Here is a 55,226-nt window from a genome sequence, read left to right on the forward strand (position 1 = left end):
TTATGAAAAGCAATTAAAGGAATTGGGTTTTAATGTCTATTAATTTAAATGATGATATGAAGATCATCCTCTATTTAGAATAGAAGGGAGCAATTATGTTAGGTAATTTTGAATATTTTAATCCAACGAAAATATATTTTGGTAAAGAAGCGATTCAACATCTGTTACCGGAATTAAAAAACTATGGACAAAATGTAACTCTGGTCTATGGCAAAAATTCTATTAAAAAAATAGGTTTGTATGATGAAGTCGTTGCAATTTTGAAACAGGCGGGTAAATCAATTAGTGAGATAAGCGGTGTCATGCCGAATCCTACGATTCAGAAGGTTTATGAAGGTATTGAAGTTGTCAAAGAGAATGAGACGGATTTGCTGTTGGCTGTGGGTGGCGGATCGGTAATTGATTATGCTAAGGCCGTTGCCGGCAGTGCTTACTGTAACGGTGATCCTTGGGAGAAGTTTTATATTGGAAGGGAAGAGTGTACGAATCAAGTGATTCCGGTTGGCTGTATCTTAACGATGGTGGGCACTGGTTCAGAAATGAATGATAATGGTACGATAACCAATCATGAAACGAAACAAAAGATCGGTTACAAATTTGGAAAGGATGCCTATCCTAAGTTTGCGATCATGAATCCGGAATATACATATTCTGTATCTTATTATCAGTTTGCTTCCGGTACTTTTGATATCATGTCACATATCATGGAACAATATTTTTCCAATGAAGATGATAATGTATCAGATGATATCGCAGAAGGTCTGATGCGATCAGTAATTCGAAATGCAAAGGTTGCTAAGGGTGATCTTACAAATTATGAAGCACGTTCGAATCTGATGTGGGCGGCCACATGGGCCTTGAATAATTTGATTGCGATGGGAAAAACAGGTGATTGGGAGGTCCATATGATGGGTCAGGCAATTGCTGCTTTTACGGATGCTACTCATGGGATGACATTATCATGTATTTCCATTCCATATTATCGTTTGATGGCTAAATATTATCCGCCTAAATTTGCTCGGTTTGCCGTAAATGTCTGGGGTGTTGATCCAGGCAATAAAACAAATGAGCAAGTTGCTGAGGAAGGTTTAAATCGTTTAAAAGATTGGATGATTGAATTAGGCGTTGCGATGAGCATCAAAGAGGTAGGCATCAGCGAGGATATGATCGAAGAGTTAGCTGATAATACACCGATCAATGATGCCGGATATCACAAGCTCAGCAAAGAAGAACTGATACAGATTTATAAAGATAGTCTGTAAATGAATCAATGGGGTTTCCTGATGTGAGGGTGCCCCATATTATTTAAAAAGGAGGTATGTCATGAAAGTGTTGGAAACTATAATCCCTGTATTTTTTATGCTTTTACTGGGATTTTTATCGAGAAGGTATCATTGGATCAGTCCTGATCAAAAAGAAGGGGTAAAGAAGGTATTATTCAGTATTGTTTTGCCTATCGTCGTATTTAATGCAATTTTTACCTCTGATATCCAGCCATCATTGTTTTTAGTGATTTTATATGCATTATTGGCATGGTGTGCTGCTTTTGTGATAGGTAAATTATGCAGCAAATGGATCAGTGAACGCTATTCCAAAATAGTACCCTATATGTTATGGACAGTGGAAGGCGGCAGTGTAGCTTTGCCTCTATATACATCAATCGTAGGTGAGGGATATGCCATCAATACGATCACTTTTGATATGGCCGGTATCATCATTGGCTTTGTGCTGATTCCGATACTTGTATCAAAAGAGTCAGCCAAAAACGCTTCTTCATCAGAAATTATAAAGAAAATATTAACAAATTCCTTTGTCTTGGCACTGGTTTTCGGTCTTATATTAAACTTCATGGGTGTATATTCATTATTGGATAAAATCAATGTCTTAACGATTTATACAGATACGGTTTCGATGGCGACCGTTTCTTTGACAGGATTGATTTTATTTTCAATGGGGTATGAGCTAAGCTTAAAATTTTCAATGCTGATGCCTATCTTACGATTATCTCTTATTCGTATCGTGACAAGCGTTATGATCGTCTTGGGTATTTTCTTCTTATTTCCTCATTTGATGGAAAATAGATATTTTATGATAGCTGTTTTGGTATATTTTTCATGTCCGACAGGTTTTGCAAATCAGCTTCAAGTACAGCCCTTATTTAAGGATGAAACGGATGAGAGCTTTTTATCAACCTACCTTTCACTTTATATGATTGTGACGCTTATTGCTTATGTGCTGATCGTATCGTTTGTTGTATAGATAAACGGGTAATGAAAATTCTATGAATCTTGCATGTCAATGAAAGATATGGTATAAATAATGAGGATGAATGTTATGGCTGCATAACATTAAAGGAGGCGAAGGACAATGTTAGGTATGACAAAGATTTATGATCGTATCAAGAAACAGGACGCTTTTTGTCGTACCATTGTTTTCACTGTTTTCCTTTCTGATGGGACGAGTGCGTCCAAAATGCGGGAAAACAGATAAAGCAGAATTGTACTTTTGTCATATGTATGATATGAGTCCGGCTCTGCCGGACTTTTTCTTTTTCCCGCTTCATATGGGAGGAGAAAGTAAATGACGATACATATTAATGGAATAACTAAAAAATATAGTGATGATATCTTATTGGATGATATCACGTTAAAAATAAATGATGGTGAACATATAGGAATCGTAGGAGAAAACGGATGTGGAAAAAGTACGTTTCTTAAACTATTAGCCGGAAAAGAGAAATATCAGCAAGGTCAGATCATCATAACAAAACATACAAAGATCGGTTATTTGGAACAGAATTTTAAAGATTATGAGGGAAGCGTTCATGATTATTTGATGAGCAGCCGCCGTGATCTTTTGGAAATGAAGGATCAGATGCATCGCATGGAAATGAAAATTTCCGATCCTGATAATGCCCTGCTTTTAGATGATTTATTGAAAAAATATGGCAATTTATGCGCAAACTTTGAGATGGCTGGCGGCTATGATCTGCTTTACAAGGTGGATCAGATGGCACAGGGGCTACGGATTGCCCATCTTATTGACCATGATTATAACGTATTGAGCGGTGGAGAGAAGATGCGTGTCAATTTAGCTTACCTGCTTATCCAAGAATCAGATGTATTATTGTTGGATGAACCGACGAATCATTTAGATGTGGCAGGAATCGAGTGGCTGGAGAAATATATCAGTTTGCTTCGAAAAACAGTGGTCATCGTTTCCCATGACCGTCTTTTCCTGAATCATACGATATCGAAGATCTATGAGATCGAGCATGGTGAAATGATAATGTATTTGGGAAATTATGATGACTATAAAAAAGAAAAAGCTTTGCGTTTTGAACGTCTGAAGCATGATTATGAAGAACAGCAGAAGCAGATTTTGAAATTGAAGAATGCCATACGGCGCTATCGCCAATGGGCGTATGAAGGGGATAATGAAAGCTTTTATAAGAAGGCAAAGCAATTGGAAAAAAAGCTGTCGCAGATTGAAAGACTGCAAGACCCAAAGCATGCAAATCGGAAAATGAAGATTGCATTGCCGGCATGTCAAAGAAGCAGCAAAGAGGTTTTGGTCATTGAAGATTTATGTAAAAGGTATGGCGATCATATGCTTTTGGAACATGTTGATCTTTCTGTTTACTGGCAGGATAGAATTGCTTTGTGTGGCAGTAATGGCAGTGGCAAGAGTACATTGATACGTATTCTGATGGGACATCTGCAAGCGGATGAAGGGAGTATTCGATTGGGAAATGATGTTGATATCGGATATTTGCCGCAAATCATCCGTTTTGATGATGAAAAACAGCGTCTTTTGAATCATTTTTGTTATGAAGCAGCTATGCATGAGGAACAGGCACGGCGTTATTTACATAAATTTGGTTTTGATGCTGAGGATATGGTAAAAAGGCTTCAAAATCTCAGCGGTGGTGAAAGGGTACGGTTGAAGCTGGCACTGATATTGGCTCATCATGTTAATTTTATTATTTTTGATGAGCCTACGAACCATTTGGATTTTTCGAGCATTGAGATCATTGAAACTATTCTTGAAGAATTTAAGGGTACATTGCTGATCGTTTCCCATGATCGTTACCTGATCAACCGATTGACTAAAAGACAGCTCATGCTTGCACATGGAAAATTGAGTGACTTGGAAAGGTAGTTATTTCAAATAAAAGGACCTTACTTTTTTTACTATGATTATGTATAATAAAAAAGTGAGGTGACGTATGAAAAAATTACTACAAATTATTTTGGTGTTGTGTACGAGCGTAACGCTTTTCGCATGCAACAGGACAGAAGAAAATAAAGAAGATCCTGAGGTACAGGCCCAGTTTGATTCATATCTTGATGAGCTGTTCAAAGATGAGATCGAGGCTGATTTTCTGACTTTTCATTATATGCTGGCAGATCCTGAAGCAGGCGGATATGAAAAGCCTGAGGTTGATTGGGGAAGCTTGACATTGGAATCCACGAAGCAGTCGATTGAGGATTCAAAAGATGATCTGGATAAGCTTCATGAATTTGAGAAGGAAAAGCTGACGGATGACCAGCAGAAAATTTATCGCTTATTGGAAATTCAATTGGAATATAATGTTGAATATGAAAATTATTATATGGAATATGGATTCTGTTTTGGTGAAAATAAGGTCAATGATAACCTGATTACGAATCTGACGGAATATCGTATTTCGAACGAGGAAGATGTTGAGGATTTTATCGTTTTATTGGAAGATGTCGATCGTTATATCGGCGAAGGCATTGAAGCAACTCAACAGATGGCGGATGAAGGCTATATCCAGAAAGAAAGTGAAAAGGAAGCGATCCTTGAACAATGCAGGAACTTTTTAGAAAGTGAAGAAATCGAAAAGTATTTTCATGATGAAGTAATGCAGCTGGAAGAGTTGAGCGAAGCGCAGAAGAGCGATTATGAAGCCCAGGTGGCAGAAGCTGTCGCTAATGATGTAAAGCCGGCTTATGAAAATATCATCACCTTATATGAACAGCTTCCGGAAGCTGAGAATCAGGGGTCATTGGCAGAAAGAGAAACAGGCAAAGCATATTTTGAATATCTTTTGAAAACACAGGTAGGTAAAGAGCGCAGCGTTGATGAGTGGATCAAAATCGTTGAAGAAGAAATAGAGGATACGATCTACAACTGGATCAATATCATGTTTCGTACGGATATTGATGCGGAATTAGAAAATGTGGAATTGCCTGCCGATAATGCGGTGGATCTCGTACATTATCTGGAGGGTTGTTTAGATGAGGAATTCCCGGCGATCGAACAGGTAGAATATCGTGTAGATTATTTGGATGCTTCTGTCGCAAATAATCTTGTGTCGGCTTATTATGTCATACCGCCGATCGATGCACCGGATCAAAATGTCATTAAAGTAAATCCTTCAAATACGGATCTGGTTGATTTATTTTCAACCTTGGCACATGAAGGATTCCCAGGACATCTTTATCAGAATAATTATGCTGTACAGAATGGGCAGCCTAAAATTTATTATCTGTTGGATAATTTGGGAAGCAGTGAAGGATGGGCCGAATATGTGGGCATGGATGCTTATCGGATCGGTCATATCGGTTCTGAAGATTTTCAGGAATACATGCGTTTATATAGTTATCTAAATCGAATGTTGAATGAATATATCGGTTTGCAGGTAAATTATAACGGTTGGCAGAGTGATGATATTGCTGATTATTTAGATAGCATAGGTTTGGTATCTGATATTGCGCAGGATCTTTATGAGGATGCTGTGTTGCGGCCGGCGATGTATGCGCCTTATTCTTTGGGAACGTATGAGGTCTATGCTTTAAGGGAAAAGGCAGAAGATGCTTTAGGGGATAACTTTGATGTTCTTTCATTTAACCAGGCACTGCTGGATGCCGGTACGGTTCATTTTGAAATTATCGAACAGGAAATTGATGAATATATTGAAAATAGTAAATAAAAGCCTCGGAATGAGGCTTTTATATTAGAGAAGATAATAAGTGCCGACTTCAAATAATCCGCTGATGAGCATGACAAGGATCGGATTCCACTTAAATTTCCGCAAAAGGAATAAGGCAAGACAAAAATTAATAAGGGAAGTGATTTTAAATGTTGTCCCGTCAGGGAAGAAGCTGGAGGTGATCATCAAAAGACCGGCACAGGCAATTAAAGCGATAACAGCAGGACGCAGTGTTTTGAGGATCGTCTGGATGATTGAAAGATTCTTATATTTGAAATAGAAATAAGAGATCAGACCTACGATGATGCAGCTTGGCAGGATGCAGGCGGCTGTTGCGATGATAGCACCCGGGATACCGGCGATTTTGGTGCCGACAAAGGTAGCGGAATTGAGTGCTACCGGGCCGGGCGTCATCTGTGATATGGTGATCAGATCGTTAAATTCCTGTAAGCTTAACCAATGATGGGCAGAAACGACTTGTTCTTCGATCAGGGCGATTGAAGCATAACCACCGCCAAAGGAAAACAGTCCTACCTGAAGAAAGCTGAGGATCAGTTGCAGATAGATCATGCTTTTTTCTCCTTTCTGCTAAGTATGAGGCCTAACAGGATACAGAAGAGGATGATATAGGCGACATTTATATCAAAAAAGTAATTAGCGATAAAAGCTAAGATCAGGATCACATAAGAAAGAGTTGTTTTCTCCATTCCTAGGATCATGTCGATCACGACACTGGCAATGAGAGCCCCGACACCGGCCTGCATACCAAAGAGCATCAATTGTATCAGCTGGTTTTCGATGAACATCTGATAGAAAAAAGAAATGATTGATAGAATGATCAGCGGTGGTAAGGCACAGCCTAAAACAGCAACGGCGGCTCCCTGAAAGCCGGCAATCTTATAGCCGACAGAAATAGCACCGTTGATAGCGATGGGTCCGGGAGCACTTTGGGCAATGGCCACCAGATCAAGCATTTCATTTTCTTCGATCCAATGCAGTTCATCCACAAATTTCTGCTTCATGAGGGTCACGATGACATAGCCCCCTCCAAAGGTAAAGGCGCTTAGATATAAGGTTGAATAAAACAACTTGAATAAAATATATTTTTTCTTCATATGTCCTCCATTTCAGTATCATACCACTCCTTATGATAATAATAAACAGTGAAGGTGTAAAAGATATGCAAATCATATGAAAAATAAAAATGATTGAATTGAAAAGTGCTGATATTGAGTATAAAATGTACAAATAGGAGGAATCGATATGCTTGCAGATTATCATATGCATACTTCATTTAGCCCGGATTCACAGTTTGATATGGAAGATGAGATCCGTTGTGCCATTAAAAAAGGAATCCGGGAAATTTGTTTTACAGATCATGTCGATCACAATATTCAGGCGCATCAGGATTGTCCTTTACGTGAATACCGTTTGAAATATGAGGAATGCCGCAGCAAGTATCAGGATCAAATCGTTTTAAAATGGGGAGCTGAGTGTGGTGTACAGACACATACCGTATCACTTTTCCAAAAGGATTTTGATGACTATGATTTTGATTTTATCCTTCTGTCCTGTCATCAGATACAGGATCTTGAATTTTGGAATCAGCAGTTTCAAAAGGGTAAGAGCCAGAAGGAGATCAATGAAGCTTATTATCAGGAAATTTACCAATGTATGCAGTTATATAAGGATTACAGCGTTTTGGGACATCTGGATGCGATCAAGCGGGATGATCCTTATGGGGAATATGACGATGATCAGGTCGAAGAGATTTTGATGGCGATATTAAAAAAAGCGATTGCGGATGGCAAAGGCATTGAAGTGAATACTTCATGTTTCAGATATCATCTTTCTGATTTGACACCTTCTAAAAAAATCTTGCAGATGTATCATGATTTAGGTGGCAGGATCCTGACTTTTGGCAGTGATACGCATAAAGAAGAGCATGTTGGTTTTAAAATTGAAGAGGTTAAAGAGATTGTCAGGGAAATAGGTTTTAAGGAGTTTGCGACATTCGAGAAGATGAAGCCGATCTTTCATCCGTTATGAGAATGGATGTTTTTGATTTGTTTATATTGCAGCTTAGAAATGTTAAGGAATCGTTGGTGAGGGTGATGGCTGATATGATTTTGATGAATATGTGATTTTTGCCGATATCATATCATAAACTGCATTAAAATGATATTTTATATAAATAAATATATTATTATATCGTAATTATGATATAATAATGATGTTTCTTGTGAGCTTTCAGTAAATTTGTTTCGGTATGAACGCTTTGATCGTGAATCAAATTTATTTCAATGCCGGATAAACTGGGGTATAATAAGAAGGAATTTGGAGGAAGCTATGTCAAATGATAAGATCGTTATAAAGGGTGCCAGAGAGAATAATCTGAAAAATATAGATGTTGAGATTCCGCGTAATAAGTTTGTGATCATGACAGGTGTCAGCGGCAGCGGCAAGACGTCGCTTGCTTTTGATACGATCTATGCTGAAGGACAGCGCAGATATATGGAAAGCTTAAGTGCTTATGCCCGTCAGTTTTTAGGTAATAGTGAAAAACCGGATGTTGATAGTATTGAAGGATTGTCGCCGGCTATTTCAATTGATCAGAAGACGACGCATAACAATCCGCGAAGTACGGTAGGAACGGTAACGGAGATCTATGATTATCTGCGTCTTTTGTATGCACGTATCGGTGTTCCATATTGTCCGGATCACAATGAGCCGATCGAGGGACAGACGATCAAGCAGATGGTGGACCGTATCATGGAAATCGAAGATAAGACAAGGATCATGATCTGTGCGCCGGTAGTTAGGAATAAGAAAGGAACGCATAAGGAACTTTTAGAGTCGCTGCGTTCTGAGGGATATGTGCGTGTTCGTGTTGATGGCGAAATCAAATATATTGAAGATGTCCAGCTTTTGGATAAGAATATCAAGCATACGATCGATGTCGTGGTAGATCGTATCGTGAAGTCTGATGATCGTTCACGTCTGAATGATTCTTTGGAAAATGCATTGAAGCTTGGAAAAGGGATGGCATTAGTGTGCTACAACAATGAAGAGATCCTTTTTTCTGAGAATTTCAGCTGTAAGATATGCGGATTCAGCGTGCCTACATTGGAGCCACGTCTTTTCTCGTTTAATGCCCCTTTGGGAGCTTGTGAAACTTGTAAGGGATTAGGTATTACTCAAAAGGTAAATCTGAATTATCTGATGCCTGATAAGACGAAGACGATTCGTCAGGGAGGTATTGCTTACTATAAAAACATCATTGTGAAAGAGAATATTGAATGGCTGAGATTTAAGGCCTTGCTGGATCATTATCATATTGATATCGATAAGCCGTTGAATCAGATGACCAAAAGGGAAATGAGGATCATTTGTGAAGGTGCTGATGAACCGATTTCTTATACGATCACTTCTAAAAATGGCAACAGCTACAATAAAACCGAGTATATTGAAGGTGTTTGTAAATTGATCGAAAGAAGATATGCGGAAACGACGTCTTCGTTTTCAAGAGAGTGGTATGGCAGTTTTTTAAGTGAATCTACATGTCCGACCTGTGGCGGCAAACGTCTGAACCGTCAGGCGCTGAGCGTCCGGGTCGGTGGCAAGAATATTTATGAATGGACCCAGATGTCGATCAAGCAGGCCTTGGAATTTATGGATCATTTGGAGCTGACTCCGAAGCAGCAGGAAATCAGCAAGCTGATCTTAAAGGAAATCCGGGAACGCTGCCAGTTTTTAAGCAATGTCGGCTTGAATTACCTGACGCTGGATCGTCTGGCCGGAACGCTTTCAGGTGGTGAAGCACAGCGTATTCGCCTGGCAACTCAGATCGGAAGTCATCTGTCGGGCGTCCTTTATGTTTTGGATGAACCGAGCATTGGTCTGCATCAAAGAGATAATGCACGCTTGATCGAGTCGCTGAAGGCCATGCGTGATTTAGGAAATTCATTGATCGTGGTAGAACATGATGAAGAAACGATGATGGAAAGTGACTATATCATTGATATCGGACCTTATGCCGGTGTTCATGGCGGTCAATTGGTTGCTTGTGGTACACCTCAGGAAATCATGCAGAATGAGAATTCGATCACCGGTAATTATCTTTCCAAGCGATGGTCAATCCCGATTCCTGAAAAACGTCGCAAAGGCAATGGAAAATATTTGGAGATCGTAGGTGCTACACAAAATAATCTGAAGAATATTGATGTGAAGATACCTTTGGGTACGCTTTGTGTCGTTACCGGGGTGAGTGGCAGCGGAAAGAGCTCACTGGTCAATGAAGTCTTAACAAAGGGTGTTCAGGCGGCATTGGGAAGAACACGTGTTGAACCCGGTGCATGTAAGAAGATCAAAGGTTTGAAAAACATTGATAAGATCATTGATATTTCACAGGATCCGATCGGTCGTACGCCGCGTTCCAATCCGGCCACTTATACTGGTGTATTTGATGATATTCGTGAATTGTTTGCACAGACCAATGATGCGAAGATGCGTGGCTATGATAAAGGAAGATTTTCTTTTAATGTCAAGGGTGGCCGCTGTGAGGCCTGTCAGGGAGATGGTATCTTAAGGATTTCGATGCATTTTCTTCCTGATGTCTATGTTCCTTGTGATGTGTGTGAGGGAAAGCGTTACAACGAAGAAACACTGGCTGTTACATATAAGGGAAAAAACATTTATGATGTATTGGAGATGAGCGTTGAGGAAAGTGTCGAATTTTTCAAAAATGTTCCAAAGATCGCTCATCGTCTGCAAACGCTGCAGGATGTCGGGCTAGGTTATGTCAAGCTGGGACAGAGCGCAACGACGCTTTCGGGCGGTGAAGCACAGCGTGTCAAGCTGGCGAGCGAGCTTCAGCGGAAGGCGACCGGCAAGACGTTGTTTGTACTGGATGAGCCGACGACCGGTCTGCATACACATGATGTGAAAAAATTGATGGAAGTATTGATGCGTATCGTTGATAATGGCGATACGGTCGTTGTTATCGAACATAATCTGGATGTCATCAAATGTGCGGATTACATTATTGATCTCGGTCCGGAGGGCGGCGACGAAGGCGGCCAGCTGGTCGTCAGCGGAAGCGTTGATGAAGTCATGGCCTGCGAGAAAAGCTATACAGGCCAGTATCTGAAGAAAGTCATGGAGGGATAAGATGGGCGTTACTGTAAAAGATTTAAAAGAGCATTTGAATTACATTCAAGTAACCGGTGATGAGCTCTCTTTGCAAAGAGAGATCGTTGTTGCGGATACCAATCGTCCCGGGCTGGAGCTGACGGGCTATTATCTTCATTCCCAACGTGAGCGGATCGTTATTTTAGGTAATAAGGAAATGGGTTATATCCAGGGAATGAGCCATGAGGCCCAATATACGAGCTTTGAGTATCTGACCCAGGATGAAACGCCTTGTATCATCATTACTCATGGTGCACAGTGTCCGGATCTTTTGCGTGAAATAGCGCAGCGGAAAAAATTTCCGGTGCTGTGTACGAAGGAAGAAACATATCGTGTCGTCATTGATGCGGTTACCTTTCTGGATGAGAAGATGGCTCCTATGACATCACTTCACGGGGTTTTGGTACAAATATATGGAAAAGGCGTACTGCTTACAGGAGAGAGCGGTATGGGAAAAAGCGAAATAGCGCTTGAATTAATCAAAAGGGGTCATTTGCTGATTGCGGATGATCGGGTGGATTGTTTTTTGATCCATCAGGAAATTATCGGCCAGTCACCAGAGGTCTTAAAGGAAATGCTGGAAATACGTGGTGTAGGAATCATCAATGTATCCAAGATGTTTGGTATCAGCAGCGTATTAGATAAGACGAAGATAGATCTGAATATTCATTTAGAGCCTTGGCAGGTTGAAAAAGATTATGACCGGGTCGGTATAGAAAAAAAGAAATTTAAGGATATTTTGGGTGTTTCTATTCCAAAGCTGGAGCTTCCGGTCAAAGAGGGACGTTCGATGGCGGCGATCATCGAGTCAGCGGTGACGAACTATCTGCTCAGCAGTATGGGACAGGATAGCGCTAAAGAGTTTGAGGAAAGGATTCTTCGCTATATTGAGATGAATAAGAACGGAGGAAATGAATCATGAGCTTTTTTCCAACAAGACAGATCTTTCTTGAAATAGGTCCGCTGTCAATCACATGGTATGCACTGTTAAGCATTCTGGGATTTATCGTTGCATATTATCTGTCACGTCATACGTTATTGAAGATGAAGGTGGATAAAGATAAAATTGAGGATTTCCTTTTCTATCTTTTGCCGATTGCTTATATCGGGTCACGTCTTTGGTATTGTGCGTTTGAGTGGAAACGTTATATCAGTGATCCGATTTCAATATTATATATTTGGGAGGGCGGTCTTGCCTTTCATGGCGGTGTAGCCGCTGCTGTCATATTTTCGATTTATTATTGCCGGAAAAATAAGATTCATCTTCTGCGTTTTGGCGATGCGATATTTCCGAACGTCCTGATCGGGCAAATGATCGGCAGATGGGGCAATTTTGTGAATCAAGAAGCCTTTGGTCCGATCGTAAGTGCTGAAAGCTTGAACTGGCTTCCTGATTTTATCAAAGAAGGCATGTATATCAATGGAGCATATCGAATGCCTACCTTTCTTTATGAAGGGATTGGCAATCTGATCGGATATATCTTGATTCGTTTTGTTTTTAACCGCTATGGACGAAAAAAACGTGGTGATCTCATGTATGCTTATTTTATGTGGGAAGGAATGGTTCGTTTCTTTATTGAGGGATTCAGGACAGATTCACTGATGGTAGGGCCACTAAAGACGGCTCAGCTTGTTTCTGTTGCGTTGATGGTGATTGGTCTTTTAGGTCTTTTAGGTGTATATGATCGTGTCTTTAAGAACTTTTATCCGTTTAAGAAAGAAAAGCCGGTCATCTTATTTGATGCAGATGGTACCTTGATTGATACGATACCTTTGATAACAGCCAGCTATAAGCATGTGATAGAGCTTCATCCATTAGAAAGAGAATTAAGTCCCATGGAATATAAAAACTTACCGGGACCACCGTTGGAGGTTACTTTGAAGGAGCTTTATCCGCAAGCTGATCATGCGACGATCGAACAATATGCACAGGAATATCGTGAGTATAATAGTGCCCATCATGATGAGATGGTCAAGGTATTGCCGGGAGTTGTGGAAATGCTGGACTATTGTAAAGAAAACGGTTATCCGATCGGTGTTGTTTCGAATAAGGTAGAAGCAACGGTGAAGCATGGATTAAAATATTGCGGTATCGATGGTTATTTTGAAGTTGTGGTATGTAAGGAACAGATGGAAAAGGCGAAACCTGATCCGGATGGCTTATTGAAGGGATGCGCCCTTTTAAATAAAGGTCATGATGACCTCATATATTGTGGGGATGCTCCAAGTGATATCATGGCCGCTAAAAACATGTCAGCTTTCTCAGTAGGCGTTGTTTTTGACGAGGAAAGGAAAGAGGCAATCGAGAAGTTGCATCCTTGCGCAATTATTACAGAATGGAAACAGTTTTGTGAACTGTTAAAGGAGGAAAGAGAATGGAGCGACAATTCGACCTTGTTGTGGTAGGCGGAGGTCCGGCAGGACTAAGTGCTGCCATCTATGGTGCAAGAAGTGGTTTATCGGTAGCGGTGCTTGAATCTTATGCACCGGGAGGAAAGCTGGTAAAAACAGCACATATCGAAAATTATCCGGGCATTGAGTCAATGGAAGGAACGACATTGGCTATGAATCTATTGAATCATGCGACTCATTTAGGAGCTGAATATATTGCTTGTGAAGTGAGCAGGATAGAAGGAAAGAGCGTCATTTGTACAGATGGCAGCAAAATTACAGGCAAGGCATTGATTCTTGCGACTGGAACCTTGGAGCGAAAGCTGAATATTCCGGGTGAAGAAAGAAATGTTGGCCGTGGTGTTTCCTATTGTGCCATTTGTGATGGTGCATTCTTTAAAAATAAAGTGATTACTGTCATCGGTGGCGGTAATAGTGCATTGGAAGAGGCTTCTTATCTAACGCAATTTGCCAGCAAAGTAAATGTGTTGGTAAGAAATGAACTGCGGGCAGATCAGAATATTCAGGATGAAGCCTATGCCAATGATAAAATTGAGATCATGAAAAAGATCATTCCTTTGGAAATTTTGGATGACGGTAAAAAAGTGAATGGCATCAAGGTTAAAAATGTGTTGACAAATGAGGAATATGTCATGGAAACAAGTGCGGTATTCCCATATGTAGGTGCCGATCCGGTCACATCTTATGCAAAGGATCTCGGTATTTGTGATGAGCATGGCTATATCATCACAGATGAAGAAATGGCAACAGCTGCTGATGGTATCTTTGCGGCAGGTGATGTACGTAAGAAAACGATTCGTCAGGTCGTAACAGCAGCCGGTGATGGTGCAATTGCCGCACAAAGTGCCTTCCATTACATTAAAAAGCATGATGAAGGTAAATGATTATCAAAAAAAGGCCCTGCGTACTTTGAATCCATCGCTTTCTAAATCAGAAATCCTGATCAATGGCGTCATGGGTCTTTGTGGTGAGTCAGGAGAAGCAATCGATATCGTCAAAAAGCATCTAGCGCAGGGACATAAGCTTGATCGGGAAAATTTAGCGAAAGAGCTGGGAGATGTAGCCTGGTATCTTGCGGAAACAGCTTATGCGCTTGATTATGATTTGGAGAGCATCTTTCAGATGAATCTTGATAAGCTTGCAAAGCGATATCCTCATGGTTTTGAAAAAGAGAAGTCAATTGATAGAGATTAAGAAAATGACTATGTAAAGCATCTTGCGATACATGGTCTTTTTTTATGAAAAGTTAATGAAATAATCAAAAAATGATATAAACAATCATAAAAATGAACAAATTGAATAGAATAACTATAAAAGTTGACCGAAATCAGTCAACTATCTTTGGATGAATTATTTACTTCTTCTTTTATGAGCTGATATGATTGAAGTACCTTAAGGCGGTATCTATTATGACAAAAGATTTACAAAAGAAAATGCTCGAGTATATTCAAATTCAGAAAACAGTAACAACAGGTGAGCTATGTGATAAGTTCAATATTTCTGAGAGCAGCAGTCGCAGATTCCTTCAGAAAATGTCAGATCAAGGTAAAATTCAGCGATTTCATGGAGGAGCTATATTTTTAGAAGATGAAGATTCTTCTGAAATTCAAAAACGTTATCATGTTTGTGAGAAAGAAAAGGAAAGCATTGCGAAAAAAGCAGCGGAGCTGATCAAGCCTAATACAACGATTATCCTTTTAGGCGGAACGACCGTTTATCGGATATGTAAATATATTAAGCACATGAAACTTACTGTCATTACCAATTCGATGATCGTATTTAAAGAGCTTCAAAGCTCTAAAGGTATTCAGCTTGTCTTGCTTGGTGGCGAATATAATCGTGATGAAGAGGAGCTTTGTGGCGTTCTGACGAATAATAATTCTAAATTATTCGCGTGTGATCATTTATTTTTCGGGGCTGCGGGATATATTCGCAATACAGGCTTTACTACTTCCGATATGAACTCGTTGCAAATGTATTCAGAATGTATGGCTTTAGCTAAACAGGTCACATTAGTATTTGACAGCTCAAAATTTGAAGAAAGAGGTAAGGCAATTACTGTTAACAATAAGGAGCTGACCTATCTTATTACTGACAGTAAGATCAAGGATGTCTATGTGAATGAACTAAAAAAAGCACATGTTCAAGTAATTGTGGCTGATTGAAAAGGAGATTAGCATGGAATATTATTCATATTTCGAAATTCATAAATCTTATGAACAGATGAAGCAAAGTGTTGATGAAGTCATTAGAAGAAAGGATGCCATTGAGAAGGTATTTGAAGATATCAGCGAGATCATTTTCTTAGGATGTGGATCAAGTTACTGGTTATCTTTATCGGCATCGAGAACTTTCTCAAAACTTTCTAAGAAACATTCGCTGGCATTAAAAGCTACCGAGGTTTCAATGCATTTGGAAGAAATGAAAGATCGTTTTAAACGACCGCTGTTTATTACACCGACTCGTTCAGGAGCTTCAAAAGAACTGCTTATCAGCATGGAGTATCTAAAAAAAGTATATCCACAAGCTAAAATATTAACGCTCAGTGAATATCAGGATAATCAAATGGCAGCTATGAGCGATCTAAACATTGCTTTGCCATGGGCAGATGAAACTTCGATCTGTCAGACACGTTCGTTTAATTGTCTTTATATCTCGCTTCTTGCGATAGCGGGTCAGCTTTGGTCAAAAAAGCTTCTTGATGAAGTTATGGATTATCTGGCAATGTGTGAAACACTTTACCCGGATATTGAAACAAAGACAAAGAAGATCGTGAATCAGATGTGCGATCCGGAAATCGTCGTATTGGGAAGTGGGCCTGCATATGGCTGTGTCATAGAAGGAGCTTATATCGTTGAGGAAATGGCACAGCATATTGCGACATACTATCATACGCTGGAATATCGTCATGGACCTATCGTTTGTGCAAATAAAAACACATATTTGTTCTTGTGTCATACCTCATTGAATAATGAACAATTAGAAATTGATATGGCGGCAGAAACGAAGCACAAAGGAGCAACGATCATATGCTGTGGCTTTGATGATGAAAAACAGGTAGCAGACTGGAACTTTACATTAAAAGGAGATTTCGGTGAAGAAATCAGAGGTATCTATTTCACAGCTATCTTACAATCTATTGCCTACTATCTTGCAGTAGCATCTGGATATAATCCGGATCAACCACAAGAATTAGTAAAATATATAACTTATTGACAGGAGGATGAAGAAATGCCGAATATTTTGTTAACAAGAATTGATAATCGACTGGTTCATGGCCAGGTTGGCGTAACATGGGTTTCATCAGTAGGTGCGAATCTTTTGGTGGTTGCTGATGATGCTGTGAGCAAAGATACGCTTCAACAGCAATTGATGGGCATTACCGCAAAATCTTCCGGCATCGATATTCGTTTTTTCAGCATTCAGAAAACGATTGATATTATTCATAAGGCAAGCAGCAAGCAAAAGATCTTTCTGATCGTCCGTACACCGCAAGATGTCGTCAGGCTGCTTGAAGGAAATGTACCAATAACAAAGGTAAATGTCGGAAACATGCATTTTTCAGAAGGAAAACGGAAGATTTCATCAAAAGTTTATGTTGATGATCATGATCTTGAACAATTTAAAAAAATAAAAGAATTTGGAGTTGAACTTTATATACAGGATGTTCCGGATTCAGAAAAGAAGGTATTGTAAAAAGGAGGGAAAAGATATGCATGAGATTACATTATTTCAAGGGATTCTATTAGCAATCATGGCCTTTATCGTTGGAATGGATTTTTATCTGGAAGTGTTTTTCTGGTTCAGACCTATTATTTGTGGAACACTGACAGGATTGATCTTAGGTAATTTGCAGCTTGGACTTGTTTGTGGTGGAGCAGCAGAGCTTGCTTTTGCGGGATTGACGCCTGCTGGAGGTACACAGCCGCCAAATCCTATCTTAGCGGGAATCATGGCACCCGTATTGGCTTATTCAACAGGTGTTGAAGCAACCGAAGCTTTAGCTTTGGCTTTGCCATTTAGCTTTTTGATGCAGTATGTGGTTTTGATGTTCTGGTCTGGATATTCATTTTTGATGCCGCTTATGGATAAATCATTATCAGAGCTGAATTTTAAAAAATTTAATTTTTTAAGTATCGGTTCATTGATCTTAGTGGGTATCGTGTATGCGATCATTGTATTCCTATGTGCTTATTTAGCACAGGATGTAATGAGAAATCTCGTAGGAATGATGCCTGAATGGCTCTCTCACGGATTTGAAGTATTAGGAGGCGTTTTGCCTGCGATAGGTTTTGCAATGCTGCTCAAGATCATGTTGAAGAGCTGGCTGATTCCATATTTGATTTTTGGTTTTATTTTCGCAACCTTCCTTCCATTCAGCAATCTGTTGCCATTGGCACTGACAGCTGTAGGAATGGCGTTGATTGATTATTATCGACAGGACAATACCGTTGTGAAAGGAGAGATCGATGATGAAGAAGGAATCTAATAAAGTAATCACAAAGTCAGATCTTACAAAATTAGGATTAAGATCATCGCTTGTATGCCTGACCTTTAATTATGAGAGAATGATGGCTTCTGGTTTTACATATGTACAAGTACCTTTATTGAGAAAAATTTATAAAAATGATAAAGAAGGTTTAAAAGAAGCTTTAGCCGATAATATGGAATTTATCAATACACATCCAAATTTCGTTGGCTTTCTGACAGGTCTGCTTCTATCTTTAGAAGAAGCTCATGAAGAAAGAGGCATCATTAAAGGAATCAAGACAGCTTTATATGCACCTTTAGCCGGTATCGGTGATGCCTTATTCTGGTTTACTCTTCTGCCGATAATGGCGGGTATCTGTTCATCATTTGCGCTAGAAGGCAACATTATCGGACCGATTTTATTTGCACTTGTCTATTTGGCATTGGTAGTTTTACGTATTCCTTTAACTCATTTTGGTTATAAGTTAGGAACAAAGTCAATCGAAACGATCAATGAGAATGCCGCCAAGATTTCAAAAGCTGCGGGAATTGTCGGAATCATGGTCATCGGCGGATTGATTGCTACTTATATCTCTTTACAGCTGACGGTTACCATACCATTAAATGAAGGTATTACATTAGATTTGCAAACAGAAATGCTTGATAAGATTTTCCCGAATTTATTGGCAATTACTTATGTAGGTATTCTTTATTATCTTCTTAAGAAAAAGAATATCAAGCCGGTATTATTGATTTTAGGAACGTTTATCATTGTTCTGGCATGCTCATACTTTGGTATATTATAGGTGAATTATGAAGTTTATACATGTAAAAGATTATGATGAATTAAGCTTTAAAGCCGCTCAAATCATGCTGGATGAATGTAAAGAAAATAATAAAACAAATATTTGTCTGGCTTCAGGTGATTCCCCTAAAAAAACTTATGAATTATTCACTAAGGAAGTACTTGCCCAACAGATAGATACACGTTTCATGACGATTACAAAGCTTGATGAATGGGTAGGAATAGAAAGAGATTCAGAATTATCCTGTGAGAAATATATACGTACTATGGTAGTAGATCCCCTGCATTTACAAGACCGTTTTATTTCATTCTTGCCTGATGGCAATCCTGAAGAGGAAGTAAATAAAGTAAATGCTGAATTGTCAAAAAAACCTATCGATTTATGTGTGCTGGGATTTGGCAGAAATGGTCATTTAGGCTTGAATGAACCGGCTTCCAATTTATTTGCGCATGCCCATCAGATACAAATTTCAGAAGTTACAAAGCATCATCCCATGATCAAAGCTAATCATAGTATTGAATATGGAATGACGATTGGTATGAAGGATATCTTAGATTCTAAAAAGGTATTGCTTCTTATGAGCGGAGAAGGTAAGAAAAAATTATATCAGGAATTTTTAACTGAAAAAATATCAACTCAGCTTCCTGCAAGCTTTTTATGGCTTCATTCAAATACGATTGTCATTGTAAGAGATGATCAGTTTTAAAAAGACCTCACAAAATCTATTGAAGTAAAAAAGCTGAACACTGTGAATAAAAATAAATAAAGGATTGACTGCTATTCTAACAGCCAATCCTTTATTTTAAGATATACAGATAATTGGATTTTTATGATGAGGGCAGGGAGTCTAAAAAAGATCTGGCATCATGACCAGACCAGTTAGAGGAAAAGTTTGAATCACATGATGAAATAGGATATTAATTGAACCATAATCCGATGTGATTATGATTCGATCCACTTAAAATGTTTACAAGCATTATATAATCCATCATCTTCAATCCTATCCGTTACATAATCAGCAATATCCAGGCACTGTTGACACGCATTACCCATTGCAATCCCAATTTGAGCCTTTTTTAACATTGTGATATCATTTTCACCATCGCCAAAAGCCACAGTGTTTTCACGATCATGACCATAATATTCTGCTACTTTTAGGATGGCGTTTCCCTTATCAATATTTCCCTGTGTAACTTCATGAGAAATTTTTAAATGAGTTATTAATGAATTTGTAAATATTTTATTCAAATCATCATTTTGGGATTCTTCAAAAGGATAATATTGAAGATGAATGACTTTTTCATTTTCATATTTTTTTTCTGGTGGGACCATGCCATACTGATATCTAAATAATTCACGTACAAACTCAGTAGAATTATAAAGGTAGCTTTTTTCATCAATAGTTACAAAGCGATAGGGAATATGGTTTTTATCCAAATATTTTACTGCCTGACAGACTTCATCATGATTTATTTCTTGATAAAAATCGTTGCCATCTATTGTTATATGTCCGCCGGCCAAACGGATAATCGCATCAAACATATTCAGATAATCTTCAGGCAAATGAATCATTTCATCACTGCTTCTGCTTGTACAGATGCAACATTTTTTTCCTTTTTTTCTCAACATATGAATGGTGGATATCGTGGATTCAGGTGATGCCTGAATATCATTTCTAAAAGTAGTGCCATCAATATCAAAAAAGAATATGGTTGAATCAATCGGATCGATTAAGTTATGATCTGCACAGAAAGTATAAATGCCGGCATTTTCAATTGGATCACAAACAAAATCGGCATATTTTTTTAATTCATCGTTGCCATTTCCTACGGCTACGCCCATTCCGGCAGTCTTAAGCATGCTAATATCATTTTGGCCATCTCCGAAGCAAAGAATTTCATTTAAATCTAAACCATAATATTTACTGAAATATTTAATACCATATGCTTTATCAATATTTTTAGGATTCATATGGCCATTATTACCCCAGGTTTCTAAACTGTTTTCACCAACCAGATCAATAATTTCTTGTGTCTGTTTTTCATTTGCGTCATAGTAGACAATATTACATAATGTTTCTCCGTTCCATTTTTGAACAGTTGGGCATTCACCGTCCCAGTCTAAATGATGTTTTTTTATTCTTTCACTCGGTTCACTGGAAAAATGGGGGTTACCTTCCACAGGTGTCCATAAATAATACAGGTTCTCTTGCTGATCAAGATAATCTATATACGTCTTTGCATCAGATTCATCAATTTTTTCAATGTGTAAGACTTTTCCATTTCTGATATAAATAGATCCTGTTCCTGCGATGATCATATCAAAGTCATCAAAAATATGTTCAGGTAAAGAAGAAAACTCCCTTGGAAAACGTGACGTGCACACGCCTAAAATATATCCATTTTCTTTTAATTTTTTTATTGTATATTTTGTAAGTTCAGGTACCCTGTTTAGCTTATGTGAATATAATGTATCATCTACATCAAATATTATTCCTCTAATGTCTTTCATAAAAACCTCCGATATAAACTTATAATAAATGTTTTAAACTTTGTAGTAAAGAGAATTATATCCGTTTTAACTAAAATATATCATTATCTAAAATAGTAAAAAAACATGTATAAGATCTTATTAGGATTTTACACATGTTTATAAATATCATTGACTTATATTAAACGCTTAGTACGTCACTGTCTTTAATGACCATTTTAGTGATAATAAAGCCGGCTGCATATGAGATGACAAGACCGATAAAGTAATTCATCATACCGTTTGTTCCCTGCATCAGAGGTATGGCTACCATGCCGCTAGGACCCCATGCATTGGCAAGCACCTGTGTAAACATGATATAAGCGCCTCCAAAACCTGCACCTAAGCCTGCTGTGATAAATGGTTTAAACATCGGTAATGTAACACCGTAGATCAATGGTTCTCCAACACCTAAGAAACCGGCTGGAAGAGCACCTGTGATGATTCCCTGCAAACGTTTGTTGCCAACTTTTTTGGCCACCATATAGATAGCAATAGCAGCTCCAACCTGACCGGCACCTGCCATGGCAAGCACTGGGAATAATGATACGCCACCCATTGCTTCAAGCTGTACGGCGTATATCGGGATCAGGCCATGATGCAAGCCAAGCAATACCATCGGCAGGAAGATCGCTGATAAGATAAAGCCGCTGATGATACGGATGAATGGATTCGTTGAGTTGATGATGATGCTTAAAACTGAAACGAGGCCATCACTGACAAAGCCTGCCAAAGGCATGATCACAAAGATGAAGATAACACCGGCAATCAACAGACTTGTAAATGGTGTAATGATAAGATCTAAGACATCCGGTACACGTTTGCGGATATTTTTCTCGATGATTGATAAGATCCATACACCGAAAATAACGCCAATGATACCACCTTTACCTGTTGTTAATACAGATTCCAAAGGGACTGCTTCATTATATAATCCTAACATCGTAGAGATATCGATCAAAGCGGCTCCGATGCTCATACCACCGATCATACCGCCAAGTGCCGGTGTTGCTCCAAAGACTTCAGCGGAACGAATACCTGTGAAGATGGCAAAATAACCCAAAAAGGCAGTTCCAAAGAGTGAGAAGATCAGTTGGATCATTCTGAAGATATCTCCGGAAAGCATACCATCACTCATCAGCTGACCAATCAGAGAAGCAAAACCGTTAAATAAGCCGGCAGCAATAACAGCCGGAATCAGCGGAATAAAGATTTCCGCAATCAGTTTTATGACATCTTTAAGCTTATTACTTTTTTGAGTGCTTTTAATGGCTGATTTATTTTCCTGCCAATCACCGCTCTCTTTTGGAAGACCCAGTTCCTGAATACAGATATCCGTGATCTTTTTTGCTTTTCCCGGGCCTAATACGATCTGATAGCTGTCATGATCGATCACAAGTCCTAAAACACCTTCGGTATTTTTGATTCCCTCGGCATCTATTTTTGATACATCTTTGCATACAACTCTCAAACGAGTCATGCAATTTGCTGCTTTGACGACATTTTCCTTGCCGCCAAGTAATTCCACAAGTCTTTTCGCAAGATCCAAGTTTGACATATTTATTCCTCCTCGTCAATTAAATCCTGAATACGTCCGTTCACTTTCATTAAGGCTTCCTTAGCCTGCGAAGAGTCACAGTCAAGCAAAATCATAGCGATTGCAAGGCGGACATTTCCTTTAGATTCCTTTAGCGCATGTAACGCTGTTTCTTTTGAGCAGCAAGTAACGCTGCAAACAATGTTTGTGCCGCGTGAGAACAGCTTTTCATTGCTCATCTTTACATCTACCATATAATTCTGATAGATTTTACCGATACGGATCATACTGATCGTTGAAATCATGTTCAATACCATTTTAGTAGCAGTTGCTGCTTTTAAACGGGTGGAACCCGTCAATACTTCCGGTCCTGTTACGATTTCAACTGTTAATGGGGTAATCTTTGAAATTTCACTATGTGGATTACATACGATCGCACATGTTGCCGCATGTACGCTTTGCGCGTATTTTAATCCTCCAATGACATAAGGTGTACGACCACTGGCAGCAATGCCGATTACGACATCTTTCTCAGACAGCTGTATGTTACGTAATTCTTCTTCACCCAGCTCTTCAGAATCCTCAGCGCCTTCAACGGCCTTTACAAAAGCTGCATCCCCACCGGCAATCAAACCGATCACGGTATTCGTGTCAACATTAAATGTCGGCGGACATTCCACAGCATCCAAGACCCCTAAGCGGCCACTGGTGCCTGCACCCATATAAATGATGCGGCCATTGCTTTCAAGTGCTTCACTGGTCAGTGCAATGACCTGCGCAATCATGTCATATTGGCTTTCAATACATCTTACGGCATTGTAGTCCTCTTGATTCATGATTTTGATAGCTTCCTGAATACTCATAGAACTGAAATTCTTCGTATTAGGATTTGTCTGTTCAGTTACCATCTTTGATAAATCAATCATCCGCTTTACCTCCTGACCTCACTATAAACATAAACGCTTACATTTACAATAAACGACAAGGATTATGAAACAAAGTACCATATATTGACATCAAATTAATACTAAGTTCCAGATTTTTCCAATAATTGATTTGTAGAAATGATTTTATCCATTGAGCTATCATGCATTTTTGTCAGATAGGCATGATAAAGAATATCAACGATACACAGCTGTGAAATCCTGCTGGAGCTCGCACTGATACGCAATGAAGCCTCACTGTCAGGCACATATAAATTATAATCACTCAAAGAGAGCAGCTTGCTGGTTCCATATTTGGTAACAGCAATTAAAATACCGCCTCTTTCTTTTATATTATGAGCAATTTCAATCATTTCCTTGGTCAGCCCCGAATAAGAAAAGATGATTCCCAGATCTTTCTTTTCAAAATTCGTAGAATGAACCAGCTGTAAATGAATATCTTCATAGAGAAAGGTTCTCTTGCTGATCCGCTCAAATTTCTGCTGGAAATCTTTTGCGACCAAAAAGCTTGCGCCAATGCCGAATAAACTGATGAAAGAAGAATTTACTAAGAGATGAATGATGATTTCTAATTCATCCATATCTAAAAGAGCATATGTATTTTGAATGGAACGTATGTTCTCATTAAGCACAAGAGGTATGACCCTTAATGTGCTTGTCAGATCTTCGATTTTGCTTTGCATCAGCTCTTCATTAAACTGAAGGTCGTTCATCAATGCCAGCTTTAATTCCCGAAAGCCTTTAAAGCCATTTTTCTTGCACACACGTACGATCGTTGAAGCACTGCAATAATTTTGTTTTGCTAATGTGTGTATATCCATTTCGATTGCTTCACGGGTATGATTGAGGACGAAAAGCAGAAATTCACGCTCACTTTCAGTAGCATGCTGCTTATAATAGATTTCAAGACGATATAATGTTTTTTTCATATAAGCCTCATCTTTCATCTCCATTATAACTTGAATCAAGATAAAATACCTGAAAGCTGACTGTAAAGCATCATAAAAGACAGGATATACCTGTCTAAAGACGTTCAAAGAAAGTTTTACGTAAATCTGTGATACGGATGTGAATGTCGGATAAGTCAATTTGATCATGAATGAGCTTCCCTTTTTCATACCATTCAAGAGGAAATAGTTCATATCCTATATACAGGCCGTCTTTAACTAAATGTTTGGAGTTCTGTGTTAACGGATAATACTGGTTATCAAGCACTTGTACCTGACCGATTGTTTTATAATGAATTTGAGCTTGCTCATTGACGACCCTTTGATCAAGAAGCAAGATCATTGCTTCATCTGTATCACATTTTCCTTCAGAATAAAAATTGAGGAGATAGAAATTATCTTTTTCTGTGATTTCACTGATGGTCAGTTTGCAATCATCATCCTGATAAACAAGAAAGTCTTGATATGTACGTAAGTCTTTCGTTAAATCCAAAGTAAATTCAATATCATGGATATTTTCATGTTTGACCAGATAGTGAGAATCATACATGATATAGGTTAAACCGTTTTGTTTTATTTGATAATTACTACTTAGTACATAGTGAATCACATACTGATAACCGGCCAATAAACAACCACCGATTATTAAAACAGATAAAAAGGCATATTTTAAACGTTTGTTTCTTTGTGTTTTCTGATCATTCATGGAAGATAACAAATTATTGTAGAATTCATGAAAATCGTGATGAATAAAATCATCCGCTGGCTTGCCTTCCTTTTGAGCATCTAAGAAAACCTCATGAAGATCATCAAGAACCTGATCTGTCTTTTTATAATCAGCTAAATCAAAATATAATTTTCTTCTGATCTTCTTTAATAGTTTTTTATAATCGTGATTGAGTTCATACATATTATTCCTCCTTCATGATATGATTGACAGTTTTATATAAATGATTCCAGCTTTCTTCAAAGTTTTTAAGTTCCTGCTTGCCTTTTTCATTTAATCGATAATATTTTCGATGAGGACCATATTCAGTTTTGATTTTTTTGATTTCAAATAAATTTTCTTTTTCTAGGCGAATCAATAAGGGAAAGATCGTACCTTCAGTGATATTATTAAATCCATGGCTGTTTAATATTTCAAGAATCTCTTTTGAAAAATGATAGTCATTTTCAACAACTTTTAAAACACAGCCTTCCAGGATTCCTTTTAACATTTGTGTCTGCATATAGCTACCTTGTAATACAAGTTACCTTTCAATCATATTATATCGCTTTCTTAACTTTTGTCAATGTATCATGATATTTTCCAGCTGTTAGCTGTTTTCCTATTCTTCTTTTCTCATTTCTTAAAATGTGCTAAACTATATGAAAAGAGGGTGAGCCTATGGAAGATGTGAATATCGTACTGATAACGGGAATGTCAGGTGCAGGTAAAACAACAGCGATGTCTGTTTTGGAGGATATGGGCTATCATTGCATCGACCAGTTTCCTGTTGAGCTGATTCATGAGCTTGGAAAATTGTTGAAAGGCAAAAGTGATGTTCGTTATCACAACGTGGCACTTGCCACGACAGCCTTGGATTATACAAAGTTTTTAGTCTATTTTGAAAATATCGGCATGAATGTAAGGGTCTTGTTCTTAGATGCCAGTAATGATAAGCTTTTAAAGCGTTATAAGTTTACTCGTCGTCAGCATCCTTTTTTGGTCAATCATATGGCCAATACTTTAGAGGAAGCCATTGAATCAGAAAGAGAATACTTTAATGCCATCAAAGAAAGAGCCAGCATTTATCGAATTGATACGACTTATCTGCCGGTTTCACAGTTAAAGAATCAGATCGAAGATTATTTGAAGCTGGGTGAAAAGCCGTCTTTCAGCATTTCATTTGTTTCTTTTGGATATAAGAATGGGATTCCTATGGATAGTGATCTTTTGTTTGATGTCCGTTTTTTACCGAATCCGTTTTATGTGGATGAATTAAAGGATCTGACAGGAAATGATCCGCCGGTGTATAACTATGTTATGAAGTTTGATGCTACTCAGGAATGTATTCGACATATTACTGAATTTCTGGATTATGTTCTTCCTGAATATGAAAAAGAAGGCAAGAATCATCTGACAGTGGGAATTGGCTGTACGGGCGGCCAGCATCGTTCGGTGACGATTACGAATTATTTGTTTGATCATTATTCTAAAAAATGGAACTGTTACAAGTCGCATCGGGAAATCAGGGAATAATCTATGAAAAATGTAGTAGTAATTGGCGGCGGAAGCGGACAGTCGGTCATATTAAAGGGCTTGAAACAAGTAGCGGATATCAATATAACGACCATCGTGACGGTAGCTGATGATGGGGGAAGTACCGGGAGGCTAAGACGGCAGTTTCATATTCCTGCCATGGGAGATATTCGGAATGTCATGTGTGCCTTGGCAAAGGAGGAAACTCTTTTTACCCATCTGATGGAATATCGTTTTGAAGGAGAGGATGATGTCGGCGGCCATAACTTAGGTAATCTGATATTGACGGCATTGACAGAAAAAGAAGGCAGCTTTATGGATGCCATCAGTGAAATCAGCAAGATCTTGAATGTGAAGGGAACGATCCTTCCTGCCACGACGCAGGTGATCACGCTGTTTGCGAGGATGAGCGATGGTACGGTAGTACGTGGTGAAAGCAATATTCCAAATTTTGATAACCGTATCCTTGATGTCTTTTATGATGAAAAGGTTGAGGCCAATCCTGAAGCGATGGAGGCCATCATTCAGGCAGATGTGATTTTTATCGGTATCGGATCGCTTTATACGAGCGTTATCCCATGTCTGATCATTGATGGTATTTGTGATGCGATCAAAAAGTCAAAGGCAAAGCGGTATTATATGTGCAATGCCATGAGCCAGCCGGGGGAAACGGATTATTATTCGGTAGAGGATCATGTCGATGCGTTGGAGAAGCATACGTTTAAGGGAATCGTTCCGAATGTGATCGTTGCACCCAATCATGCAAGTGAAGAGCTTTTGAAAAAATATGAGAATAAAGGGTCTTATCCGGTGAAACTCAAGCAGGATAAGCATGATTATCATATTATCATGGAGGATCTTTTGGATGTGAAGGGTAATTTTATCCGCCATGATCCGATCAAGATCCGTGATTTTGCGATTAAATTGTTGAAAGAGAGTTGATTCGATGTCTTTTACGGCTTCGGTAAAAAGTGAGGTTGCTGCCAATGAGCTGAAGGAGTGCTGTGCCAAGGCTCAATGCAGTGCTTTGATCAAAATGTGTTCGACGCTGAACATCAATGCACAAGGAATGTATCTGACGATTCAAAGCGAAAGTGCTCCTACGGCTAAGAAAATATTAAAGCTGTTGAAGGATCGCTATCAGATTCATAGTGAGCTTTCGGTCATGAAGAAGATGAATCTGAAGAAAAATAATATTTATGTCTTGCGTATCTTTGATAATACGCAGATGATCCTGAATGATCTTGAGATCATGGATAAAAACGGGCTCAGAAGCCATCCTAGTGCCAAGATGGTCAGTAAAGACTGTTGTGCAAGGGCTTTTCTGGCCGGGGCTTTTCTGGCAGGAGGAAGCGTTAATTCGCCTAATAAGACTAACTATCATTTAGAGATTGCTACCGGTGATGAAAAGCTGGCAAAGTTTATCCAAAGACTGATGGAGCGTTTTTATCTTCCGGCCAAGATCATCACTCGAAGAAATCAACAAGTCGTTTATTTAAAATCGAGTGAAAAAATTGCGGACTTTTTGAAATGTATCGAAGCGACCAATTCGGTCTTTGAGTTTGAAGATGTTCGTATCCAGCGTGATTTCATGAATTCATTGACACGATTGGATAATTGTGATTTTGCCAATGAAATGAAATCGCTGGCAGCCGGAAAAAAACAGTGTGAGGATATCGAATACTTAGAAAATTATGGAGCATTGGAATTTTTACCGACAAAGATCAAACAGGCGGCCCTGCTTCGAAAAAAACATCCTGAAGCCAGTCTGAATGAGCTTTGTGAATACTATGAACAGGAATATTTGGAAACGATATCGAAGTCGGGAATGCGTCATCGTTTGAATAAGATGGCTGAGATTGCCGCAACATATCGAAAACAAGAGAATTAAAATGATAAAAAGGCTCAAGATAACTAAGGTGATCTTATGTGGATGAGTCTTTTATTATGGGTAAATGTAAGTCTTGCCAGATGTGATGAAACACAGCTGGTATTCATGAATGAAGAAGCACAGATTCAGACTGATTTTTTTAATGTGCTTTTTTATGATGAAAGCGGACGTCAACAAGCCTGTGAATATCTAAAAAAAGCAGAAATCATTCAATTGGAAGAAGAGGTGACGATGGATAATGCCTATTATATCTATATTGATGAAGTTCTTCTCCAGTCAAAGCTGATTAATGAAGGAGTGGCAAGAGTGAATGTGGAATTTGAAGGTTATTTGCATAAGCTTCAAAAAGATGAAGTCATTGTGATCGCACAAAATGAAAAGCCTGAAAGAGAAAATTCTTCGTTATGGGTCCTTTCGGGATTGTTTCTCTTATGTATTTTATGTGCTTTTCTGGCGATAAAGCTGTAAGCTTTGTGTCAAAAATGTAATATACAATTTTCAAAGTTTCATGTATAATTGATGCAGGTGATGAGAATGAGAGATTTTATTACGATTATTATATATGGAGCCATTATTTTAGCAGTCATCGCATTTTTTATAAATCTGCTTCCAATCATTCTTCCGATTGTTGTAGTTCTGATGGTCATCAGCTATTTCAAAAGAAAAAGACGTCTGGATCATACGACAAGCTATTATTCTTCGAGAAGTTATGAAGATGATTATGAACCTCGAAATTATCAGACAAGAGGAAAGATCAAAAGTGATGTCATTGATGTCGAATATACGGAAACAGTAGAAAAATAGGTGAGAAAGATGATCAAAGAGGCTAGTGAAAAAGATAAGAGCGCCATTTATAATCTCTGGCAAAGCAGTTTTTCTATAAAAAACAGTGAAACGATCAACTGCTTTTTTAATTATGGCATGAATGATGGGAAAACGATCTTATGTGAAAAGGATGAAAAGCTTGTTGCCAGTGTTTTTATGCGCGATATGAATATCATGTTTCATAACCGCCTTTTAAAGAGTACATTTTTATCTCATGTTGCCGTTCATCCCGATTATCGGAAAACTTCATCATTGGATGAATGTTTAAAAAGTGTGATCGATGAATGTGAAAAGAAGGCTTTGTTTACCTTTGTGGAAGCTACCTCTTATAAGTTTTGGGAAAATTATGGTTTTCAGGAAGGAACGCAGCATCGCTATTATGAGTTAAATGAACGTCATTTTGAAAATGTCAGTCAGAATGATGTGTTTGAAGATGCACAGGCTTTTGAGCTCAAGGAAGCCTATGATGAATTCATGAAACATTTTGACGGTTATAAAGTGCGTTCGCTGCATGATTTCGAAGTGATGATAAAGGAAGCCAACAGCATGAATGAGAGGATACTGATCGTTCGGCATCGTGCCAAGCCAATGGGATATATCCGCTTTTCCACAGAGAAAAAACAAGTGAAGGTAAAAGAGATCATCTATCTTGGAAGCAATGCTTTTTTGCGTTTGTGCAGGGCTGCTTTGGGGCTGAATGATCTGATCATATTGGAGCTGAGCGAGGCCGAGCATATTGAAAAGCTCTTTCCATTGGCGATTCCGAGAAAAAGGTGTGCCGTCATGGTCCGCTGCAACAATTTTCCTCTTTTTAATAAGCTTTATAACGCTCGTGTAAAGACAAGCAAGGAGGCTTATTTACTGACAAAAAAACCACGGTTCATGAATGAAAAATATTAAGATAAATATATGGAAATCATTGGTTTGTTTGTCTTTTGATGAATGTATGCGCTTATATTCGCTCTTTGTTCATATAGGTGCATGAAAAAGTGGATAAGTGAAAGATTTCTCAATTGACTTTTCTATTAAAAATTGTATAATATGTTTGTTTAGAAGGAGGACTTTAAAAAAATGACAGTTAAAGTTGCAATTAATGGTTTTGGACGTATTGGACGTCTTGCATTCAGACAGATGTTTGGTGCAGAAGGTTATGAAGTTGTTGCGATCAACGACTTAACAAGCCCTAAAATGCTTGCTCACTTATTAAAATACGATTCAGCTCAGGGAAGATATGCATTAGCTGACAAGGTTAGTGCTGGTGAATCTTCAATCACTGTAGATGGCAAGGAAATCGAAATCTACAAGGAAGCTGATGCATCTAACCTGCCTTGGGGCAAATTAGGAGTAGATGTTGTATTGGAATGTACAGGATTCTATACTTCTAAGGAAAAAGCTTCTGCTCATATCAAAGCAGGTGCTCGTAAGGTTGTTATTTCTGCTCCTGCAGGAAACGATCTTCCTACAGTTGTTTACAACGTTAACCACACAGTATTGAAGCCGGAAGATACAGTTATCTCAGCTGCTTCTTGTACAACTAACTGCCTGGCTCCTATGGCTAAAGCATTGAATGATTTAGCTCCTATCCAGTCAGGTATCATGACTACTGTTCATGCTTACACAGGTGATCAGATGACTCTTGATGGACCTCAGAGAAAAGGTGATTTAAGACGTTCAAGAGCTGCTGCTGTGAACATCGTTCCTAACTCTACTGGTGCTGCTAAGGCTATCGGTTTGGTTATTCCTGAATTGAACGGTAAGTTGATCGGTTCTGCTCAGCGTGTTCCAGTTCCTACAGGTTCAACTACGATCTTAGTTGCTGTTGTTGAAGGAAATGTAACTGTTGATCAGGTAAATGCTGCTATGAAGGCTGCAAGCAACGAATCTTTCGGTTATACTGAAGAACAGTTGGTATCTAGCGATATCATCGGTATCACTTATGGTTCATTGTTCGATGCTACTCAGACAATGGTTAAGCCTATGGATAACGGAACGACTCAGGTTCAGGTTGTTTCTTGGTATGATAACGAAAATTCATACACTAGCCAGATGGTTAGAACAATCAAATACTTCTCTGAATTAGCTTAATTAAAGATAAAAGACAAAAACCGGGGCAACACAACCCGGTTTTTTTATATATTAGGAAATTTCAATTTTGATGGACAGGAAGATAATGAAAGAGAATAAAAAAAGTTAAGTGTGATTTATGTTATGATAGTCATTAATATCTGTGTGAATACTCTTTTTTCTATCAGGGAGACATCTTGAAAGTCTTTTCTCTTTCCAACCGTTTCTATTACCATGAATTCCCTGATCTGAAGCCTGCCCATGTTCTTCATAAGGTGTTCGAGAACAGCGGGCTTCATCAGCTTCTTAAAAAGCAGTTTCATCTCAGTGACCATATCCCTCTGTCTGCCACCCATGAAGCCAAGGTCTTGTTAAAAGCGAATGCTTCCTTGAATAACAATCTTATTTTGGTGGAGATGAAAATAAGGAAAGATCAAAGTATGCCTGTCAATAAATATGAAAAAAGAAATTTCATGGGGTAGAATCGTGTGTAATTCTGTTTACATTTTATAGGAGTTGTGGTATAAAGATTAAGTAAAACCGGTGATGAAGGAAAGAGCATCCATAGAATAACTTCAGAGAGGCTTGAAGGGTGGAAAAAGCTGTTAGGAGTGGATGAAATGCACCTTCTAGGGACTTTAATCAAGTACGTGGATGGCGTTAACATAAATGAGTGGATATATTCAATTAAAGTGGAACCGCGTGATCAAGCGTCTTTAAGAGATGCTTTTTTTATTATCAGGAGGGAAAAAGATGAAATTATTTAACAGCTATACCAATAAGATGGAAGAATTTATTCCTATTGAAGAAGGAAAGGTCAGTATGTATGTGTGCGGACCTACGGTGTATAACCGTCCGCATATCGGTAATGGGCGGCCGATCATTGTTTATGATACGCTGAAGAAGACCTTTGAAGCATTAGGTTATGATGTTACCTATGTATCGAATTTCACGGATGTGGATGATAAGATCATAAAAAGGGCAAAAGAAGAAGGTATTAGTGAAGCGGAGCTGACGGAGAAATACATTGAGGGATATAATGAGGACCGCCGCAGCTTAAATGCGGATATCCCGGATATCACACCGAGGGTAACGGAAACGATGGATGAGATCATTGCTTTTATTGCGGATCTGGTAGATAAAAAAGCAGCTTATGTCGTTGATGGAGATGTTTATTTCAGAGTTAATGCTGTTGAACATTATGGTGCTTTAAGCAAGCAGCGGATCGATGATCTGATGGTAGGTGCCAGAATTGATGAAAATTCCTTAAAGGAGAATCCGTTGGATTTTACATTGTGGAAAAAGACAGATGAGGGTATCAACTGGGATTCACCTTGGTCAAAAGGACGTCCGGGATGGCATACAGAATGTGTGGTCATGATCAATAAGGAATTTAAGAGTCATCGTATTGATATTCATGGTGGCGGTATGGATCTGAAGTTTCCGCATCATGAAAATGAGATTGCACAGAGTGAAGCTTGTTTTCATACACACATTGCGAATTATTGGCTGCATAATGGTATGCTGAATCTGGATGGTGTAAAAATGTCCAAGTCTTTAGGCAATACGCTTCTGATCAAGGATATGGTTAAAGAGATTGGCGGCAATGTCTTGAGATGGGCTTTCTTATCGGCACATTATCGTGCACCGTTGAATTTTAATGATGAAGTCATAGAAAGTGCTCGTAATGAATTGAATAAAGTGATGAATTCTTACAAGCAGGCTTGTGTAAAAATGCAATTGGCTCACAAAGATTTTAAAGCTGAAAAGGATGAAAAATTGTGGAATTCTTTCCTTGATGAAATGAGCGATGATTTAAATACTCCGAATGCCTTTAGTGTTGTTTTTGAAACGGTAAAGCAGTTGAATAGCGCCTTGCGTGTCCGTGAGATCGATTATGATGCCGTATCAAAGCTGGTGACAGCTCTTGAAGGAATGATGCATGTCCTTGGCATTCGTATCGAACGTACGGTGCTGGATGAAGAGAGTTACGAATTGTATCAGAAATGGAATGAAGCTAAGGCTGTCAAAGATTTTGAAAAGGCAGACGGCTATCGTCAGAAGCTGATGGAAAAAGGGGTCTTATAATGGAAATCGTTCCTTATAATGGTACTACATTGGCTTTTATCGGTGATGCGGTCATGACTCTTTGGGTCAGGGAAAGGCTCGTTCGGGCAGGCTATCAAAAGCCAAATGATCTTCAGAAGATGACCTCTCATTATGTCAGCGCCAAGGCACAGGCGCATTATCTGAATGTTTTGATCGAGAAGAATTTCTTTGATGAAGAAGAGCTGGAAATTATCAAGCGCGGCAGAAATGCTCAGACAAAAACGATTGCGAAAAATGCAGATATGATCACGTATCGCATGGCTACCGGATTTGAAGCGATCGTTGGTTATTATTATCTGAGCGGACAGTGTGGAAAACTGGAAAAACTGTGGAACGAAGTTGTTGAGCAGGGAGAGCAATAATATGGCACAATATATGTATGGAAAAAATGTCGTTCGTCAGCTATTGAAGGGCGATAGAAAAATCTATGAGATTCTTTTGGCAGAGGGCTTTAAGGATAAGGAACTGGAGAGTTTGGCCTTGAAAAAACAGGCGGTGATCAGAACCGTTCCTAAAAGAAAGCTGGATCAGCTTTTGAAAACGACCTATCATCAAGGAATTGCCGCAAGTGTCGAAGAGTATAAGACCTATACGCTGGAAGAGCTGCTCGCAGCCATCCCTGATTCAAAGCAGCCGCTTCTGGTCATGCTGGATGGGTTGGAAGATCCCCAAAATCTTGGAGCGATCCTGAGAACCTGTGATTGTGTAGGTGCTGATGGTGTCATCATTGGTAAAAATCGCAGCGTACAGCTAAATGCAACTGTAGCAAAGACCTCGACCGGGGCCATCGATACTGTCAAGGTGGCCAGTGTGACCAATCTTGCACGTTCGATCCAGGCTTTAAAAGAAAAAGGTTTCTGGGTCGTAGGGGCAGATATGGAAAAGGCCATCGATTATCGGGATATGCAGTGTGATGTGCCGCTTTTGCTGGTCATTGGAAGCGAAGGCTTTGGTATTTCATCTTTAGTTAAAAAGAACTGTGATTACATGGTTGCGTTGCCGATGACAGGTTCGGTTACATCGCTGAATGCTTCTGTTGCTTGTGGAATCCTTCTTTATGAAATTTATTCAAAACGCCATCCCCGTTAGCTGACGAACTCGGGAGGGACTATGAACGATTATGAATTACTTTATTATATCTATCAGAATGATGATGAGGCTTTGCAGCTGCTGATGGAGAAATATGAGAAAACGATCTATTTTACTGTGAAAAAGACAGTTGAAAAATATGCTTATGTCTGTGAAATCAGTGATGAGCTTGATGAAATGCGTCAGCTGTCGATGCTTGAGTTTTATCATGCCATTTATCGATATTGTGATGATGGGAGATGTTCGTTTTCTGTGTTTGCACAGAAATGTATGGAAATGTGCGTCAGAAAGTATATTCGTTCACGTCGTAGTCAGGCAAATTCCAGCATGTCGAAAGCACTTCGTCTTGACAGTAAGGTCAAGGAAGAGGAGGGCATTTATTACGTCGATACTTTTCCGAATATAAATCATGAGTTTGAAGGAGATGCATTGATGAAATGGTATCATGAGAAAAATCTGCTGGCTTATCTGAGAAGTGAGTTGCGCGATGATGAATTCATGATCGTCAGGATGAAGCTGGAAGGATATAATCAGCGGGAAATCGGCCAGATCATGGCTGTTAATAATAAAAGAGTGAGCTATGTGTGTAAGAAGATGCAAAAACTTTTGTTGAGTTACATTGACTAAAAAAAAGTATTGTGATAAAGTAAATAGGCAGTTAGCGAGGTGAGGGTATGCAAGAAAAAATCATTTTGACTTGTACACAGTGTTTATCCCGTAACTATACGACTTATAAAAATAAAAATACACATACGAAGCGTATGGAACTGAAAAAATTTTGTCCGAAATGTAATTGTCATACAATTCATAGGGAAACAAAATAGGAGGGCACTTATGAGATGGTTCAGTATAAAAGGAATTATTGAGGAAATGAAAAAGGTACACTGGCCGACTGCCGGTGAGTTAACGCGTTCTTCACTTACGGTTATTTTATTTACGGGAGCTTTTGCGGCGTTCTTTGTTTTATGTGATTTTGTTGCCGCATGGTTTTTCAGAACAATGGGAATTTAGGTGAGTACAATGGCAGAAGAGAAGAAACAGTGGTATGTTGTCAATACTTACGCCGGTCATGAAAATAAGGTAAAGGAAAATCTTGAAAGGCGTATTGAAACGATGGGATTGCAGGATGCGCTATTCCAGATCGTTGTTGCGGAAGAAACTGAAATTGAATACAAGAACGGAAAAGAAGTTGAAAAGACATATAATCTTTTCCCGGGATATTTGTTTGTGGAAATGATCATGACTGATGAAGCATGGTATGTCGTGCGTAATACGCCGGGCGTTACCGGATTTATCGGATCAAGCGGTGGCGGAGCAAAGCCTTTCCCGGTAGCGGAAGCTGAAATTGAAGCGATCCTGAGGCGTCTGGGCATCAAGGAAAAACGTGTTCAGATCGATTTTAAAGTGGGTTACCGTGTCAAGATCTTATCAGGATCATTTAATGGCAGCGAAGGAACGGTAGAATCGCTTGATGATGAAAATCAGACGGCCAAGGTATTGCTGATCCTGTTCGGACGTGAAATTCCGACGGATATCAGTTATTCAGACTTGGAAAAGCTGGAATTTTAAGGGTTAGCTGTATGGATATGGAAGATTCATATCCATGCAGTTTTTTTATATTCAGTAAAAATGGAGGTATGAAATATATAAAGCGTAAGAAATGCTTACTATTTCGTATATCTTCTTGTTTTCGATATCAGATGGACGTATAATGATAATATCAGTAAAGGAGAGATGTAAATGAGAAAAACGGGAATGATAATGCTTACTGTTTTGATGCTTGCAGGCTGTGGCGGAAAGAGGGGGGATGTTACTGCGAGCGTGGCTGTGAATAAGCTGGGTACCTCTTTAAAAGAGGCGGTGTCAGAGTATCAGGCAGAGCAGGCTTACTTGAAGGATGCAGAGATGTATGAAGCGCTTCTCTTTGAAATTAAAAAATATGATAATGGACTCAGTGATGATGATTATGCAGGACAGGAAATATGTCTTCATGACCGTGGTCTTTATGAAAATGGTGAAGTCACTGTACAGATTTACAGCGAGCCTCATATCTATTATCCATATATCGTAGATATTACGTTGAAGGGCGAATCAGCCAAGCGTGACAGAACCTATGTTGATTTTGACAGCTATGAGGATATACAAAATCTGTTAGAAAGTTATGGTTTTGTGCGCCAATAATTTAAAAAGTGAAAAAAACACTTGATTTAAAGGCTTTTATAGTGTAAAGTAATGGAGCACGTATGTGCTCTTTTGTAATGCGTGGAAGAATGCGCAACCATTCGTACCACTGCATAAGACAACAAATATAGGAGGTGTGTCTTGTGAGTAAAAAGAAAATTGTAAAAGTTGCGAAGTTGCAATTCCCAGCAGGAGGGGCTAAACCGGGACCGGCTTTAGCAAGTGCCGGAATCAATATGCCTCAGTTCTGTAGTGCATTTAATGATGCAACCAGAGATCGTGCGGGAGATATGGTGCCAGTAATCATTACTGCGTACGAAGACAAGAGTTTTGATTTTGTGTTGAAAACAACACCAGCTGCCATCTTGATCAAGAAGGCTGCAAAGATCAGCAAAGCTGCATCAAACCAGAAACAGACTGTGGGTACGATCACAGCTGATCAGGTAAGAGAAATTGCTGAATACAAGATGCCGGACTTGAACGCCAATTCAATCGAGGCTGCAATGAGAATCATTGCTGGTACTGCTCGTAATATGGGTGTTAAAGTAGAAGGTATGGAATAAGAAAGGCTCGGTAAAGTAAAATGGCAAAAGTAGGAAAGAAATATTCAGAAGCTGCTAAATTAGTTGACCGCAGCAAGACTTATACGATTGAAGAAGCAGTAGCTTTGGTAAAGAAAGCAAGCTTTGAAAAATTCGATGCTTCAGTAGAAGTATCTTATAACTTAAATGTAGATCCTCGTCATGCTGATCAGCAGATCCGTGGAGCAATGGTATTGCCAAACGGAACAGGTCGTACACAGCGTGTTTGTGTTATTGCTACCGGACCACAGGAACAGGAAGCAAAGGATGCCGGAGCTGATTATGTAGGCGGTAAAGAAATGATCGAACAGATCTCTAAGGGATGGTTCGAATTTGATGTGTTGGTAGCAATTCCATCAATGATGGGAGAGCTTGGTAAGTTAGGACGTCTTTTAGGTCCTAAAGGCTTGATGCCAAACCCTAAGACCGGAACGGTAACGATGGATGTCAAGAAAGCAGTTGAAGACATCAAAAAAGGTAAGGTAGAATATCGTGTTGACAAGGAAGGTAATATCAACCTGCTGATCGGAAAGGTTTCTTTCGATGAAGAAAAGCTGGTTGAAAACTTCAAAGCGATCAACGATACGATCCTGCGTGCTCGCCCGGCAGCTGTAAAGGGTGCATTTGTTAAGAACTGTACGATCTCATCAACGATGGGTCCGGGCGTTAAAGTAGGCGCTTAGTCTTGACAAACAGATAGAATTTGTTTAAAATTGGATTGTTCTCAATATATACCAAAGACAGCAACGGCTTACGCTTAATCAGGTTGCCGAGGTAGAAAGAGTATTTTTTCGTAATCTTTCAACTCACGCTGTCAATGCGTGAGTTTTTTATGGATATATATTGGATCAATATAGAAACAGGAGGTGTAATTATGAACCAAGCGGTCATCGAATCAAAGAAGGCTGTCGTTTCTGAAATTACTGAAAAGCTGAAAAATTCAGAATCAACAGTAGTTGTTGAATATCGTGGATTGTCCGTGAAGGAAATCACAGATCTGCGCCGCGCTTTAAGAGAAGAAGACGTTGAAATGAAGGTTTATAAGAATAAGCTTTCACAGCGTGCTGCTGCTGAAGCAGGTTATGAAGGATTATGTGAAAGTCTGACAGGGCCGAATGCCCTGGTATTTGGTAAGGATGCAACAGCACCGGCTCGTGTTTTAAGCAAGTTTGCGAAGGATCACGAATTCCTGGTAATGAAGGCTGGTACTGTCGAAGGAAAATTGGTTGATTTAGATACGTTGAAATCAATTTCTCAGCTTCCAAACCGCGAAGGTATGTACTCAATGCTGTTAAGTTGCCTGCAGGCACCTGTGCGTAACTTTGCTTGTGTTGTAAAAGCTGTAGCTGATGCGAAAAGTGAATAAGAAAAAATAGGAGGAAAAGAAAATGGCTAAGTTAACAAACGAAGAAGTAATCGCTTCTTTAAAAGAAATGACAATTTTAGAATTAAATGATTTGGTTAAAGCAATCGAAGAAGAATTTGGAGTTACTGCTGCTGCACCTGTGGCTGTTGCTGCTGTTGCTGATGCTGCTCCTGCCGGACCTAGCGAAGTAACTGTAACATTGACAGATGTTGGTGCTACTAAGGTTGCCGTTATCAAGGCTGTTCGTGAAATCACAGGTCTTGGATTGGTAGAAGCTAAGGGTCTTGTTGACAAGTGCCCAAGCGCTATCAAGGAAAACATCAAACCGGAAGAAGCTGAAGAAATCAAGAAGAAACTGGTTGATGCCGGCGCAACTGTTGAAATTAAATAGTTTTTAAACGGAAAAAGTGACATAAAAAAGGCGTAAGCCTTTTTATGTCTGAAAAGGCAGGCGATATTATGAGTCATTACTTCACAGATAATCGTCAATTAGCACAAAACCGAAAGGAGATATCTTTTCGGTTTTCGTGCTTTAATTTTATGTTCATATCTGACAATGGTGTTTTCTGTAAGGATAAAATTGATGAGGGCTCGATCATCTTATTGAAAACATTAAATAAATACTCGCTTGGAAAACGGATCTTAGATGTCGGATGCGGATATGGCGTCTTAGGTATTACCCTGAAGAAATGTTTTCCTCAAAGCAGTGTCGATATGATTGAAATTAATCCGCGGGCTATTGAATTAGCACAAATCAATGCGAAAAAAAATGAATGTGATGTGCATATCTTTGAAAGTGATATCTATTCTAATGTGAAATGCTTTAATTATACCGATATCGTAACGAATCCGCCCATTCGTGCCGGAAAGAAAGTGATTTATAAAATTTTTGAAGAAGCTTATGATCATTTGGATAAAAATGGGGCATTATGGGTAGTGATCCGTAAAAATCATGGTGCTCTGAGTGCCTGTCGCTTTATTGAAGGTATATTCGGAAACTGCACGATTCTGAATAAAGAAAAGGGCTATTACATTTTAAAATCTGAAAAGAAATAATTGACAACTTGACATAAATAAGATAATATAATAAATTGCATAATAGTATAAAAAAATATAATGGCGAAAGTGTCCTTTTTGGGCACTTGTCATGATGAAAGGACGTGTGTGTATGGAAGAAGAAAAAAAGACTTATAAGATCGTACCTTCAGGGAAGAAAGCAGAACGTCGTAACTATTCAAAAGTAAGCGGGAGTCTGGAACTGCCAAATCTGGTAGAAATTCAGACAGATTCTTTTGAGTGGTTCATAAAAACAGGAATCCGGGAAGTTTTTGAAGAAATTTATCCGATTTCTAACTTTGGTGGCAATATTAAACTGTATTTTAAAGACTATGAATTTGAAAAGCCTAAATATACTGCTGAAGAGTCACAATATCGTGAATGTAATTTTGCTGCGCCTTTGAAAGCGACCATGGAGCTTGAGATCGTTGACAGCAATACCGGTGAAGTGCTGACGAAGCAGGAAGAGGTGTTCCTCGGCGATTTTCCTTTGATGACAGAAACAGGTACTTTCATCATTAACGGGGCGGAACGTGTTATCGTATCGCAGATCGTGCGTTCGCCGGGAGCTTATTTTGACAGTGGTTTTGAAGAAAAAACAGGTAAAGAAACATATAGCTGTGAGCTGATTCCTAGCCGTGGAACATGGTTGGAGTTTTTTACTGAAACGAAGAAATCCTCAAACGGAAGAGCTCTTACTGTTAGTGTTGACCGTAAACGTAAAATCATGTCGACAGTTTTATTTAAAGCCATCGGTATGGCTTTAGATATGGATCGCAGTGATGATCCGATGGACACCAAGCAGATTACGACTTTCTTAAATGCTTTGGGAAGAAATACGAATTTTGAAAAGCCTGAGATAGATGAAAGCAGAGAGTATTTAGATATTTATCTGACTTTATACGGTGCTTATTTTGGAAAATATGAAGATATCGAAAATACGCTGATCAATGATAAGGTAAAGACGACGCAGGAAGCATTGTTGTCGATTTATGAAAACCAGCGTCCTGATGAGAATCCGATCCTTGATGGTTCTATCAACCTGATGAATGCGAAATTCTTTGATCGCCGCCGATATGATCTGACAAAGGCCGGACGTTATAAGCTGGAGAAAAAACTGAATGCTATCAATCGTATTGAGCATCATGTATTAGCTCATGATATCATCGGTGCAGATGGCAAAGTATTTATGAAAAAAGGTACTCTGATCAACCGTGATGAAAGAGAGATTCTGAAACCGGAATTGAAAAAGGGTATCTATGTGAAGGCCTTCCCATTTAATCCGCTGTTTGTTCACGAAGATATAGTAGCTGTTGAAACGAGCTGCAAGCGTGGACTTTTAGGACGTATCTTGGCGAAGGATGTAGAGTGTGCTGATGAAACCTTCTATGAGGGTGATGTCATCACCGAACATGTTTTAAGCGTTCTTGAAAAAGAATGTGAAAAGGTAAGTATTTATGCCGGTGTCATTGCCCAGCCGGTAAAACTGACACCTGAAAATGTCAAGGCTGTCTTAAATTATGGACATCGTCTTTATGAGCTGGGCTGTATCAGTGATGAGAAGGGCAATGTTGTCCTGACAAATGAAGGCGGCAGATATACAGAAGGATTTATGCCTCGTGTTAAGTCAAATGCCTTAAGCAGTGATCTTTATGAGGAATTGGTCAATCGGGTACATAACGATGAAAAACTTGTGGCATGGCTGGTTGGAGCTGCCGTACAGGAAGTTATGATCCTCGATTCTGACGGTCATGAAATCAAGGTAACAGGAAATGATCCGTTTGCGAATAAGCATACGATCACCATTTCAGATATGTATGCTTTCTATGCTTATATGTTGAATGTCATGGAAGGTGTCGGTGAAACAGACGATATCGATATGTTAGGAAATCGTCGTATCCGTTCGGTTGGCGAGCTGATTCAGAATCAGTTCAGGATCGGTCTTTCAAGAATGGAAAGAGTTGTTAAGGAAAGAATGTCGATTGCTGAGATCGAATCGCTGACACCGAAGAAGCTGACCAATATTCGTCCGCTGACAGCGGCAATTAAAGAGTTCTTCTCTTCAAGTCAGCTTTCCCAATTCATGGATCAGCAGAATCCATTGGCTGAATTGACGAATAAGCGTCGTATTTCAGCCTTAGGTCCGGGTGGTTTGAATCGTGACCGCGCAGGCTTTGAAGTGCGTGACGTTCACTCTTCACACTATGGAAGAATTTGTCCGATCGAAACACCGGAAGGTCCGAATATCGGTTTGATCAACTATCTGACCTCTTATGGTAAGATCAATGAATATGGCTTTATCCAGACACCTTATCGTAAGGTGCTCAAAGATGGTACGGTTCTTGAAGATGCAGTTTATCTGTCTGCCGATGAAGAACAGGATTACATTATTGCACAGGCCAATGAGGTCATTGATAACAAGCTTGTCAATGAAAAGGTCGTTGCCAGATATCGTGGTGAAACGATCTTAGCGAATCGTGAACGCGTGGAATTGGCGGACGTTTCGCCAAAGCAGATCATTTCGATTGCTGCGGCTTGTATTCCTTTCCTTGAAAACGATGATGCTTCTCGTGCCCTGATGGGTGCGAACATGCAGCGTCAGGCAGTACCTCTGCTTCGTCCGCATGCTCCGTTTGTCGGAACAGGAATGGAATATCGTGTAGCGAAGGATTCCGGAAGCTGTGTCGTATGTAAGGAAGATGGAATCGTTGAATATGCAGATGCTTCTCGTTTGGTCGTTGCTCAGGATAATGGCGAAAAACGTGAATATCGTCTGCGTAAGTTCCAGCAGTCCAATGCCGGAACAACGATCAACCAGATTCCGATCGTCGATAAAGGCGAGCGTGTTGAAAAGGGTGATATTCTGGCCGATGGTCCATCCATGGAAAATGGTGAATTGGCATTGGGTCAGAATGTGACGATTGCCTACATGACATGGAATGGTTATAACTATGAAGATGCGATCATCATGTCTGAAAGATTGGTACGTGATGATGTTTATACATCGATTCATATTGAAGAATATGAAATTGATTGTCGTGAAACAAAGCTGGGTCCTGAAGAGATCACACGTGATATTCCAAATGTCGGTGAAAATGCCTGCCGTAATCTGGATTCACGAGGTATCATCATGGTGGGTGCCGAAGTACGCGAGGGTGATATCCTTGTTGGAAAGGTAACGCCAAAGGGACAGAGCGAGATCTCACCGGAAGAAAAGCTTTTATTGGCAATCTTCGGTGAAAAATCACGTGAAGTACGTGATAATTCATTAAAGGTACCTCATGGTGGTGCGGGTATCGTTCATTCGGTGCGTGTATTTAAACGTAAGGATGGACATGAGCTGCCACCGGGAGTCAGTGAAACCGTAAAGGTGTACATCGTTCAGAAGCGTAAGATTTCTGAGGGTGATAAAATGGCCGGACGTCATGGAAACAAGGGTGTTATTTCTAAGATCCTGCCTGTGGAAGATATGCCGTTTATGCCGGATGGAACGCCGGTTGATATCATGTTGAACCCATTCGGTGTGCCAAGCCGTATGAATATCGGACAAGTGCTTGAAATTCATTTGGGTTTTGCCGCTAAGAAACTTGGCGTCAAGTTTGCGACACCAGTATTTGATGGTATCAGCAACGAAGAGCTTGAGGACATCATGAAAGAAGCTGATATGACCAAGGATGGTAAGATGGTCTTGTATGATGGACGTACAGGTGACGCTTTTGATGAACGTATTTCTGTAGGTGTCATGTATATGATCAAGCTGGCTCACATGGTTGATGATAAGTTGCATGCTCGTGCAACAGGACCTTATTCTTTGGTAACTCAGCAGCCTTTAGGTGGTAAGGCTCAAAACGGTGGTCAGAGATTTGGTGAAATGGAAGTTTGGGCTCTTGAAGGATGGGGCGCTGCTCATACCCTTCAGGAAATCATTACGATCAAATCGGATGATATCGTGGGCCGTACCAAGACATATGAAGCCATCATCAAGGGCAAGGATATTCCTGAACCGGGAATTCCGGAAGCATTCAGAGTTATGAAGCATGAATTGCAGGCTTTGGCCCTGGATGTGATCTTGCGTGATGATGAAGGCAATGAGATTGATTTATCGAAGATCGATGGTGATGATTCACAGCCATCAGTAAAGCCTCAGCCACAGCCTCCTGTTGATGTGAAGGATGAGAGCGAGGAAGAGGAAGACGATCATTCAGAATCGATTGATGATCTGGAAACGCCGTTATTTACAGATGGTGATGAAGAATAAGGAGGAAGAAAGATGAGCGTAAACAATATTAGTTCTATACAAGTTCAATTAGCTTCTCCTGAACGTATTCTTGAATGGTCACATGGCGAAGTAAAAAAGCCGGAGACGATCAACTATCGTTCGCAAAAACCAGAAAGAGACGGATTATTCTGTGAAAGAATATTCGGTCCAAGCAAGGACTGGGAATGCTACTGTGGAAAGTACAAGAAGGTTAGATATAAGGGAGTTGTATGTGATCGCTGTGGTGTTGAGATAACCAAGTCAAGTGTTCGTCGTGAAAGAATGGGACATATTGAATTGGCAGCACCGGTGGCTCATATCTGGTATCTGAGAGGAATTCCTTCAAGAATGGCACTTCTTTTGGATATCACTCCAAAACAGCTGGAGGAAGTTGTTTACTTTGTAAGCTGGATCGTAACGGATCCGCGTGATACAAAACTGATGTATAAGCAGATCCTTTCAGAAAGAGAATATCGTGAAAATGTTGCGATTTATGGTCCGGGATCATTTAGCGCACAAACAGGAGCTGAAGCTGTTCAGACGCTATTGAAAGAAGTAGATGTCGAAAAAGAATTTAAAGCTATCACAGCTGAGCTTGAAAATGCTCAGGGTGAAAAGCGTAAGAAGCTTTTGAAAAGATTGGATACAGTGGATGCCTTCCGTAATTCAAATAACAAACCTGAATGGATGGTATTAACGGTATTGCCGGTCATACCTCCTGATTTAAGACCGATGCTGCAGCTGGATGGCGGTCGTTTTGCGACAAGTGATCTTAACGATCTATATCGTCGTGTCATCACACGTAACAATCGTTTAAAGAAGCTTTTGGATCTGGGAACGCCGGCCATCATCGTGCAGAACGAAAAGCGTATGCTTCAGGAAGCTGTCGATGCTTTGATTGATAACGGACGTCGTTCCAAACCGATCACAGGTGCCGGTGGAAGGGCCTTAAAGTCACTTTCACATGCCCTGAAAGGAAAGCAGGGACGTTTCCGTCAGAACCTTTTAGGAAAACGTGTCGATTTCTCCGGACGTTCTGTTATCGCGGTAGGACCGGATCTGAAAATGTATCAGTGCGGTATTCCTCGTGAAATGGCATTGCAGTTATTTAAACCATTTGTTATTAATGAAATTGTAAATAAAGAAATTGCCAGCAATCCAAAGACAGCTGAAAAGCTGATCGATCGTCTGGATCCACGTGTATGGGACATCGTTGAAGAGGTTATCGATGGTTATCCGGTACTCTTGAACCGTGCTCCGACATTGCACCGTTTAGGTATCCAGGCATTTAAACCGAAGCTGGTCGAAGGACGTGCCATTCGTCTTCATCCGTTGGTATGTACAGCGTTCAACGCTGACTTCGATGGTGACCAGATGGCAGTGCATCTTCCTTTGAGTGAAGAGGCACGTGCAGAAGCTTTAGTGCTGATGTTGGGTTCTAACAATATTCTTTCACCAAAAGATGGAAAACCGATCGTTACACCTTCTCAGGATATGGTTCTTGGAAACTATTATCTGACGATGGAAGAAACGGCAGATTCCATGCGTGAAGAAGCACAGCGTTACCGTGATGTTGATTGTGAAGAACAGGCACTTGAATGGGAACGCTATGCGGATAACGAAGGACATGTCTTTAAAGATGTCAATGAAGTGTTGATGGCCTATGATCAAAAGGTCGTTCACTTACATTCAAGAATTGCCATTCTGGCAGGTTCTTTGAAGAAAACAACGTTCACTCCTGAACAGAATCAGATGTATCTGATGACGACTGTCGGTAAGATCATCTTTAATGAGATGTTCCCTGAGGATTTCCCTTATCTGAATGAGGTTTCTGATGAAAACTTTAAGGCTACGCCTGATAAATTCTTCATCAAACCGGGAGAAAATATCAAAGAGATCATTGCTGTTCAGCCGATCGTTCCTGAGGTAAAGAAGAAACAACTGGGATTGATCATCGCAGAGATCTTTGCAAGATACTCAACGAAGAAGACTTCAGAGATATTGGATGCCATTAAAGACATGGGATTCAAATATTCTACGGTAGCTGGTATCACGGTTGCGTTAAGCGATATTCAGGTCGTAGAAAATAAAGGTGAAAAAATCGAAGAAGGAAAGCGCAAGGCTGAAGAATTGATGCAATTGCGTCGTAAAGGTAAGTTAACGATGCAGGAGTGGGAATCACACCTGAATCGTTTGTGGGATAACATTAAAAATCAGATCGGTGATGAGCTGATGGCTAATCTGCCTCATAAGAATTCCATCAACATGATGGCGGATTCAGGAGCCCGTGGTAATAAGTCAAACTTTACACAGCTGGCTGGTATGCGTGGTTTGATGAGTAAGCCGAGCCAGTCAAAGTCGACTAGAAGTTATCAGCCTTCGATCATCGAGGTGCCGATCTATTCTTGTTTCCGTGAAGGTTTGAATGTGTCTGAATTCTTTATTTCTACTCATGGTGTGCGTAAAGGATTAACAGATACAGCCTTAAAGACTGCGGAATCCGGATATCTGACACGTCGTCTTGTCGATGTTGCACAGGATATCGTCGTTCGTGAAGATGACTGTGGTACAGATAATGGTTTCATGGTCGAAACGGTTATCGATCGTAAAACAAATACTGAGATCATTCGTTTATATGATCGTCTGGTAGGACGTTATACGAAGCAGACTGTCACAGATCCGAAAACCGGTGAAGTGATCATTGAATCAGATGAGTATATCGATGAAGCAATTGCCAAGAGGATCGTTGATGCCGGAATCAAGCAGGTATTGATCCGTACGGCATTTACATGTAAATCTATCTATGGTGTATGTAAGAAATGTTACGGCCGCAATATGGCAACAGGAAAAGTTGTTGAGGTTGGTGAATCCATTGGTATCATGGCTGCCCAGTCAATCGGTGAGCCGGGTACTCAGCTGACGATGCGTACCTTCCATACAGGTGGTGTCGCAAGTGCCGGCGGAGGAGATATCACGCAAGGTTTACCTCGTGTTGAAGAGCTTTTTGAAGCACGTAATCCAAAAGGTGCGGCTGTTCTTGCTAAGATTTCAGGTGAAATTACTTCTATCACTCAGACCAATACAGGTTATGAGGTCGTGGTTACGAATGAGCATGAAAGTCAGGTGCATAAGCTTGGACCGACACAGGTCATCCGTTCATGGCTGAAAGAAGGCAGTATGATCGAGGCCGGTGATAAGATTACTGAAGGTCCGATCTATCCAAAAGAACTGTTGGAAGTTGCTGGTGTCTTAGAGGTTGAAAAATATATCCTGAAGGAAGTTAAGAAGGTTTATAATTCTCAGGGTATTGATATTTCTGATAAACATATTGAAGTCATGATCCGTCAGATGCTGCGTAAGGTAGTCGTTATTGATGGCGGTGATACGACATTGTATCCTGGTGTTCAGATCTCCCTTGTAGAGATTACCAAGATCAATCGTCGGGCATTGCTGTCCGGCTTGCGCCCGGCACAGTTCAAGCCGGTGCTGTTAGGTATTTCAAAGGCTTCTGTCGAAACAGATTCCTTCCTGTCAGCCGCTTCATTCCAGGAAACGACAAAGGTTCTGACAGAAGCAGCTGTTAAAGGTAAGGTCGATCATCTGATCGGATTGAAGGAAAATGTTATCATCGGAAAACTGATTCCGGCAGGAACCGGTTATAGTGATGAAAGAGAAACTTCAATCGAGATCAATAAGCTTGCAGCTGAGCTGAAAGCGAAACGTAATGCTCGAAATCATGTCGAAGAAGAAAGCGAAATGATGAATTACGTAACAAATGATACGGTAAATGATGACGTCATTCAGGATATGATTGACGATGATCAGCTAAGTGTTAAAGAAAGTGCGGAATAAAGTGAGAGAAATCTCACTTTTTTTCGTTCAGTTGTGGTAAAATATATAAGGTGACTTAGGGGGAATAAGATGAATAAGACATTATTTATAGGATCCGTGGTATTAGACATGATCGTTCATGTTGACCATTTACCAAAGCTGAAAGAAGATATCAATACGACAAATATTAAATTTTCCATTGGGGGCTGCGGTTATAATGCCAGCAGTATCGTCAGACATTTCCATCTTCCTGCGGTATGTACCTCACCTATCGGTACGGGAAGATTTGCGGATATTTTAAATGATTTATTGACAGATAGAAATTATCAGCCGCTGATAAAGATCGATGATGAAGATAACGGCTGCTGCATATGTCTGGTAAACGCCAGTGGTGAAAGGACGTTTTTATGTCAGCATGGTGCAGAATATCAATTTAAAAAATCATGGCTGAAGGATGTCTGCCGAGATGATCTGGATTATATCTATGTAAGCGGGCTGGAATTAGAAGAAAAAGATGGTGATGAGATTTTGGATTATCTTGAAGAAATGCATGTACCTGTTTTCTTTGCTCCGGGTGCCAGAATCATGCATATTTCTGAAGAAAGAATGAAGAGGATGCTGGCGCTTCATCCGATCATACATCTGAATGAAGATGAGATAACAGCATATACAGGATGTGAAACGATCAGTCATGCGGCTCAGCGCCTTCATGATAAATCAAAAGAATTAGTCATTGTAACCTGTGGTGAAAGAGGTGCCTATTATACTGACGGCAACATAGGAAAATTAATAGCCGGCTATAAAAACAAGGTCGCAGATACGATTGGTGCCGGGGATTCTCATGCCGGTGCCTGCATTGCCGGATTAAAGATGAAAATGGGTATCGAGGACATCATAAAAATGGCTAATAAAATTTCGTCAAAAGTCGTAGGAATTGAGGGCAGTGAGCTGAGTGAAGAAGAATTTAATGAAATTTCTTTATAAAAAATAAGTAAAATTATGTAATAAGTTGCGATAAAAGATCAGATTTTTATTGACATTTAAAGGCTTAAAATTATAGAATGAATACGTTATTAAGTATAACAAGGAGGAAAAGAAAAGTTTATGAAAAAACTTGCAAAGCTGTTAGTTGCCTTTGCGATGACTGCCGGTTTGGCTGCATGTTCAGGTAATGGCACAACGACAGGAGATGAGGCCACGACGATTACGATCTGGCATACCTTTACTGAAGATCAAGAGGATTTGCTGGAAAAGATCGCCGATGATTTTGAAAGCGAACACGAAAATATCACGGTTGAGGTTCATGGCGGTTATGATGCCAGTACGTATGAATCCGTAGTTACGGATGCCATAACAAATGAAGTAGGACCTAATCTGGTATTCAATTTTGCTACATTTGCTAAAAACTTTGATGGTACAGGTAAACTTCTTTCATTTGATGATTATTGGGACTTTGATTATGCTGATATTACATCTGCAGGTATCGTAGACGAAGCTACGAATTTCTCTGATGGAAAGATTCATGCTGTTCCTATTTATACTGCAGGTCCTGTTTTGTTTGTTAACAAGGCTATTTACGATGAAGTGGGTGTTGATATTCCAACCACTTGGGATGAAGTAAAAGAAACTTCTAAGAAGATCTATGAAGAAACAGGTGTTGTAGGTTTGTCAATCGACTCATTGACTGATTTTGCCCAGTTATTGATCTATCAGTCACATCAGGGACAGATCGTTGATCTTGAAAAGAATGAAGTTGTTTTCAATGATGATAAGACTCTTGAATGGGTTAAATGGTGGGCAGAAGGCGTTCAGGAAGGTTATTTCCAAGTAGCTGCTCAGGGTGCTGACGGATATAACTCAGGTGATCTGAACAGTGGTCTGATTGCTTCTTATATCGGTTCATCCGCTGGTATGCCTTATCTTGATCTTTCAGATATCAACGGTGATTTGCAGGTTGTAAGAGTTCCGAAGATGTCTGATAAAGAATACGAAAATGCTGGTTTGATCTGGAACCGTGCTGCTATCGGATTCAATGGTACAGAAGCACAGAATCAGGCTGTTGCTGATTTTGTCGAGTATTTCATTAGCCGTAATGCTGAATGGGTAGAGGTCGTAAATGCTAACTCACCATACACAGAAGTTCTGGAAGATGAAAGCTATCAGGAATTCGTAAATTCTGATAAGGCTTTGAAAGCTCTTGGTGAACAAGTACCAGTTTCATTCGTTGCTCCTGTATTTACAGGTTCTACTGAAATGCGTAACCAGTTAGAAGAGTTATTTAAAGGTCCGGCTGATCCATCCTTCGATGCCGCAACGGCTTTACAGAATGCTGCTGACAGAACAAATGCAGCAATGCAAGCTGAATAAAACTTTTAAAAAGGTTGAAGGAAATTGATTTCCTTCAACCTTTTATTCAATGAATAGATATCATAGATTCCGTTATGCTTTGAAAGGAAGGGAAGTTATGCGTAAATTACTGGTTTTTTGTTTAGATGCGCTATGTACGCTGGATTTGGAATATATGAAGACACTGCCTCATTTTAAGGAGGTTTTTGAAAAAGGAAGTGTGGTCAAGCATGTTGAGCCTGTTTATCCGACCTTGACCTATCCGTGTCATTGTTCCATATTGACGGGAAAAACAACTAAAAATCATGGAATCATACATAATGAAATTGTCGATGTTGAAAATCCAAACGCTCCTTGGTATTCACTTCGTTCACAGATCAAGGGAAAGACGCTGATGGATGTCGCAAAGGCCAACGGACTTACGACATGTTCGCTTACATGGCCTGTGTCAGGTGGAGCAGATATTGATTACAATATGCCGATGATTGTTCCGATTGATTATCAGGGCGATGATCCATATCAATTTTATGAAAATTATTCTACCCAGGAATTGCTGGATCGCTATTATTGGAAATATGAGCACTATCTAAAGGGAGAAGATAAAAATTTAGATGAGTTTACGATGCATCTTGCACTTGATATCATAGAAGATTATCATCAGCCGGATGTCATGCTCGTTAAGATGTGTGATCTGGATACGGTCAAGCATTGTGAAGGTATCGACAATGATGAAGTAAAAAAACAACTTAGAAAACATGATCGTCAATTTGGACAGATTTTAGAAGCTGTCAGACGTTTTGGTGATTATGAAAACACAAATTTTGTAATTCTTGGTGACCACGGTCAACAGAATATCAAGCGTCATATCAATTTTAATTTATTGCTGAAGGAAAATGGATTTATCCAGACAGATGAACAGAATCGTTTGATTGACTGGCAGGCATATTGTCATTCCGCTTCTATGTCAGGCTGGATCCAGCTGAAGGATCCTAATGATGAAAAGCTTCGTAAAAAGGTATATGATTTTCTGATGGAAATTAAAAAGGATCCGCAATATAACATAGGATATGTATTTACTAAAGAAGAAGCAGATAGGGAATTTGGTTTAGCTTCTGAAAAGATTGACTTTGTAATCGAGGGTGATGAGCCGATGTCCTTTGACAGTACGCTTTCAGGAAAAGATCTGTTTGAAGAATATTTGAAGCCTGGATGGCATCACTCACTGGCTTCTCATGGATATCTGCCATTTAAAGATGAAACGACTGCTTTTCTGGCATTTGGAAAAAATGTACAGCAAGGGGTCGTGATCGAAAGAGGAACGATGTTGAATGAAGCTGTCACGATGGCTGCCATGTTGGGACTGACAATGGAAGACACCGAGGGAGCAGAGTGGCAAGAACTAATAAAATAGGAGATAGAAGATGAAAGTTACAATACAAAACTTAACAAAATGCTTTGGTGCAACAACTGCTGTAAATGATTTTTCGGCGGTTATTGAATCCGGAGAATTGATTGCACTGCTGGGCCCTAGCGGTTGCGGTAAAAGTACGATGTTAAATATGATTTCAGGTATTTTGCCGGTAACAAAGGGAAAGATCTTTTTCGATGATGAAGATGTTACCGATTTAAGCCCCGAAAAACGTGGTGTAGGTTTAGTATTTCAAAACTATGCTTTATATCCGCACATGACTGTTTTGGAAAATATCTGTTTTCCGCTAGAAATTAAAAAAGTTAAAAAAGAAGAGCGCATTGCCAGAGCCAAGGAAATGGCTAAGCTGGTTCATGTTGAAGCCTTGCTGGATCGAAAGCCAAGTCAGCTTTCAGGAGGACAGCAGCAGCGAGTAGCTATTGCCAGAGCTTTAGTTAAACATCCGCGCATCTTGTTGCTAGATGAACCACTTTCAAATCTTGATGCTCGTTTAAGAATTGAGATGCGTGAGGAAATCCGTCGTATCCAACAGGAAACAGGCATTACAACAATTTTTGTTACACATGATCAGGAAGAGGCGATGAGCATTTCAGATCACATCGTTTTGATGCGGGATGGCTTCCTCCAGCAGATTGCCCGTCCACAGGAATTATATGATGAACCGGCGAACTGCTTCGTTGCCGATTTTCTTGGTACACCACCGATCAATAAGACTTATGGTGTTGTAAAAAATGGCACGATCGTTCTTGAAGGAGATTGCACAGTAGCCTTAGAAGCTGCGAAAAATCTTGATGAAGGACGTGAAGTGATCCTTTCCATGCGTGCCGAAGCTATTATTGTGAATGACAGTGTTCCGTTAGCTGAGGGTACGATCGATGAAGTCTATGTCATGGGTAAGGAAGTATTGGCTTATGTGCAGCTGGGCAGCAAAAGAGTGAGAGCCTATGTCGAAGCTGATGAAGAATATGGCAAAGGTGAAAAAGTTAAAATCGGATTAAAGAAACGTGGTGTTTTTGTTTTTGATAAAGAAACGGGAGAACGTTTAGTATGAAACAAGTGCCATCCAAAAGCGTCAGCAGATTTTCTTTAGAAAAGTTGAAGAACAAATCAGAATGGCTGATTTACCTTGTTCCATTTGCTGTGGGAGTGATCATATTTACGCTTTATCCGATCATCAATGTATTTTTGACCTCATTTAAGGAAAATTTTAATTACATGACCAAAGAATTCAGTGGCTGGGGATTGGGTAATTATACCTATGTGCTGCAAGACCCATATTTCCATCAGGCACTGAAAAACACCTTCTTTTATGTATTTATCGTAATTCCGATCTCTACTTGCTTAGCGGTTTTGATTGCAACCTTATTGAATCAAAAGATCAAATTCAGCGGGTTATTTCAAACGGCCTATTTCTTGCCTATGGTCACATCAACGATTGCCGTTGGTTTGGCATGGCGATTCATGTTTAATTATAAATCAGGTGTTTTCAATTATTTCTTAGGGCTTTTTGGCATAGATGCCATAAACTGGCTGCAGGTAACAACGGGTAATTTTCCGGCATTGTGTATCTATGGTATTTGGGCTATCTTACCGTTTACGATCATTTTGCTTCTTTCAGGATTGCAAAATATCGATCCGATGTATTATACTGCCGCAAAAGTTGACGGAGCCGGTCCTATTCGTATCTTTTTCAAAATTACGGTTCCATTATTGATGCCGACGATATTCCTTGTCATGATCGTTAATACGATTAGCTGTTTCAAGGTATTTAATGAATTATTCCCGTTATTCAGCGGACCGGGTGTTGCCAATAATTTATATACAGCTGTATATTATATTTATTATCAATTCAGAATACAGATTCCTAGCCGTTATGGCTATGCGACAGCAGCGGCAGTCATTTTGTTTGGTATCATCTTTGTATTTACGATGCTTCAACGCATTATTGAAAAGAAGTTAAAAAACTAGGAGGATAAGATGAAAAATATTTTTAAACATCTGACAATTGGAAGAGTTTTAACTTATTTCTTTCTGATCATCGGTGCACTGATCATGGTGTTTCCGTTTTATTGGATGATAACAGGTGCTTTTAAGACCTCGTTGGAAATTCAAATGTTTCCTCCTCAATGGATACCGTCTTCATTCAGCTTTGATAATTTCAAAGAGGCTTTGGAGAAAGCTCCTTTTGCTACTTATTTTATTAATTCCGTTATTGCGATGGTATCGAGCGTTACCTTATGTACGATTACGACGATTTTGGGAGCCTTTGCTTTTTCAAAGCTGAATTTCCCGGGAAGACATATTATCTTTGGGCTTCTTTTAGGACTTATGATGGTTCCATTTGAAATGATCGTTATTACCAACTATCGTACAATAATCGACTGGGGAATTTATAATACACTTTTGGCACTGATCATTCCATTCACATCGAGCATTTTCTATATGTATATATTGAAAGGGTTCTTTGACAGCATACCTGACAGCTTGTATCAGGCTGCCAGGGTCGACGGTTGCAGCAATTGGAAATATTTATGGCGAGTAATGGTTCCGATCGCAAAGCCATCATTGGTAACAATAATTCTTTTGAATGCAATTGCTTCGTGGAATAGTTTCTTATGGCCGATGTTGGCGGTTGTTGACAGGGAATTAAGAACCTTGCCTTTCGGATTATATGCATTTGTATCTGAAGGTGGTGCGAAAACAGAGCTGATGATGGCCGCTTCAACGATCATCGTCATACCAATGATCATTCTGTTTATATTTGCAAGAAAACAAATCGTTAATGGTGTGGCCCGTGGCGGTATCAAAGGATAACAATTTATCTTATAGATTGAAATGGCGGATATGATGAATTTCATGTCCGCTTTTTTTATATAACATTTTTCAATTGGCGAAGATTTAAAAAAAAGAAGATACATTGATAAATTGATCCCGGAAAAAAAGGAAGGATCATGCATGAAACGGCTAACAAAAAAGGGGAGAGGGAGGAGGGGAGAAAAAGAGAAAAAAAAGTAAAAAAAAGCGTTGACAGGAGAGAGAGTAAGTGGTATTATATACAAGCACTCGCAAGAGGGCGCACGGTCTTTGAAAACTGAACAAGAAACGTCAATTTCAAAAGGATAAAAAAAGAAAGAAAACGAACGCGAGTTCGTTCATAAAGAGTC

Annotated in this window: 55 protein-coding genes and 1 other annotated feature; of the genes, 47 read left to right on the forward strand and 8 right to left on the reverse strand. The window is 39.5% G+C overall.

Annotated features, from left to right (window positions below; all coding sequences use genetic code 11):
- The first annotated feature begins 95 nt into the window (after positions 1-95).
- From Q0K35_RS03075 to Q0K35_RS03095, 5 genes are all read left to right on the forward strand, one after another.
- Complete coding sequence (locus tag Q0K35_RS03075; RefSeq protein WP_294561207.1) at positions 96-1,262, forward strand: iron-containing alcohol dehydrogenase; 1,167 nt, start codon at positions 96-98, stop codon at positions 1,260-1,262.
- Positions 1,263-1,323: 61 nt separating this feature from the next.
- Positions 1,324-2,259: an AEC family transporter gene (locus Q0K35_RS03080; protein WP_294561208.1), complete on the forward strand. Its 936-nt coding sequence runs from the start codon at positions 1,324-1,326 to the stop codon at positions 2,257-2,259.
- 130 nt (positions 2,260-2,389) lie between these two features.
- Entirely contained in the window at positions 2,390-2,584 is a 195-nt protein-coding gene (locus Q0K35_RS03085) for a hypothetical protein (RefSeq protein ID WP_294561209.1), read from the forward strand.
- Positions 2,581-4,161, forward strand: a complete 1,581-nt coding sequence (abc-f, locus tag Q0K35_RS03090; protein WP_294561210.1) for a ribosomal protection-like ABC-F family protein — start codon at positions 2,581-2,583, stop codon at positions 4,159-4,161. The genes Q0K35_RS03085 and abc-f overlap by 4 nt, the downstream gene beginning before the upstream one ends.
- 67 nt (positions 4,162-4,228) lie before the next feature.
- On the forward strand, positions 4,229-5,959 hold the full coding sequence (locus tag Q0K35_RS03095; protein WP_294561211.1) for a DUF885 family protein: 1,731 nt from the start codon (positions 4,229-4,231) through the stop codon (positions 5,957-5,959).
- A gap of 24 nt (positions 5,960-5,983) precedes the next feature.
- On the opposite strand, the gene Q0K35_RS03100 is transcribed toward Q0K35_RS03095, so the two are convergent.
- Together Q0K35_RS03100 and Q0K35_RS03105 are read right to left on the reverse strand one after the other, a co-directional pair.
- Positions 5,984-6,529 carry a chromate transporter gene (locus tag Q0K35_RS03100; RefSeq protein WP_294561212.1) on the reverse strand — a complete coding sequence of 182 codons (546 nt, stop codon included), beginning with the start codon at positions 6,527-6,529 and terminating at the stop codon, positions 5,984-5,986.
- Positions 6,526-7,074 carry a chromate transporter gene (locus Q0K35_RS03105; RefSeq protein ID WP_294561213.1) on the reverse strand — a complete coding sequence of 183 codons (549 nt, stop codon included), beginning with the start codon at positions 7,072-7,074 and terminating at the stop codon, positions 6,526-6,528. Before Q0K35_RS03105 ends, Q0K35_RS03100 begins: the two co-directional genes overlap by 4 nt.
- A 148-nt stretch (positions 7,075-7,222) precedes the next feature.
- Here Q0K35_RS03105 and Q0K35_RS03110 point away from each other — a divergent pair, with 148 nt between their 5' ends.
- From Q0K35_RS03110 to Q0K35_RS03165, 12 genes are all read left to right on the forward strand, one after another.
- Positions 7,223-8,008 carry a histidinol-phosphatase HisJ family protein gene (locus Q0K35_RS03110; RefSeq protein ID WP_294561214.1) on the forward strand — a complete coding sequence of 262 codons (786 nt, stop codon included), beginning with the start codon at positions 7,223-7,225 and terminating at the stop codon, positions 8,006-8,008.
- 300 nt (positions 8,009-8,308) lie between these two features.
- Positions 8,309-11,128, forward strand: a complete 2,820-nt coding sequence (gene uvrA, locus Q0K35_RS03115) for an excinuclease ABC subunit UvrA (protein ID WP_294561215.1) — start codon at positions 8,309-8,311, stop codon at positions 11,126-11,128.
- Between the two features lies 1 nt (position 11,129).
- Positions 11,130-12,071, forward strand: a complete 942-nt coding sequence (hprK, locus tag Q0K35_RS03120; RefSeq protein ID WP_294561216.1) for an HPr(Ser) kinase/phosphatase — start codon at positions 11,130-11,132, stop codon at positions 12,069-12,071.
- Positions 12,068-13,555 carry a prolipoprotein diacylglyceryl transferase gene (gene lgt, locus Q0K35_RS03125; protein ID WP_294561217.1) on the forward strand — a complete coding sequence of 496 codons (1,488 nt, stop codon included), beginning with the start codon at positions 12,068-12,070 and terminating at the stop codon, positions 13,553-13,555. Before hprK ends, lgt begins: the two co-directional genes overlap by 4 nt.
- Positions 13,525-14,445, forward strand: coding sequence for an FAD-dependent oxidoreductase (locus tag Q0K35_RS03130; RefSeq protein WP_294561218.1), 921 nt, complete (start codon positions 13,525-13,527; stop codon positions 14,443-14,445). The genes lgt and Q0K35_RS03130 overlap by 31 nt, the downstream gene beginning before the upstream one ends.
- A complete protein-coding gene (locus Q0K35_RS03135) occupies positions 14,432-14,755 on the forward strand; it encodes a nucleoside triphosphate pyrophosphohydrolase family protein (RefSeq protein WP_294561219.1) in 324 nt (107 codons plus the stop codon). The genes Q0K35_RS03130 and Q0K35_RS03135 overlap by 14 nt, the downstream gene beginning before the upstream one ends.
- Before the next feature lie 215 nt (positions 14,756-14,970).
- On the forward strand, positions 14,971-15,726 hold the full coding sequence (locus tag Q0K35_RS03140) for a DeoR/GlpR family DNA-binding transcription regulator (RefSeq protein ID WP_294561220.1): 756 nt from the start codon (positions 14,971-14,973) through the stop codon (positions 15,724-15,726).
- A 13-nt stretch (positions 15,727-15,739) separates the two neighbouring features.
- Positions 15,740-16,777, forward strand: coding sequence for an SIS domain-containing protein (locus tag Q0K35_RS03145; protein ID WP_294561221.1), 1,038 nt, complete (start codon positions 15,740-15,742; stop codon positions 16,775-16,777).
- 15 nt (positions 16,778-16,792) lie between these two features.
- Positions 16,793-17,257 (forward strand): PTS galactosamine transporter subunit IIB, encoded by a 465-nt coding sequence (agaB, locus tag Q0K35_RS03150; RefSeq protein ID WP_294561222.1) that lies wholly within the window; start codon positions 16,793-16,795, stop codon positions 17,255-17,257.
- A 16-nt stretch (positions 17,258-17,273) separates the two neighbouring features.
- Complete coding sequence (agaC, locus tag Q0K35_RS03155) at positions 17,274-18,050, forward strand: PTS galactosamine transporter subunit IIC (RefSeq protein ID WP_294561223.1); 777 nt, start codon at positions 17,274-17,276, stop codon at positions 18,048-18,050.
- Positions 18,031-18,837 carry a PTS system mannose/fructose/sorbose family transporter subunit IID gene (locus tag Q0K35_RS03160; protein ID WP_294561224.1) on the forward strand — a complete coding sequence of 269 codons (807 nt, stop codon included), beginning with the start codon at positions 18,031-18,033 and terminating at the stop codon, positions 18,835-18,837. The genes agaC and Q0K35_RS03160 overlap by 20 nt, the downstream gene beginning before the upstream one ends.
- 7 nt (positions 18,838-18,844) lie before the next feature.
- Positions 18,845-19,543 carry a 6-phosphogluconolactonase gene (locus Q0K35_RS03165; protein ID WP_294561225.1) on the forward strand — a complete coding sequence of 233 codons (699 nt, stop codon included), beginning with the start codon at positions 18,845-18,847 and terminating at the stop codon, positions 19,541-19,543.
- Positions 19,544-19,779: 236 nt separating this feature from the next.
- On the opposite strand, the gene Q0K35_RS03170 is transcribed toward Q0K35_RS03165, so the two are convergent.
- The 6 genes from Q0K35_RS03170 to Q0K35_RS03195 form a co-directional block, all read right to left on the reverse strand.
- A complete protein-coding gene (locus Q0K35_RS03170) occupies positions 19,780-21,348 on the reverse strand; it encodes an HAD-IIB family hydrolase (protein WP_294561226.1) in 1,569 nt (522 codons plus the stop codon).
- A 160-nt stretch (positions 21,349-21,508) separates the two neighbouring features.
- Entirely contained in the window at positions 21,509-22,924 is a 1,416-nt protein-coding gene (locus Q0K35_RS03175) for a PTS transporter subunit EIIC (RefSeq protein ID WP_294561227.1), read from the reverse strand.
- A 2-nt stretch (positions 22,925-22,926) separates the two neighbouring features.
- Positions 22,927-23,829 (reverse strand): N-acetylmuramic acid 6-phosphate etherase, encoded by a 903-nt coding sequence (gene murQ / locus Q0K35_RS03180; RefSeq protein ID WP_294561228.1) that lies wholly within the window; start codon positions 23,827-23,829, stop codon positions 22,927-22,929.
- 101 nt (positions 23,830-23,930) lie between these two features.
- Positions 23,931-24,776: a MurR/RpiR family transcriptional regulator gene (locus Q0K35_RS03185; protein WP_294561229.1), complete on the reverse strand. Its 846-nt coding sequence runs from the start codon at positions 24,774-24,776 to the stop codon at positions 23,931-23,933.
- 94 nt (positions 24,777-24,870) lie between these two features.
- A complete protein-coding gene (locus tag Q0K35_RS03190; protein ID WP_294561230.1) occupies positions 24,871-25,704 on the reverse strand; it encodes a hypothetical protein in 834 nt (277 codons plus the stop codon).
- Position 25,705: 1 nt separating this feature from the next.
- Entirely contained in the window at positions 25,706-26,023 is a 318-nt protein-coding gene (locus Q0K35_RS03195; protein WP_294561231.1) for a PadR family transcriptional regulator, read from the reverse strand.
- Between the two features lie 158 nt (positions 26,024-26,181).
- On the opposite strand from Q0K35_RS03195, the gene rapZ reads away from it, so the two are divergent.
- The 30 genes from rapZ to Q0K35_RS03345 all read left to right on the forward strand — a co-directional run bounded on the left by rapZ (position 26,182) and on the right by Q0K35_RS03345 (position 55,157).
- On the forward strand, positions 26,182-27,036 hold the full coding sequence (gene rapZ / locus Q0K35_RS03200) for an RNase adapter RapZ (protein WP_294561232.1): 855 nt from the start codon (positions 26,182-26,184) through the stop codon (positions 27,034-27,036).
- Positions 27,037-27,039: 3 nt separating this feature from the next.
- A complete protein-coding gene (locus Q0K35_RS03205; RefSeq protein ID WP_294561233.1) occupies positions 27,040-27,978 on the forward strand; it encodes a gluconeogenesis factor YvcK family protein in 939 nt (312 codons plus the stop codon).
- A gap of 4 nt (positions 27,979-27,982) precedes the next feature.
- Positions 27,983-28,927 carry a DNA-binding protein WhiA gene (whiA, locus tag Q0K35_RS03210; protein WP_294561234.1) on the forward strand — a complete coding sequence of 315 codons (945 nt, stop codon included), beginning with the start codon at positions 27,983-27,985 and terminating at the stop codon, positions 28,925-28,927.
- Between the two features lie 42 nt (positions 28,928-28,969).
- Complete coding sequence (locus Q0K35_RS03215) at positions 28,970-29,395, forward strand: hypothetical protein (RefSeq protein ID WP_294561235.1); 426 nt, start codon at positions 28,970-28,972, stop codon at positions 29,393-29,395.
- 66 nt (positions 29,396-29,461) lie between these two features.
- Positions 29,462-29,731: a hypothetical protein gene (locus tag Q0K35_RS03220; RefSeq protein WP_294561236.1), complete on the forward strand. Its 270-nt coding sequence runs from the start codon at positions 29,462-29,464 to the stop codon at positions 29,729-29,731.
- 9 nt (positions 29,732-29,740) lie between these two features.
- Positions 29,741-30,652 carry a GNAT family N-acetyltransferase gene (locus tag Q0K35_RS03225; RefSeq protein ID WP_294561237.1) on the forward strand — a complete coding sequence of 304 codons (912 nt, stop codon included), beginning with the start codon at positions 29,741-29,743 and terminating at the stop codon, positions 30,650-30,652.
- A gap of 171 nt (positions 30,653-30,823) precedes the next feature.
- Complete coding sequence (gene gap / locus Q0K35_RS03230) at positions 30,824-31,837, forward strand: type I glyceraldehyde-3-phosphate dehydrogenase (RefSeq protein ID WP_294561238.1); 1,014 nt, start codon at positions 30,824-30,826, stop codon at positions 31,835-31,837.
- A gap of 176 nt (positions 31,838-32,013) precedes the next feature.
- Positions 32,014-32,298, forward strand: coding sequence for a hypothetical protein (locus Q0K35_RS03235; protein ID WP_294561239.1), 285 nt, complete (start codon positions 32,014-32,016; stop codon positions 32,296-32,298).
- 271 nt (positions 32,299-32,569) lie between these two features.
- Positions 32,570-33,904 (forward strand): cysteine--tRNA ligase, encoded by a 1,335-nt coding sequence (gene cysS / locus Q0K35_RS03240; protein WP_294561240.1) that lies wholly within the window; start codon positions 32,570-32,572, stop codon positions 33,902-33,904.
- The gene (locus Q0K35_RS03245) at positions 33,904-34,287 is read left to right on the forward strand and encodes a ribonuclease III domain-containing protein (protein WP_294561241.1); all 384 of its coding nucleotides are present in this window, start codon (positions 33,904-33,906) and stop codon (positions 34,285-34,287) included. Before cysS ends, Q0K35_RS03245 begins: the two co-directional genes overlap by 1 nt.
- Before the next feature lies 1 nt (position 34,288).
- Positions 34,289-35,014 (forward strand): 23S rRNA (guanosine(2251)-2'-O)-methyltransferase RlmB, encoded by a 726-nt coding sequence (gene rlmB / locus Q0K35_RS03250; protein ID WP_294561242.1) that lies wholly within the window; start codon positions 34,289-34,291, stop codon positions 35,012-35,014.
- Between the two features lie 21 nt (positions 35,015-35,035).
- The gene (locus Q0K35_RS03255; protein ID WP_294561243.1) at positions 35,036-35,641 is read left to right on the forward strand and encodes a hypothetical protein; all 606 of its coding nucleotides are present in this window, start codon (positions 35,036-35,038) and stop codon (positions 35,639-35,641) included.
- A 47-nt stretch (positions 35,642-35,688) separates the two neighbouring features.
- Positions 35,689-35,838 (forward strand): 50S ribosomal protein L33, encoded by a 150-nt coding sequence (gene rpmG / locus Q0K35_RS03260; protein ID WP_294561244.1) that lies wholly within the window; start codon positions 35,689-35,691, stop codon positions 35,836-35,838.
- Positions 35,839-35,848: 10 nt separating this feature from the next.
- Positions 35,849-36,025, forward strand: coding sequence for a preprotein translocase subunit SecE (gene secE / locus Q0K35_RS03265; protein WP_294561245.1), 177 nt, complete (start codon positions 35,849-35,851; stop codon positions 36,023-36,025).
- 9 nt (positions 36,026-36,034) lie between these two features.
- Positions 36,035-36,583, forward strand: a complete 549-nt coding sequence (gene nusG, locus Q0K35_RS03270; protein ID WP_294561246.1) for a transcription termination/antitermination protein NusG — start codon at positions 36,035-36,037, stop codon at positions 36,581-36,583.
- 171 nt (positions 36,584-36,754) lie between these two features.
- Positions 36,755-37,195, forward strand: a complete 441-nt coding sequence (locus Q0K35_RS03275; protein ID WP_294561247.1) for a hypothetical protein — start codon at positions 36,755-36,757, stop codon at positions 37,193-37,195.
- Positions 37,196-37,338: 143 nt separating this feature from the next.
- Positions 37,339-37,758, forward strand: a complete 420-nt coding sequence (gene rplK, locus Q0K35_RS03280) for a 50S ribosomal protein L11 (protein ID WP_294561248.1) — start codon at positions 37,339-37,341, stop codon at positions 37,756-37,758.
- Between the two features lie 20 nt (positions 37,759-37,778).
- Positions 37,779-38,459 carry a 50S ribosomal protein L1 gene (rplA, locus tag Q0K35_RS03285; protein ID WP_294561249.1) on the forward strand — a complete coding sequence of 227 codons (681 nt, stop codon included), beginning with the start codon at positions 37,779-37,781 and terminating at the stop codon, positions 38,457-38,459.
- Positions 38,460-38,492: 33 nt separating this feature from the next.
- Positions 38,493-38,618, forward strand: a sequence feature (ribosomal protein L10 leader region).
- 32 nt (positions 38,619-38,650) lie between these two features.
- Positions 38,651-39,142, forward strand: a complete 492-nt coding sequence (gene rplJ / locus Q0K35_RS03290; protein WP_294561250.1) for a 50S ribosomal protein L10 — start codon at positions 38,651-38,653, stop codon at positions 39,140-39,142.
- A 22-nt stretch (positions 39,143-39,164) separates the two neighbouring features.
- The gene (gene rplL / locus Q0K35_RS03295; RefSeq protein WP_294561251.1) at positions 39,165-39,533 is read left to right on the forward strand and encodes a 50S ribosomal protein L7/L12; all 369 of its coding nucleotides are present in this window, start codon (positions 39,165-39,167) and stop codon (positions 39,531-39,533) included.
- 68 nt (positions 39,534-39,601) lie between these two features.
- Entirely contained in the window at positions 39,602-40,198 is a 597-nt protein-coding gene (locus Q0K35_RS03300; protein WP_294561252.1) for a methyltransferase, read from the forward strand.
- Positions 40,199-40,310: 112 nt separating this feature from the next.
- Positions 40,311-44,456 carry a DNA-directed RNA polymerase subunit beta gene (locus tag Q0K35_RS03305; RefSeq protein ID WP_294561253.1) on the forward strand — a complete coding sequence of 1,382 codons (4,146 nt, stop codon included), beginning with the start codon at positions 40,311-40,313 and terminating at the stop codon, positions 44,454-44,456.
- 12 nt (positions 44,457-44,468) lie between these two features.
- Positions 44,469-48,308: a DNA-directed RNA polymerase subunit beta' gene (rpoC, locus tag Q0K35_RS03310; protein WP_294561254.1), complete on the forward strand. Its 3,840-nt coding sequence runs from the start codon at positions 44,469-44,471 to the stop codon at positions 48,306-48,308.
- A 69-nt stretch (positions 48,309-48,377) separates the two neighbouring features.
- Positions 48,378-49,271, forward strand: coding sequence for a PfkB family carbohydrate kinase (locus Q0K35_RS03315; protein ID WP_294561255.1), 894 nt, complete (start codon positions 48,378-48,380; stop codon positions 49,269-49,271).
- Between the two features lie 120 nt (positions 49,272-49,391).
- Entirely contained in the window at positions 49,392-50,654 is a 1,263-nt protein-coding gene (locus Q0K35_RS03320; RefSeq protein WP_294561256.1) for an extracellular solute-binding protein, read from the forward strand.
- Between the two features lie 97 nt (positions 50,655-50,751).
- Entirely contained in the window at positions 50,752-52,044 is a 1,293-nt protein-coding gene (locus Q0K35_RS03325) for an alkaline phosphatase family protein (RefSeq protein WP_294561257.1), read from the forward strand.
- Between the two features lie 10 nt (positions 52,045-52,054).
- Positions 52,055-53,113, forward strand: a complete 1,059-nt coding sequence (locus Q0K35_RS03330) for an ABC transporter ATP-binding protein (protein WP_294561258.1) — start codon at positions 52,055-52,057, stop codon at positions 53,111-53,113.
- Complete coding sequence (locus Q0K35_RS03335; RefSeq protein ID WP_294561259.1) at positions 53,110-54,030, forward strand: sugar ABC transporter permease; 921 nt, start codon at positions 53,110-53,112, stop codon at positions 54,028-54,030. Before Q0K35_RS03330 ends, Q0K35_RS03335 begins: the two co-directional genes overlap by 4 nt.
- A gap of 9 nt (positions 54,031-54,039) precedes the next feature.
- Positions 54,040-54,876: a carbohydrate ABC transporter permease gene (locus Q0K35_RS03340; RefSeq protein ID WP_294561260.1), complete on the forward strand. Its 837-nt coding sequence runs from the start codon at positions 54,040-54,042 to the stop codon at positions 54,874-54,876.
- Between the two features lie 137 nt (positions 54,877-55,013).
- Entirely contained in the window at positions 55,014-55,157 is a 144-nt protein-coding gene (locus Q0K35_RS03345; protein ID WP_294561261.1) for a hypothetical protein, read from the forward strand.
- Positions 55,158-55,226 lie beyond the last annotated feature (69 nt).

Origin of the sequence: uncultured Traorella sp. (genome assembly GCF_944327115.1) — a bacterium.
Taxonomy (GTDB): Bacteria; Bacillota_I; Bacilli_A; order Erysipelotrichales; family Erysipelotrichaceae; genus Traorella.

Excerpts from the sequence above, each read along its gene's own strand:
- Q0K35_RS03075 (WP_294561207.1), top strand. The coding sequence starts at position 96 with ATGTTAGGTAATTTTGAATATTTTAATCCAACGAAAATATATTTTGGT.
- Q0K35_RS03080 (WP_294561208.1), top strand. The coding sequence starts at position 1,324 with ATGAAAGTGTTGGAAACTATAATCCCTGTATTTTTTATGCTTTTACTG.
- Q0K35_RS03085 (WP_294561209.1), top strand. The coding sequence starts at position 2,390 with ATGATCGTATCAAGAAACAGGACGCTTTTTGTCGTACCATTGTTTTCA.
- abc-f (WP_294561210.1), top strand. The coding sequence starts at position 2,581 with ATGACGATACATATTAATGGAATAACTAAAAAATATAGTGATGATATC.
- Q0K35_RS03095 (WP_294561211.1), top strand. The coding sequence starts at position 4,229 with ATGAAAAAATTACTACAAATTATTTTGGTGTTGTGTACGAGCGTAACG.
- Q0K35_RS03100 (WP_294561212.1), bottom strand. The coding sequence starts at position 6,529 with ATGATCTATCTGCAACTGATCCTCAGCTTTCTTCAGGTAGGACTGTTT.
- Q0K35_RS03105 (WP_294561213.1), bottom strand. The coding sequence starts at position 7,074 with ATGAAGAAAAAATATATTTTATTCAAGTTGTTTTATTCAACCTTATAT.
- Q0K35_RS03110 (WP_294561214.1), top strand. The coding sequence starts at position 7,223 with ATGCTTGCAGATTATCATATGCATACTTCATTTAGCCCGGATTCACAG.
- uvrA (WP_294561215.1), top strand. The coding sequence starts at position 8,309 with ATGTCAAATGATAAGATCGTTATAAAGGGTGCCAGAGAGAATAATCTG.
- hprK (WP_294561216.1), top strand. The coding sequence starts at position 11,130 with ATGGGCGTTACTGTAAAAGATTTAAAAGAGCATTTGAATTACATTCAA.
- lgt (WP_294561217.1), top strand. The coding sequence starts at position 12,068 with ATGAGCTTTTTTCCAACAAGACAGATCTTTCTTGAAATAGGTCCGCTG.
- Q0K35_RS03130 (WP_294561218.1), top strand. The coding sequence starts at position 13,525 with ATGGAGCGACAATTCGACCTTGTTGTGGTAGGCGGAGGTCCGGCAGGA.
- Q0K35_RS03135 (WP_294561219.1), top strand. The coding sequence starts at position 14,432 with ATGAAGGTAAATGATTATCAAAAAAAGGCCCTGCGTACTTTGAATCCA.
- Q0K35_RS03140 (WP_294561220.1), top strand. The coding sequence starts at position 14,971 with ATGACAAAAGATTTACAAAAGAAAATGCTCGAGTATATTCAAATTCAG.
- Q0K35_RS03145 (WP_294561221.1), top strand. The coding sequence starts at position 15,740 with ATGGAATATTATTCATATTTCGAAATTCATAAATCTTATGAACAGATG.
- agaB (WP_294561222.1), top strand. The coding sequence starts at position 16,793 with ATGCCGAATATTTTGTTAACAAGAATTGATAATCGACTGGTTCATGGC.
- agaC (WP_294561223.1), top strand. The coding sequence starts at position 17,274 with ATGCATGAGATTACATTATTTCAAGGGATTCTATTAGCAATCATGGCC.
- Q0K35_RS03160 (WP_294561224.1), top strand. The coding sequence starts at position 18,031 with ATGATGAAGAAGGAATCTAATAAAGTAATCACAAAGTCAGATCTTACA.
- Q0K35_RS03165 (WP_294561225.1), top strand. The coding sequence starts at position 18,845 with ATGAAGTTTATACATGTAAAAGATTATGATGAATTAAGCTTTAAAGCC.
- Q0K35_RS03170 (WP_294561226.1), bottom strand. The coding sequence starts at position 21,348 with ATGAAAGACATTAGAGGAATAATATTTGATGTAGATGATACATTATAT.
- Q0K35_RS03175 (WP_294561227.1), bottom strand. The coding sequence starts at position 22,924 with ATGTCAAACTTGGATCTTGCGAAAAGACTTGTGGAATTACTTGGCGGC.
- murQ (WP_294561228.1), bottom strand. The coding sequence starts at position 23,829 with ATGATTGATTTATCAAAGATGGTAACTGAACAGACAAATCCTAATACG.
- Q0K35_RS03185 (WP_294561229.1), bottom strand. The coding sequence starts at position 24,776 with ATGAAAAAAACATTATATCGTCTTGAAATCTATTATAAGCAGCATGCT.
- Q0K35_RS03190 (WP_294561230.1), bottom strand. The coding sequence starts at position 25,704 with ATGTATGAACTCAATCACGATTATAAAAAACTATTAAAGAAGATCAGA.
- Q0K35_RS03195 (WP_294561231.1), bottom strand. The coding sequence starts at position 26,023 with ATGCAGACACAAATGTTAAAAGGAATCCTGGAAGGCTGTGTTTTAAAA.
- rapZ (WP_294561232.1), top strand. The coding sequence starts at position 26,182 with ATGGAAGATGTGAATATCGTACTGATAACGGGAATGTCAGGTGCAGGT.
- Q0K35_RS03205 (WP_294561233.1), top strand. The coding sequence starts at position 27,040 with ATGAAAAATGTAGTAGTAATTGGCGGCGGAAGCGGACAGTCGGTCATA.
- whiA (WP_294561234.1), top strand. The coding sequence starts at position 27,983 with ATGTCTTTTACGGCTTCGGTAAAAAGTGAGGTTGCTGCCAATGAGCTG.
- Q0K35_RS03215 (WP_294561235.1), top strand. The coding sequence starts at position 28,970 with ATGAGTCTTTTATTATGGGTAAATGTAAGTCTTGCCAGATGTGATGAA.
- Q0K35_RS03220 (WP_294561236.1), top strand. The coding sequence starts at position 29,462 with ATGAGAGATTTTATTACGATTATTATATATGGAGCCATTATTTTAGCA.
- Q0K35_RS03225 (WP_294561237.1), top strand. The coding sequence starts at position 29,741 with ATGATCAAAGAGGCTAGTGAAAAAGATAAGAGCGCCATTTATAATCTC.
- gap (WP_294561238.1), top strand. The coding sequence starts at position 30,824 with ATGACAGTTAAAGTTGCAATTAATGGTTTTGGACGTATTGGACGTCTT.
- cysS (WP_294561240.1), top strand. The coding sequence starts at position 32,570 with ATGAAATTATTTAACAGCTATACCAATAAGATGGAAGAATTTATTCCT.
- Q0K35_RS03245 (WP_294561241.1), top strand. The coding sequence starts at position 33,904 with ATGGAAATCGTTCCTTATAATGGTACTACATTGGCTTTTATCGGTGAT.
- rlmB (WP_294561242.1), top strand. The coding sequence starts at position 34,289 with ATGGCACAATATATGTATGGAAAAAATGTCGTTCGTCAGCTATTGAAG.
- Q0K35_RS03255 (WP_294561243.1), top strand. The coding sequence starts at position 35,036 with ATGAACGATTATGAATTACTTTATTATATCTATCAGAATGATGATGAG.
- rpmG (WP_294561244.1), top strand. The coding sequence starts at position 35,689 with ATGCAAGAAAAAATCATTTTGACTTGTACACAGTGTTTATCCCGTAAC.
- secE (WP_294561245.1), top strand. The coding sequence starts at position 35,849 with ATGAGATGGTTCAGTATAAAAGGAATTATTGAGGAAATGAAAAAGGTA.
- nusG (WP_294561246.1), top strand. The coding sequence starts at position 36,035 with ATGGCAGAAGAGAAGAAACAGTGGTATGTTGTCAATACTTACGCCGGT.
- Q0K35_RS03275 (WP_294561247.1), top strand. The coding sequence starts at position 36,755 with ATGAGAAAAACGGGAATGATAATGCTTACTGTTTTGATGCTTGCAGGC.
- rplA (WP_294561249.1), top strand. The coding sequence starts at position 37,779 with ATGGCAAAAGTAGGAAAGAAATATTCAGAAGCTGCTAAATTAGTTGAC.
- rplJ (WP_294561250.1), top strand. The coding sequence starts at position 38,651 with ATGAACCAAGCGGTCATCGAATCAAAGAAGGCTGTCGTTTCTGAAATT.
- rplL (WP_294561251.1), top strand. The coding sequence starts at position 39,165 with ATGGCTAAGTTAACAAACGAAGAAGTAATCGCTTCTTTAAAAGAAATG.
- Q0K35_RS03300 (WP_294561252.1), top strand. The coding sequence starts at position 39,602 with ATGAGTCATTACTTCACAGATAATCGTCAATTAGCACAAAACCGAAAG.
- Q0K35_RS03305 (WP_294561253.1), top strand. The coding sequence starts at position 40,311 with ATGGAAGAAGAAAAAAAGACTTATAAGATCGTACCTTCAGGGAAGAAA.
- rpoC (WP_294561254.1), top strand. The coding sequence starts at position 44,469 with ATGAGCGTAAACAATATTAGTTCTATACAAGTTCAATTAGCTTCTCCT.
- Q0K35_RS03315 (WP_294561255.1), top strand. The coding sequence starts at position 48,378 with ATGAATAAGACATTATTTATAGGATCCGTGGTATTAGACATGATCGTT.
- Q0K35_RS03320 (WP_294561256.1), top strand. The coding sequence starts at position 49,392 with ATGAAAAAACTTGCAAAGCTGTTAGTTGCCTTTGCGATGACTGCCGGT.
- Q0K35_RS03325 (WP_294561257.1), top strand. The coding sequence starts at position 50,752 with ATGCGTAAATTACTGGTTTTTTGTTTAGATGCGCTATGTACGCTGGAT.
- Q0K35_RS03330 (WP_294561258.1), top strand. The coding sequence starts at position 52,055 with ATGAAAGTTACAATACAAAACTTAACAAAATGCTTTGGTGCAACAACT.
- Q0K35_RS03335 (WP_294561259.1), top strand. The coding sequence starts at position 53,110 with ATGAAACAAGTGCCATCCAAAAGCGTCAGCAGATTTTCTTTAGAAAAG.
- Q0K35_RS03340 (WP_294561260.1), top strand. The coding sequence starts at position 54,040 with ATGAAAAATATTTTTAAACATCTGACAATTGGAAGAGTTTTAACTTAT.
- Q0K35_RS03345 (WP_294561261.1), top strand. The coding sequence starts at position 55,014 with ATGCATGAAACGGCTAACAAAAAAGGGGAGAGGGAGGAGGGGAGAAAA.